At 45.2% G+C, this 55,921-nt stretch carries 63 protein-coding genes and 2 pseudogenes (2 of these 65 cut by a window edge); 18 read left to right on the top strand and 47 right to left on the bottom strand.

What is annotated here, in order from left to right; translation table 11 throughout:
* A protein-coding gene (locus ACW5MY_RS08010) for an aminotransferase class I/II-fold pyridoxal phosphate-dependent enzyme (protein WP_013352125.1) crosses the window boundary here: on the top strand, positions 1 to 554 show its end. It extends 919 nt beyond the left edge of the window; only the last 554 of its 1,473 coding nucleotides appear in the window; its start codon lies off the left edge, out of view; the stop codon is at positions 552 to 554.
* Between the two features lie 48 nt (positions 555 to 602).
* Here the strand turns inward: ACW5MY_RS08010 and ACW5MY_RS08005 are convergent, their stop codons facing one another.
* Positions 603 to 722, bottom strand: a complete 120-nt coding sequence (locus ACW5MY_RS08005; RefSeq protein WP_003154518.1) for a GapA-binding peptide SR1P — start codon at positions 720 to 722, stop codon at positions 603 to 605.
* Between the two features lie 113 nt (positions 723 to 835).
* Positions 836 to 1,639, bottom strand: coding sequence for a polysaccharide deacetylase family protein (locus ACW5MY_RS08000; protein ID WP_013352124.1), 804 nt, complete (start codon positions 1,637 to 1,639; stop codon positions 836 to 838).
* Positions 1,640 to 1,886: 247 nt separating this feature from the next.
* On the opposite strand from ACW5MY_RS08000, the gene ACW5MY_RS07995 reads away from it, so the two are divergent.
* Entirely contained in the window at positions 1,887 to 2,261 is a 375-nt protein-coding gene (locus tag ACW5MY_RS07995; RefSeq protein WP_014470449.1) for a hypothetical protein, read from the top strand.
* A gap of 49 nt (positions 2,262 to 2,310) precedes the next feature.
* Here ACW5MY_RS07995 and lpdA read toward each other — a convergent pair whose 3' ends face one another.
* From lpdA to ACW5MY_RS07970, 5 genes are all read right to left on the bottom strand, one after another.
* A complete protein-coding gene (gene lpdA / locus ACW5MY_RS07990; protein ID WP_014470450.1) occupies positions 2,311 to 3,723 on the bottom strand; it encodes a dihydrolipoyl dehydrogenase in 1,413 nt (470 codons plus the stop codon).
* A gap of 4 nt (positions 3,724 to 3,727) precedes the next feature.
* Positions 3,728 to 5,056 carry a pyruvate dehydrogenase complex dihydrolipoyllysine-residue acetyltransferase gene (pdhC, locus tag ACW5MY_RS07985; RefSeq protein WP_013352121.1) on the bottom strand — a complete coding sequence of 443 codons (1,329 nt, stop codon included), beginning with the start codon at positions 5,054 to 5,056 and terminating at the stop codon, positions 3,728 to 3,730.
* Positions 5,057 to 5,178: 122 nt separating this feature from the next.
* Complete coding sequence (gene pdhB / locus ACW5MY_RS07980; protein ID WP_013352120.1) at positions 5,179 to 6,156, bottom strand: pyruvate dehydrogenase complex E1 component subunit beta; 978 nt, start codon at positions 6,154 to 6,156, stop codon at positions 5,179 to 5,181.
* A 3-nt stretch (positions 6,157 to 6,159) separates the two neighbouring features.
* Complete coding sequence (pdhA, locus tag ACW5MY_RS07975; RefSeq protein WP_013352119.1) at positions 6,160 to 7,275, bottom strand: pyruvate dehydrogenase (acetyl-transferring) E1 component subunit alpha; 1,116 nt, start codon at positions 7,273 to 7,275, stop codon at positions 6,160 to 6,162.
* Positions 7,276 to 7,697: 422 nt separating this feature from the next.
* A complete protein-coding gene (locus tag ACW5MY_RS07970; protein ID WP_014470451.1) occupies positions 7,698 to 8,366 on the bottom strand; it encodes a YkyA family protein in 669 nt (222 codons plus the stop codon).
* A 249-nt stretch (positions 8,367 to 8,615) separates the two neighbouring features.
* Between ACW5MY_RS07970 and ACW5MY_RS07965 the strand changes: the two genes are divergently transcribed.
* Positions 8,616 to 8,801, top strand: coding sequence for a YjcZ family sporulation protein (locus ACW5MY_RS07965; RefSeq protein WP_013352117.1), 186 nt, complete (start codon positions 8,616 to 8,618; stop codon positions 8,799 to 8,801).
* Between the two features lie 112 nt (positions 8,802 to 8,913).
* Positions 8,914 to 9,468: a peptide deformylase gene (gene def / locus ACW5MY_RS07960; protein ID WP_013352116.1), complete on the top strand. Its 555-nt coding sequence runs from the start codon at positions 8,914 to 8,916 to the stop codon at positions 9,466 to 9,468.
* A 33-nt stretch (positions 9,469 to 9,501) separates the two neighbouring features.
* On the opposite strand, the gene ACW5MY_RS07955 is transcribed toward def, so the two are convergent.
* Positions 9,502 to 10,275, bottom strand: coding sequence for a Cof-type HAD-IIB family hydrolase (locus tag ACW5MY_RS07955; protein WP_013352115.1), 774 nt, complete (start codon positions 10,273 to 10,275; stop codon positions 9,502 to 9,504).
* Positions 10,276 to 10,627: 352 nt separating this feature from the next.
* Between ACW5MY_RS07955 and rnpZA the strand changes: the two genes are divergently transcribed.
* The gene (gene rnpZA / locus ACW5MY_RS07950) at positions 10,628 to 10,837 is read left to right on the top strand and encodes an RNA polymerase subunit omega 1 (RefSeq protein WP_013352114.1); all 210 of its coding nucleotides are present in this window, start codon (positions 10,628 to 10,630) and stop codon (positions 10,835 to 10,837) included.
* A gap of 5 nt (positions 10,838 to 10,842) precedes the next feature.
* Complete coding sequence (gene rnjA, locus ACW5MY_RS07945) at positions 10,843 to 12,510, top strand: ribonuclease J1 (RefSeq protein WP_013352113.1); 1,668 nt, start codon at positions 10,843 to 10,845, stop codon at positions 12,508 to 12,510.
* Positions 12,511 to 12,546: 36 nt separating this feature from the next.
* Here rnjA and ade read toward each other — a convergent pair whose 3' ends face one another.
* The 5 genes from ade to ACW5MY_RS07920 form a co-directional block, all read right to left on the bottom strand.
* Positions 12,547 to 14,280 carry an adenine deaminase gene (gene ade / locus ACW5MY_RS07940; protein WP_013352112.1) on the bottom strand — a complete coding sequence of 578 codons (1,734 nt, stop codon included), beginning with the start codon at positions 14,278 to 14,280 and terminating at the stop codon, positions 12,547 to 12,549.
* A 149-nt stretch (positions 14,281 to 14,429) separates the two neighbouring features.
* The gene (gene ktrC / locus ACW5MY_RS07935) at positions 14,430 to 15,095 is read right to left on the bottom strand and encodes a Ktr system potassium transporter KtrC (RefSeq protein WP_003154554.1); all 666 of its coding nucleotides are present in this window, start codon (positions 15,093 to 15,095) and stop codon (positions 14,430 to 14,432) included.
* A gap of 40 nt (positions 15,096 to 15,135) precedes the next feature.
* Positions 15,136 to 15,963, bottom strand: a complete 828-nt coding sequence (locus tag ACW5MY_RS07930) for a gamma-glutamylcyclotransferase (RefSeq protein ID WP_013352111.1) — start codon at positions 15,961 to 15,963, stop codon at positions 15,136 to 15,138.
* A 1-nt stretch (position 15,964) separates the two neighbouring features.
* Positions 15,965 to 17,269 carry an ATP-binding protein gene (locus ACW5MY_RS07925; RefSeq protein ID WP_013352110.1) on the bottom strand — a complete coding sequence of 435 codons (1,305 nt, stop codon included), beginning with the start codon at positions 17,267 to 17,269 and terminating at the stop codon, positions 15,965 to 15,967.
* Between the two features lie 172 nt (positions 17,270 to 17,441).
* Complete coding sequence (locus tag ACW5MY_RS07920) at positions 17,442 to 17,726, bottom strand: AbrB/MazE/SpoVT family DNA-binding domain-containing protein (RefSeq protein WP_013352109.1); 285 nt, start codon at positions 17,724 to 17,726, stop codon at positions 17,442 to 17,444.
* A 268-nt stretch (positions 17,727 to 17,994) separates the two neighbouring features.
* On the opposite strand from ACW5MY_RS07920, the gene mreBH reads away from it, so the two are divergent.
* The 3 genes from mreBH to ACW5MY_RS07905 all read left to right on the top strand — a co-directional run bounded on the left by mreBH (position 17,995) and on the right by ACW5MY_RS07905 (position 20,540).
* Positions 17,995 to 19,002: a cell shape-determining protein MreBH gene (gene mreBH / locus ACW5MY_RS07915; protein ID WP_013352108.1), complete on the top strand. Its 1,008-nt coding sequence runs from the start codon at positions 17,995 to 17,997 to the stop codon at positions 19,000 to 19,002.
* A gap of 70 nt (positions 19,003 to 19,072) precedes the next feature.
* Positions 19,073 to 19,207 carry a protein YkpC gene (locus ACW5MY_RS07910; protein ID WP_013352107.1) on the top strand — a complete coding sequence of 45 codons (135 nt, stop codon included), beginning with the start codon at positions 19,073 to 19,075 and terminating at the stop codon, positions 19,205 to 19,207.
* Positions 19,208 to 19,307: 100 nt separating this feature from the next.
* On the top strand, positions 19,308 to 20,540 hold the full coding sequence (locus tag ACW5MY_RS07905) for an aminopeptidase (protein ID WP_013352106.1): 1,233 nt from the start codon (positions 19,308 to 19,310) through the stop codon (positions 20,538 to 20,540).
* 30 nt (positions 20,541 to 20,570) lie between these two features.
* Here ACW5MY_RS07905 and ACW5MY_RS07900 read toward each other — a convergent pair whose 3' ends face one another.
* Positions 20,571 to 21,479, bottom strand: coding sequence for a ketopantoate reductase family protein (locus tag ACW5MY_RS07900; protein ID WP_013352105.1), 909 nt, complete (start codon positions 21,477 to 21,479; stop codon positions 20,571 to 20,573).
* 112 nt (positions 21,480 to 21,591) lie between these two features.
* On the bottom strand, positions 21,592 to 23,211 hold the full coding sequence (locus ACW5MY_RS07895) for an ABC-F family ATP-binding cassette domain-containing protein (protein WP_013352104.1): 1,620 nt from the start codon (positions 23,209 to 23,211) through the stop codon (positions 21,592 to 21,594).
* Positions 23,212 to 23,376: 165 nt separating this feature from the next.
* On the opposite strand from ACW5MY_RS07895, the gene ACW5MY_RS07890 reads away from it, so the two are divergent.
* Positions 23,377 to 23,646 carry a hypothetical protein gene (locus ACW5MY_RS07890; RefSeq protein WP_013352103.1) on the top strand — a complete coding sequence of 90 codons (270 nt, stop codon included), beginning with the start codon at positions 23,377 to 23,379 and terminating at the stop codon, positions 23,644 to 23,646.
* Positions 23,647 to 23,683: 37 nt separating this feature from the next.
* Here ACW5MY_RS07890 and sipT read toward each other — a convergent pair whose 3' ends face one another.
* The 14 genes from sipT to ACW5MY_RS07820 all read right to left on the bottom strand — a co-directional run bounded on the left by sipT (position 23,684) and on the right by ACW5MY_RS07820 (position 36,493).
* Positions 23,684 to 24,265: a signal peptidase I sipT gene (sipT, locus tag ACW5MY_RS07885; RefSeq protein ID WP_003154568.1), complete on the bottom strand. Its 582-nt coding sequence runs from the start codon at positions 24,263 to 24,265 to the stop codon at positions 23,684 to 23,686.
* 130 nt (positions 24,266 to 24,395) lie between these two features.
* Positions 24,396 to 26,300 (bottom strand): PTS fructose transporter subunit IIABC, encoded by a 1,905-nt coding sequence (locus ACW5MY_RS07880; protein WP_013352102.1) that lies wholly within the window; start codon positions 26,298 to 26,300, stop codon positions 24,396 to 24,398.
* Between the two features lie 14 nt (positions 26,301 to 26,314).
* Positions 26,315 to 27,226: a 1-phosphofructokinase gene (pfkB, locus tag ACW5MY_RS07875; RefSeq protein WP_013352101.1), complete on the bottom strand. Its 912-nt coding sequence runs from the start codon at positions 27,224 to 27,226 to the stop codon at positions 26,315 to 26,317.
* On the bottom strand, positions 27,223 to 27,978 hold the full coding sequence (locus ACW5MY_RS07870) for a DeoR/GlpR family DNA-binding transcription regulator (protein WP_013352100.1): 756 nt from the start codon (positions 27,976 to 27,978) through the stop codon (positions 27,223 to 27,225). Before ACW5MY_RS07870 ends, pfkB begins: the two co-directional genes overlap by 4 nt.
* Positions 27,979 to 28,260: 282 nt before the next feature.
* Positions 28,261 to 29,454: an ABC transporter permease gene (locus ACW5MY_RS07865; protein WP_013352099.1), complete on the bottom strand. Its 1,194-nt coding sequence runs from the start codon at positions 29,452 to 29,454 to the stop codon at positions 28,261 to 28,263.
* A complete protein-coding gene (locus ACW5MY_RS07860; RefSeq protein WP_013352098.1) occupies positions 29,451 to 30,143 on the bottom strand; it encodes an ABC transporter ATP-binding protein in 693 nt (230 codons plus the stop codon). Before ACW5MY_RS07860 ends, ACW5MY_RS07865 begins: the two co-directional genes overlap by 4 nt.
* Positions 30,144 to 31,280, bottom strand: coding sequence for an efflux RND transporter periplasmic adaptor subunit (locus tag ACW5MY_RS07855; protein WP_013352097.1), 1,137 nt, complete (start codon positions 31,278 to 31,280; stop codon positions 30,144 to 30,146). It abuts the gene before it with no gap.
* Between the two features lies 1 nt (position 31,281).
* Positions 31,282 to 31,980 (bottom strand): YknW family membrane protein, encoded by a 699-nt coding sequence (gene yknW / locus ACW5MY_RS07850; protein ID WP_013352096.1) that lies wholly within the window; start codon positions 31,978 to 31,980, stop codon positions 31,282 to 31,284.
* A gap of 345 nt (positions 31,981 to 32,325) precedes the next feature.
* On the bottom strand, positions 32,326 to 32,559 hold the full coding sequence (gene moaD / locus ACW5MY_RS07845) for a molybdopterin converting factor subunit 1 (RefSeq protein WP_013352095.1): 234 nt from the start codon (positions 32,557 to 32,559) through the stop codon (positions 32,326 to 32,328).
* Positions 32,556 to 33,026, bottom strand: coding sequence for a molybdenum cofactor biosynthesis protein MoaE (locus ACW5MY_RS07840; protein WP_013352094.1), 471 nt, complete (start codon positions 33,024 to 33,026; stop codon positions 32,556 to 32,558). The genes moaD and ACW5MY_RS07840 overlap by 4 nt, the downstream gene beginning before the upstream one ends.
* The gene (gene mobB / locus ACW5MY_RS07835; RefSeq protein ID WP_014471749.1) at positions 33,027 to 33,548 is read right to left on the bottom strand and encodes a molybdopterin-guanine dinucleotide biosynthesis protein B; all 522 of its coding nucleotides are present in this window, start codon (positions 33,546 to 33,548) and stop codon (positions 33,027 to 33,029) included.
* Positions 33,509 to 34,801 carry a molybdopterin molybdotransferase MoeA gene (locus tag ACW5MY_RS07830; protein WP_013352092.1) on the bottom strand — a complete coding sequence of 431 codons (1,293 nt, stop codon included), beginning with the start codon at positions 34,799 to 34,801 and terminating at the stop codon, positions 33,509 to 33,511. The genes mobB and ACW5MY_RS07830 overlap by 40 nt, the downstream gene beginning before the upstream one ends.
* A gap of 17 nt (positions 34,802 to 34,818) precedes the next feature.
* Entirely contained in the window at positions 34,819 to 35,838 is a 1,020-nt protein-coding gene (locus tag ACW5MY_RS07825) for a molybdopterin-synthase adenylyltransferase MoeB (RefSeq protein ID WP_013352091.1), read from the bottom strand.
* A gap of 52 nt (positions 35,839 to 35,890) precedes the next feature.
* Positions 35,891 to 36,493, bottom strand: coding sequence for a molybdenum cofactor guanylyltransferase (locus ACW5MY_RS07820; protein ID WP_013352090.1), 603 nt, complete (start codon positions 36,491 to 36,493; stop codon positions 35,891 to 35,893).
* 146 nt (positions 36,494 to 36,639) lie between these two features.
* On the opposite strand from ACW5MY_RS07820, the gene ACW5MY_RS07815 reads away from it, so the two are divergent.
* Positions 36,640 to 37,632, top strand: coding sequence for a coiled-coil domain-containing protein (locus ACW5MY_RS07815; protein ID WP_013352089.1), 993 nt, complete (start codon positions 36,640 to 36,642; stop codon positions 37,630 to 37,632).
* 20 nt (positions 37,633 to 37,652) lie between these two features.
* Here the strand turns inward: ACW5MY_RS07815 and rok are convergent, their stop codons facing one another.
* From rok to ACW5MY_RS07800, 3 genes and pseudogenes are all read right to left on the bottom strand, one after another.
* On the bottom strand, positions 37,653 to 38,249 hold the full coding sequence (rok, locus tag ACW5MY_RS07810) for a transcriptional regulator Rok (RefSeq protein ID WP_013352088.1): 597 nt from the start codon (positions 38,247 to 38,249) through the stop codon (positions 37,653 to 37,655).
* Positions 38,250 to 38,712: 463 nt separating this feature from the next.
* Positions 38,713 to 39,171, bottom strand: a complete 459-nt coding sequence (locus tag ACW5MY_RS07805) for a TlpA family protein disulfide reductase (RefSeq protein WP_014470457.1) — start codon at positions 39,169 to 39,171, stop codon at positions 38,713 to 38,715.
* A 14-nt stretch (positions 39,172 to 39,185) separates the two neighbouring features.
* Positions 39,186 to 39,389: pseudogene (locus ACW5MY_RS07800) on the bottom strand (peroxiredoxin); the annotation flags it as partial.
* A gap of 233 nt (positions 39,390 to 39,622) precedes the next feature.
* On the opposite strand from ACW5MY_RS07800, the gene ACW5MY_RS07795 reads away from it, so the two are divergent.
* Positions 39,623 to 40,429, top strand: coding sequence for a mechanosensitive ion channel family protein (locus ACW5MY_RS07795; protein WP_013352085.1), 807 nt, complete (start codon positions 39,623 to 39,625; stop codon positions 40,427 to 40,429).
* A 33-nt stretch (positions 40,430 to 40,462) separates the two neighbouring features.
* Here the strand turns inward: ACW5MY_RS07795 and ACW5MY_RS07790 are convergent, their stop codons facing one another.
* The 14 genes from ACW5MY_RS07790 to fadH form a co-directional block, all read right to left on the bottom strand.
* Positions 40,463 to 40,708 carry a YkuS family protein gene (locus ACW5MY_RS07790; RefSeq protein WP_013352084.1) on the bottom strand — a complete coding sequence of 82 codons (246 nt, stop codon included), beginning with the start codon at positions 40,706 to 40,708 and terminating at the stop codon, positions 40,463 to 40,465.
* Positions 40,709 to 40,768: 60 nt separating this feature from the next.
* Positions 40,769 to 41,893, bottom strand: a complete 1,125-nt coding sequence (locus tag ACW5MY_RS07785; protein ID WP_013352083.1) for an N-acetyldiaminopimelate deacetylase — start codon at positions 41,891 to 41,893, stop codon at positions 40,769 to 40,771.
* 70 nt (positions 41,894 to 41,963) lie between these two features.
* Positions 41,964 to 42,674: a 2,3,4,5-tetrahydropyridine-2,6-dicarboxylate N-acetyltransferase gene (gene dapD, locus ACW5MY_RS07780; protein ID WP_013352082.1), complete on the bottom strand. Its 711-nt coding sequence runs from the start codon at positions 42,672 to 42,674 to the stop codon at positions 41,964 to 41,966.
* An 81-nt stretch (positions 42,675 to 42,755) separates the two neighbouring features.
* Positions 42,756 to 43,211 carry a flavodoxin gene (locus tag ACW5MY_RS07775; RefSeq protein WP_013352081.1) on the bottom strand — a complete coding sequence of 152 codons (456 nt, stop codon included), beginning with the start codon at positions 43,209 to 43,211 and terminating at the stop codon, positions 42,756 to 42,758.
* A 26-nt stretch (positions 43,212 to 43,237) separates the two neighbouring features.
* Positions 43,238 to 44,131 carry a WD40/YVTN/BNR-like repeat-containing protein gene (locus tag ACW5MY_RS07770; protein ID WP_013352080.1) on the bottom strand — a complete coding sequence of 298 codons (894 nt, stop codon included), beginning with the start codon at positions 44,129 to 44,131 and terminating at the stop codon, positions 43,238 to 43,240.
* A complete protein-coding gene (locus tag ACW5MY_RS07765; protein WP_013352079.1) occupies positions 44,121 to 44,594 on the bottom strand; it encodes a flavodoxin in 474 nt (157 codons plus the stop codon). The genes ACW5MY_RS07770 and ACW5MY_RS07765 overlap by 11 nt, the downstream gene beginning before the upstream one ends.
* Before the next feature lie 114 nt (positions 44,595 to 44,708).
* Positions 44,709 to 45,590, bottom strand: coding sequence for a transcriptional regulator CcpC (ccpC, locus tag ACW5MY_RS07760; RefSeq protein ID WP_013352078.1), 882 nt, complete (start codon positions 45,588 to 45,590; stop codon positions 44,709 to 44,711).
* Between the two features lie 139 nt (positions 45,591 to 45,729).
* On the bottom strand, positions 45,730 to 46,173 hold the full coding sequence (cbpB, locus tag ACW5MY_RS07755; protein ID WP_003154608.1) for a cyclic-di-AMP-binding protein CbpB: 444 nt from the start codon (positions 46,171 to 46,173) through the stop codon (positions 45,730 to 45,732).
* A 143-nt stretch (positions 46,174 to 46,316) separates the two neighbouring features.
* The gene (gene abbA / locus ACW5MY_RS07750) at positions 46,317 to 46,508 is read right to left on the bottom strand and encodes an antirepressor AbbA (RefSeq protein WP_013352076.1); all 192 of its coding nucleotides are present in this window, start codon (positions 46,506 to 46,508) and stop codon (positions 46,317 to 46,319) included.
* 140 nt (positions 46,509 to 46,648) lie between these two features.
* Entirely contained in the window at positions 46,649 to 47,167 is a 519-nt protein-coding gene (locus ACW5MY_RS07745) for a ribonuclease H-like YkuK family protein (RefSeq protein WP_013352075.1), read from the bottom strand.
* Between the two features lie 124 nt (positions 47,168 to 47,291).
* Positions 47,292 to 47,531, bottom strand: coding sequence for a YkuJ family protein (locus ACW5MY_RS07740; RefSeq protein WP_013352074.1), 240 nt, complete (start codon positions 47,529 to 47,531; stop codon positions 47,292 to 47,294).
* 445 nt (positions 47,532 to 47,976) lie between these two features.
* Positions 47,977 to 49,197, bottom strand: a complete 1,221-nt coding sequence (locus ACW5MY_RS07735) for an EAL domain-containing protein (protein ID WP_014470459.1) — start codon at positions 49,195 to 49,197, stop codon at positions 47,977 to 47,979.
* A 137-nt stretch (positions 49,198 to 49,334) separates the two neighbouring features.
* The gene (locus tag ACW5MY_RS07730; protein ID WP_013352072.1) at positions 49,335 to 49,883 is read right to left on the bottom strand and encodes a hypothetical protein; all 549 of its coding nucleotides are present in this window, start codon (positions 49,881 to 49,883) and stop codon (positions 49,335 to 49,337) included.
* 113 nt (positions 49,884 to 49,996) lie between these two features.
* A complete protein-coding gene (gene fadH, locus ACW5MY_RS07725) occupies positions 49,997 to 50,761 on the bottom strand; it encodes a 2,4-dienoyl-CoA reductase (protein ID WP_462061814.1) in 765 nt (254 codons plus the stop codon).
* Positions 50,762 to 50,904: 143 nt separating this feature from the next.
* Between fadH and ACW5MY_RS07720 the strand changes: the two genes are divergently transcribed.
* From ACW5MY_RS07720 to ACW5MY_RS07705, 4 genes are all read left to right on the top strand, one after another.
* Entirely contained in the window at positions 50,905 to 51,768 is an 864-nt protein-coding gene (locus ACW5MY_RS07720) for a metallophosphoesterase (protein WP_013352070.1), read from the top strand.
* A 74-nt stretch (positions 51,769 to 51,842) separates the two neighbouring features.
* Entirely contained in the window at positions 51,843 to 52,337 is a 495-nt protein-coding gene (locus ACW5MY_RS07715; RefSeq protein ID WP_088030678.1) for a L,D-transpeptidase family protein, read from the top strand.
* 75 nt (positions 52,338 to 52,412) lie between these two features.
* Complete coding sequence (locus ACW5MY_RS07710; RefSeq protein ID WP_013352068.1) at positions 52,413 to 53,705, top strand: MFS transporter; 1,293 nt, start codon at positions 52,413 to 52,415, stop codon at positions 53,703 to 53,705.
* Positions 53,706 to 53,827: 122 nt separating this feature from the next.
* Positions 53,828 to 54,292: a YkyB family protein gene (locus ACW5MY_RS07705; RefSeq protein WP_462061813.1), complete on the top strand. Its 465-nt coding sequence runs from the start codon at positions 53,828 to 53,830 to the stop codon at positions 54,290 to 54,292.
* A gap of 36 nt (positions 54,293 to 54,328) precedes the next feature.
* Here ACW5MY_RS07705 and cheV read toward each other — a convergent pair whose 3' ends face one another.
* Positions 54,329 to 55,240, bottom strand: coding sequence for a chemotaxis protein CheV (gene cheV / locus ACW5MY_RS07700; protein WP_013352066.1), 912 nt, complete (start codon positions 55,238 to 55,240; stop codon positions 54,329 to 54,331).
* 188 nt (positions 55,241 to 55,428) lie between these two features.
* On the opposite strand from cheV, the gene ACW5MY_RS07695 reads away from it, so the two are divergent.
* Together ACW5MY_RS07695 and ACW5MY_RS07690 are read left to right on the top strand one after the other, a co-directional pair.
* The gene (locus ACW5MY_RS07695) at positions 55,429 to 55,590 is read left to right on the top strand and encodes a hypothetical protein (RefSeq protein ID WP_013352065.1); all 162 of its coding nucleotides are present in this window, start codon (positions 55,429 to 55,431) and stop codon (positions 55,588 to 55,590) included.
* A 201-nt stretch (positions 55,591 to 55,791) separates the two neighbouring features.
* Positions 55,792 to 55,921 (top strand): annotated as a pseudogene (locus ACW5MY_RS07690) (aminotransferase A) (it continues 1,084 nt past the right edge of the window).

The following is a 55,921-nucleotide window of genomic DNA, read 5'->3' as shown; positions in this document are numbered from 1 at the left end:
TCGGCGAAGAGATCACAGGGTCTAAAGCTGCCTTCAGTTATGATCCGACTAAATTAATCATTTCGGTCAAAAACCTCGGCCTGACCGGTCATGACGTTGAAAAATGGCTTCGCGAATCATATAATATCGAAGTCGAGCTGTCCGATCTGTATAACATCTTATGTATTTTCACACCCGGAGACAGAGCCGGGGATGCCGACCGTCTTGTAAGCGCGCTTACAGACATTTCAAAGCAGGCTTCTGCCAATGAGTACGCTCACCGGCAGACGGAAGTTTTGCTTCCTGAAATTCCTCTGTTAGCGATGACGCCAAGAGACGCATTTTACGCAAATACGGAAGTCATCCCGTTAAAAGAATCCGCGGGACGGATCATTGCAGAGTTTGTTATGGTGTACCCGCCGGGAATTCCGATCTTTATTCCGGGCGAAATCATTACGGAAGAAAATATCAGCTACATTTTCAAAAATCTGGACGCCGGCCTTCCCGTGCAGGGTCCGGAAGACGCAACGCTTAACATGATCAGAGTCATCAAAGAGCAAAAAGCCATCCAATAAACATAAAGAAGCCCGAAACCAAATCGTTTCGGGCCTTTTTACGCCGTTTTACTCTTCTTCAAGATGACACTGGCATTGTCCGCAGCATGTTCCGTATAACGTCGTTACCTTCTCATCCTCGAAGTAATGAATCGCTTCGTTACAGTCTTGGCAAACAATCGTACCCATCTCTCATTCCCCATTTCTCAGAATTTGAAAACGCTTAATTTTCACTTGTTGTTATTATATTATTATGTCACATTTAATATGTCAACTGATAAATTGTATAACACATTTATTTTTTACGGTCTTTTTATTTCCCGAGGATCAATCACGGTATATCCTTTATTACGCAATCCTTTTACAATGTCCGGTATGGCTTCAGCCGTCCATTTTCGGTCATGCATTAATATGTTGGCGCCGTCCTTCAGATAAGGGCTGCTCAGCGTTATATCGGTAAGCGCTTTTTTGGATTGATATTTCTGCTCCCAATCATAGCCGAAGGTCCAGTTCATTTTCATCATACCTTCTTTTTGTATGAGTTTGTCACTGTAGTCCGTATTGCTTCCGAAAGGCGCCCTGAAAAATGCCGGTTTTTCCCCGATTACCTTCTCAACCGCTTTATTAACACCGATGATTTCTTCCCGTTGTTTTTGTTCGGAAAGGTCTTTCAAATCTTGATGAGTCATTGTATGATTTCCGACCATAAACCCTAACTCATGAATATGCTTAAGCGCTTTCTTGTTTTCATCTTTTTTCAAAAATTGACCGTTTACAAAAAAGATCGCTGACGCATGGAGATCATGCAGTTTGTCCGCAATCTCAGCGGCATGCTGATCAGGTGCATCATCTATCGTTAACAATGCGATCGGTTTTTTGTCTTTTTGGTCATCCAGTTTTTCCACGGCAAAGGATTTCGGGTTGATATAGTAACGGGGCTCTGCCTTCTGTTTTTTCTGCTTTTCCTCTTTTGTATGATCGTTTTCCTGTTTGGCATGATCGACCGCGGCTTGAGAATGGGGCCGATTGTTTGTTTGCGTCTTTTCATTTGATTGGCAGCCGACGAGGAAGCACATACACATGACTGCTGCAGCGGCTTTATACATTGGCAATCCCTCCTGATGGTTTTGCCCACAGTATAACGAAAAACAGCGCTCTCACGAAAAACAAATGTGCCTTTGTTACACATCGGCGGCCGAAGTTGTCACACGTATTATTTCTTCATTAAAAACGGTTTCAATTATATAACAATTAAGTAACAAGCCTTAGGTTTTTCACCTCTCGTGATACACTTGATATAGTCCTTATTAATGGATGATCCAATATATTATATAAAACAGAGGAGAAAGATAGATGCGCTACCGTACGGTGATTCCCTTTTTTTTGATGCTGTTCGTTCTGTCAAGCTGTTCGGTTTCTACTGTCAGTCCATTCAAAAATAACCGGATCGACAGCATACATCACACTCAAATCTTGTTTTTTTCCGATGAAAATCATATAGATAAAGAAGTCCCTTACTACGACGCGATTCTTGATTTAGAAAAGAAATATCCCCATCATGTCGATCAAATGAAGGTTTATGACAACAGAAAGGGCTGGGAAGAAGAAATCAACACGTTCCCGGCTTTAATGGTGATCAATCACCGGCATGTTGTCATGAAGATTGAAGGCGCCGTAAAGAAAAAAGAGGATATCATCAAGCCCATGCAGCATGTGCTTGCAAAATAAAAACAGCCCCCCGCTTTAAAGCGGAGGCTGTTTCTTTGCTTATTAATGATTATTTTACGATGTGGATCGGGCTTCCGATTGCTACTTCGGCAGCTTCCATTGTGATTTCGCCCAATGTCGGGTGAGCGTGAATTGTCATTGCGATATCTTCAGCAGTCATTCCGCCTTCGATCGCCAGGCTCAATTCAGAAATCATGTCAGAAGCGCTTGCGCCGGCAATTTGCGCACCGATCACAAGACCATCTTCTTTACGAGTGATCAGCTTCATGAAGCCGTCAGTTTCGTTAAGAGACAGCGCGCGTCCGTTTGCTGCAAACGGGAATTTGGCAGCAACGACTTCAATGCCTTCTTCTTTCGCCTGTGCTTCAGTGTAACCGACAGAAGCCAGTTCAGGCTCAGAGAATACAACCGCCGGAATACCGAGGTAATCGATTTCAGCAGGCTCTCCTGCAATAGCTTCCGCAGCGATTTTACCTTCGTAAGACGCTTTGTGAGCCAATGGAGGTCCGTCAATGATGTCACCGATTGCGTAAATGTTCGGTACGTTTGTGCGGCACTGCTTGTCTGTTTTAATGACACCGCGGTCAGTCATTTCGATACCGACTTGCTCAAGACCGAGCTCATCAGTGTTCGGACGGCGTCCGACAGTGATTAATACGTAATCAGCATCAACCGTTTTTTCTTCGCCTTTTACTTCGAATGTAACTGTTACGCCGTCAGGTCTTTCTTCAACGCCTTTAGCCATAGCGCTTGTATGAATTTCAACGTTGCCTTTTTTCTTCAGTCTGCGGGTAACAAGAGAACTCATTTGTTTTTCGAAGCCAGGAAGAATTTCATCTCCGCCTTCTAAAATAACCAATTCAGTTCCAAAGTTTGCATACGCTGTTCCAAGCTCAGTACCGATGTATCCGCCGCCGATAACAACGAGCTTTTTCGGAATTTCTTTAAGCGCCAGTGCGCCTGTAGAGTTCAGAACGCGTTCGCTATATTTGAAGTTTGGCAATTCGATAGGGCGAGAACCGGTAGCAATGATCGCGTTTTTAAATGTATATGTTTGCGCAGAGTTCTCATCCATTACGCGGACAGAGTTGCTGTCTACGAAATAAGCTTCGCCTTTTACAACTTCGACTTTATTTCCTTTTAAAAGACCTGCAACACCGCCAGTAAGCTTATTTACAACAGAAGCTTTCCATTCTTGGACTTTTGTAAAGTCAACTTTTACGTTCTCAGCAGTGATTCCCATGTCATCTGAATGTTTTGCATTCTCGTAACGATGGCCTGCATTGATAAGCGCTTTTGAAGGAATACAGCCGACGTTCAGACAAACGCCACCAAGAGTTCCTTTTTCAACGACTGTTACTTTTTGTCCAAGCTGAGCAGCGCGGATGGCAGCTACATAGCCGCCAGGTCCCGCACCAATCACAAGAGTATCTGTTTCAATAGGGAAATCTCCTACTACCATAACATTACGCCTCCATTAAAATAAGTTGTGGATCGTTCAGTAAACGCTTGATGTGGTTTAACGCATTTTGTGCAGTTGCTCCGTCAATCATACGGTGGTCAAAGCTGAGAGAAAGAGCTAAGACAGGAGCAGCTACAATTTCACCGTCGCGGACGATCGCTTTTTCAGCGATGCGGCCGATACCGAGAATCGCAACCTCTGGGTGGTTGATAACCGGTGTGAACCATTGGCCTCCGGCAGAACCGATATTTGTGATTGTGCAAGAAGCGCCTTTCATTTCCGCAGGTGCAAGCTTGCCTTCACGCGCTTTTGTAGCAAGGCTGTTGATTTCATCAGAGATTTCGAAAACGGCTTTACGGTCGGCATTTTTCACTACTGGCACAAGCAAGCCTTTTTCAGTATCCGCTGCAATTCCGATGTTGAAATAATGTTTTTGGATCACTTCATCTGTTTTATCATCAATAGATGTGTTTAAAACAGGGAATTTTTTCAGAGCAGATGTTAATGCTTTTACGACGTAAGGCAGGTAAGTCAGCTTGATGCCTTGATCAGCAGCAACTTGTTTGAACTGTTTGCGGTGAGCAACAAGATTTGTTACGTCAACTTCATCCATAAGAGTTACGTGCGGTGCAGTATGCTTAGAGTTCACCATTGCTTTAGCAATCGCTTTACGGATACCGCTCATTTTTTCGCGTGTTTCAGGGAATTCGCCTTCAGGAGCTTGAGCTGCTGCAGGTTTAGCTGTTTCCTGAGGTGCTGCTGTTTTTTGCGGTGCCGCTTCTTGAGCCGCTCCTCCGTTTACAAAGCTGTCGATATCTTCTTTTACAACACGTCCGTTATTTCCTGAACCTGTAACTTTGCGGATATCAACGCCTTTTTCACGGGCATATTTGCGTACGGAAGGCATAGCGATCACGCGTTTGTTCGGATCAGCTTCCGCTTGGTCCTGCTGTCCTGCGCCGGTTTCTTTTGCAGGCTCTGCTGCGCGTTCTTCTTTCGCTACGTCCTGTCCTGCTTCAGCTGAAGACTGAACTTGCGCTTCAGTTTTCGCATCGCCGGATTCGTCGCTTCCTTTAAATTGAAGATCTTCGTAACCAGGTGCGTCAAACGTAATAATCGTTTGTCCAACAGTTGCAACCGTTCCCTCTTCAACTTTTAATTCTAATACTTTTCCTTTAACAGGTGAAGGAATTTCTACCACTGCTTTATCATTTTGCACTTCAGCCAGTACATCGTCTTCTTCTACCTCGTCGTTTGGCTTAACAAACCATTTTACGATTTCGCCTTCGTGGATACCTTCCCCGATATCCGGAAGTTTAAATTCAAATGCCACAGTTTTCGACCTCCTAGTTGATTAAGCAAATTTTAGTTATGCATACGCAAGCATTGAACCTCTAAAACAGGTTTTTTAATAGAGGAAAAGAACGTGTCTTTTCCTCCTGTTATGAAGCCTGATTAAAATTCAAGAACTTTTTTCGCAGTTTCAAGAACGTCTTTATGGTTTGGAAGCCATACGCTCTCAGCTTGCGAGAAAGGAAATACTGTATCAGGCGCTGCGACACGCAGTACCGGAGCTTCCAGGCTCAGGATCGCGCGGTCGTTGATTTCAGCAACAACGTTGGCGCCGACACCTGCTTGTTTTTGAGCCTCTTGAACGACAATTGCGCGGCCTGTTTTTTCAACAGAAGCAATAATTGTGTCGATATCAAGCGGGCTTACAGTGCGAAGGTCGATAACTTCAGCAGAAACGCCTTCTTTTTCAAGCTCTTCGGCAGCTTTAAGCGACTCATGAACCATCGCTCCGTATGTGATGATAGAAAGGTCAGTACCTTCGCGTTTCACATCAGCTTTGCCAAGCTCGATTGTGTATTCTTCCTCAGGAACTTCCTGACGGAAAGAACGGTAAAGTTTCATATGCTCTAAGAAAACGACAGGGTCGTTGTCACGAATTGCAGAAATTAAAAGTCCTTTTGCGTCATACGGAGTAGACGGAATAACGACTTTAATACCCGGCTGCTGAGCTACAAGGCCTTCTAAGCTGTCAGCGTGAAGTTCAGGAGTGTGAACACCGCCGCCGAATGGAGAGCGGATTGTTACAGGTGAAGTCCAGCGTCCGCCAGAACGGTAGCGCATACGGGCCATTTGACCAGAAACTGAATCCATTACTTCATAAACAAATCCGAAGAATTGGATTTCCATTACCGGACGGAAACCGTTTAAGCCTAAACCAAGGGCAAGACCGCCGATACCAGATTCAGCAAGCGGTGTGTCAAACACACGGTCTTCACCGAATTCTTTTTGCAATCCTTCTGTCGCACGGAATACGCCGCCGTTCACACCAACGTCTTCTCCGAAAACTAAGACATTTTCGTCATTTTTCAGTTCTGTGCGTAACGCATCCGTGATTGCTTGAATCATTGTCATTTGCGCCATGGCTTACTTCGACTCCTTCTGTGTATAAGTTTCTAATTGCTCTTTTAGGTTGTAAGGCAATTCTTCGTGCATGATTTTGATTAAATCAGTCACTTTTTGTTTCGGTTCTGCATCTGCTTTTTTGATGGCCTGCTTAATTTCTTCTTTTGCAGCCTCAATTACTTTGCTTTCTTCTTCTTCAGACCACAGGCCTTTGTTTTCAAGGAAAGCGCGGAAACGTACGAGCGGATCTTTCTGCTCCCATTCGTTTTCGATTTCTTTCGTACGGTATTTTGTCGGATCGTCACCGGCCATTGTGTGCGGACCGTAACGGAACGTAAGTGTTTCGATCAGTGTCGGACCTTCGCCGTTGATTGCGCGTTCGCGTGCTTCAGCAGTTGCAGCGTACACCGCAAGAGCATCCATACCGTCAACCTGAACGCCGACAATACCTGCTGCCGCTGCTTTTTGAGCGATCGTTTGAGCCGCTGATTGTTTTTCAACAGGTGTTGAAATCGCATAGCGGTTGTTTTGCACTACGAAGATTGCAGGTGCTTTGTAAGCTCCGGCAAAGTTGATTCCTTCGTAGAAGTCCCCTTGAGAGGCGCCGCCGTCACCTGTGTAAGTGATAGCTACGGCTTTTTTGCCCCGTTTTTTAAGACCAAGCGCCACACCGGCAGTTTGGATGTATTGAGCACCGATAATGATTTGCGGAGAAAGGGCGTTCACATCATCAGGCATTTGGTTTCCGCGGAAGTGTCCGCGAGAGAATAAGAACGCTTGGTAAAGCGGCAGACCGTGCCAGATTAATTGCGGCACATCACGGTAGCCCGGAAGAACGAAATCTTCTTTTTCAAGCGCGAAATGCGTTGCGATTTGTGAAGCTTCCTGGCCGGCAGTAGGAGCGTAGAAACCGAGACGTCCCTGACGGTTTAATGAAATAGAGCGCTGATCAAGCACGCGTGTGTATACCATGCGGCGCATAAGCTCTTTTAATTGATCATCTGTTAAATCAGGCATCGCCGCTTCATTCACGACTTCTCCCTTTTCATTTAAAATTTGGAACGTTTCGAACTGCTTCTTAATGGCATCAAATTGCTTCTTACTGTCAACGATTGTTTTTTTCGTTTTTGCAGCCATACTAAAGTCACCTCTTCCTTTCTTTTAAACAGTCATTAGACGTGCATTCCTTTATACATACAAACTTAGGATACCCTAAAGTATTAGCAGCAAGTCGTATATATTTAGCCTATCCCCAGTTTGCCGAAACCTTTATGTAGGATCATCACTATCTGATCTGAACTGTATTATTGCGGAGTTGTAAATGACTGATACAACACCGCTTGACATGGATTAGTTTACACCAAATAAAGAAGACCCGTCAATCGTTTTGGATGTTGATTTTAAATAAATGTATTCGCTTTAAATTTTTCCGTCGGAACAAGCTGTCCATCAGACGCAAACTGTACTAGTATACATACACTCACTGTACTACAATAGAATTGCATATCCGTTTTTTGGCATCAAAAAAGGTGCCGGGTACCCGGCACCTTCCATCATTTTCAGTTTTCATTGACATGAAAGCCAGCCTCTTTATACAGTTCTTCTCTGGCCTGATTATACTCTTTTGTCTGCTTGTTAAACGCCCCAGCCTGCTTTAACACCTTTTTGTAGGAATCGTTTACTTTGCTGATCTGCTTGTCAAGGTCTTCTGCTGTTAAGTCTTTTTTCTTAATGATGCTGTACAATTCTTTATCATATTGAATGGCTTTCATATAGTCTTTATAGAGTGCGCCGTATAAGTCATAGCGTTTTTCCATATGTGCGGCAGCTGCTTTTGCCTTTTTCTTAATGGATTGATCTTTAATCGAGCCGGCTGTTTGGGTGACGGCTTCAAATTCTTTTTCTGAATTGTCTATACTGTCTTTTTCCGTTTTTAAATGCTGCTTGCGCTGTTCCGTGTTTTTAAGGGCCTCGTCTGAAAGTGAAACGATTTTGGCGTAATCGTTCATATTGAGCTGAATCACTTCGTTATACAGCTCATCTTCTTTTTTCTCCAATTTTTCTAACGTTTTCTGCTCCTTTTGAAACGGTTTTTCCGCTTGTACGGCTTTTTCCATCGAATCATGAAGCGTTTCAACCGGATCTTTTCCCCCGCAGCCTGCAAGCAGCATACTTGCGGCGCCGAGCGCTCCGATTCCCGCTAACACTTTTTTTTGTATCATGTTCACTTAAAATCCCCCAATCTTGACAATTTCCACTATAGAAGCCCGGACGCCGTTTGACAATAGCTGAGCTGTAATTGGTAGTCCCGGAATCTTCTGGGTAAAGACGATTATGGCGCTGTCAGAGAATACTTGCGTAAAAAATTGAGAAAACAGGGCGGATGACCATACATCTTTCCGGCTTTTACATAGTTTATAGTAGACGCCGGCCCTGCTGATAAAGGGTCAGCGTAATTAAAAGAGGAGGGTTTATTTATGTACGGATATGGATACGGATTTGGCGGCGGTTGCTGCGGAGGCGGTTTCGGAGGTGGATACGGTTACGGCGGCGGTTACGGATACGGCGGCGGAGGCGGATACGGCCGCACGTTCGCATTAATCGTAGTATTGTTTATCTTATTAATCATCGTCGGTGCAGCTTATTTAGGCTGCGGCTGCTGAACTGGCACCCCATAAACATCGGCCAGCCTCCTATGGCTGGCCAATTGTTTCATTGCGCTGCGATAAAGAAATTCGCTATAATTTACATATTAAGCTTTAGGAGTGAAGTTTCTTGATTACTATGGAAAATATTGTCCGTGACGGACATCCCGCGCTCAGAGAGATCGCTGAAGAGGTTCAGCTTCCCGCTTCTGATGAAGAAAAACAGCAACTTGCTGATATGATTGAGTTTGTGAAAAACAGTCAAAATCCTGAATTAGCCGAGAAATACGAGCTTCGTCCCGGTGTCGGTCTTGCCGCTCCGCAAACAGCCGTAAAAAAACGGATGATCGCCGTTCATGCAGAAGATGCGAAAGGCACTTTATACAGCTATGCTCTTTTTAACCCTAAGATCGTCAGCCACTCAGTAGAAAAAAGCTACTTGACGAGCGGAGAAGGCTGCCTGTCGGTAGACGAACCCATCCCTGGCTATGTGCCTCGCTACGCCCGCATCCGCGTAAAGGCGACGACGCTTGAAGGTGAACAGATTGACATTCGTCTCAAAGGTTTTCCGGCGATTGTGTTTCAGCACGAAATCGACCATCTGAACGGCGTTATGTTTTACGATCATATCGATAAAGAAAATCCGTTTAAAGAACCTGAAAACGCTATTGCCATTGACCGTTAAAAAAACCGGCACTTCTCAAAGTGCCGGTTTTCTTTATTTCAGAAGGCCCAGTTCTTTGACAGCCCAGCTGATTCCTTCTTCATCCACCGATTTTGTGACGAAATCAGCGGCAGCCTTTAATTCTGGAACTGCATTTCCCATCGCCACGCCGGTGCCGACAAAACTGATCATCTCAAGATCATTCAGTCCGTCGCCGAAGGCATAAGTGTCGCTTATGTCGTACGGAAGCCGCTCAAGCACTCTTTTAATGCCCTCCGCTTTTGAACCGCCCTTCGGAAGCACGTCCGTTGACAGTTCATGCCAGCGGACATAATCAAACTCCGGAAAAGCGGCATACGCTTTTTCTTCATGTCCGCGGCAGAATAAAAGGAGCTGATAAATTTCTTTCCCTTTATAAAATGTTTCATCAACCTCGGGATAAGGGGCTTTCAGACTGCCGATTCCTTCGGTGACGTGCGGATGCCCGGGGACGGTCGTCTTCATCGTGTCTTCCGCCATAAATACAACGGGGTGCTCCCCTTCTGACGCCTGCTTTAATAAACGCGCGACCGCATCTTCCGGAAGCGGGTTTTTATAAATGACTTCTCCTTCAAACACCACAAACTGGCCGTTGTATGAGATAAATGACTCGATCTCAAGCTCTTCCAGAATCGGTCTAACCATAAACGGAGACCTTCCGCTGGCGATAAAAACATGATGGCCGGCCTCTTTAAGCGCCGCCACGGCGCTTCTTGTACTATCAGGGATATGTTTATCATGGTCATAGATCGTGCCGTCAATATCAAAAAAGATCAGTTTTGGTTTCATATCGATTTCTCCTTTATCCCGTTTATCAGTCGTGTCTTTTTCAATATCATCATACAGAAAGTTTTTCTTCCGGCAAACCGCCTTGACGAAATTCCAATTTTACCCACGAAAACAAATTCTGTTTTTCCGCATACTACTGCTATAAGGGCTTCAAAGGAGGAATACGATGCTGCGCCGTTTACGGAAGAAACTCAGAAGACAGTGGGGCGGAATGCTCCGAAAAAAAGTCATCGCGTAAAGGGATCTTTCGGTTTTTGAAAGTCCCTTTTTTGCTCGAGACTTTCCTTATAATCCGTTTTCGAATATAATAGAATAAGCGAGTCTAACATACGGCATTTAAGGAGAGATTTGGATGATTTATAAGGTATTTTATCAAGAGAAGGCTGACGAAGTACCTGTTCGGGAAAAAACAGATTCACTTTACATTGAGGGCGTTTCAGAACGGGACGTCAGAACGAAACTGAAAGATAAGAAATTCAACATTGAATTTGTTCAGCCTGTGGACGGTGCTTTTTTAGAATATGAGAAGCAGAGCGAAAATTTTAAAGTATTGGAGTTATGAGCGGAATGAAATTTGTAAAAAATGACCAGACTGCCGTTTTCGCCCTCGGCGGATTGGGCGAGATCGGGAAAAATACGTATGGGGTGCAGTTTCAGGATGAAATTGTACTGATTGATGCGGGAATCAAGTTTCCTGAAGATGAACTTCTCGGCATTGATTACGTAATCCCTGATTACACGTATTTAGTAAAAAACGAAGATAAAATTAAAGGTCTGTTTATCACCCACGGTCACGAAGACCATATCGGCGGTATTCCGTACCTGCTCAGACAAGTAAATATTCCCGTTTACGGCGGTAAACTCGCGATCGGCTTACTTCGGAATAAACTTGAAGAGCACGGGCTGTTAAGACAGACCAAATTAAACATCATCGGTGAAGATGACATCGTTAAGTTCCGGAAGACGTCTGTATCCTTCTTCAGAACGACACACAGCATTCCGGATTCATACGGAATCGTCGTCAAAACACCGCCAGGCAATATCGTACATACCGGGGACTTTAAGTTCGACTTTACACCGGTAGGCGAACCGGCAAACCTGACAAAGATGGCCGAAATCGGGAAAGAAGGCGTCTTGTGCCTGCTTTCTGACAGTACAAACAGTGAGGTGCCCGATTTCACCATGTCAGAACGCCGCGTAGGCGAAAGCATTCACGATATTTTCCGAAAAGTGGACGGCAGAATTATATTTGCGACATTTGCTTCGAACATACACCGGCTTCAGCAGGTGATTGAAGCAGCCGTTTTAAACGGCAGAAAAGTTGCCGTATTCGGACGCAGCATGGAATCGGCTATTGAAATCGGACAAACTCTCGGGTACATCAGCTGTCCTAAAAATACGTTTATTGAGCATAACGAAATCAATCGTATGCCTGCCAATAAAGTAACGATTTTATGTACGGGAAGCCAGGGTGAACCGATGGCGGCGTTATCACGCATCGCTAACGGCACGCACCGTCAGATATCCATTAACCCCGGAGATACGGTCGTCTTTTCTTCCTCTCCGATTCCCGGAAACACAATCAGCGTAAGCCGCACCATCAACCAGTTATACCGTGCGGGCGCTGAAGTCATTCACGGTTCATTGAATGACATTCATACATCCGGACACGGCGGACAGGAAGAACAGAAATTAATGCTCCGCCTGATCAAACCGAAGTTCTTCATGCCGATTCACGGGGAGTACAGAATGCAGAAAATGCACGTCAAACTCGCGACTGATTGCGGCATACCTGAAGAAAACTGCTTCATCATGGACAATGGCGAAGTGCTCGCGCTCAAAGGAGAAGAAGCCGCTGTTGCAGGCAAAATTCCGTCCGGCTCCGTTTACATTGACGGAAGCGGAATCGGTGATATCGGCAATATCGTGCTCCGCGACCGCCGCATTCTTTCAGAAGAAGGCCTTGTTATCGTTGTTGTCAGCATCAATATGGATGACTTTAAGGTATCAGCAGGACCTGATTTAATTTCAAGAGGTTTTGTATACATGAGAGAATCCGGTGATTTAATCAACGACGCGCAGCAGCTCATTTCGAACCATCTGGAGAAAGTAATGGATCGGAAAACAACGCAGTGGTCCGAAATTAAAAACGAAATCACCGACACGCTTGCTCCGTTCCTATACGAAAAAACAAAACGCCGCCCGATGATCCTTCCGATCATTATGGAGGTCTAAAATAAAAAAACTGCACTCATCACGAGTGCAGTTTTTTTATTGAAGCGGAATATGCTGAAAGGCCTTAACATCAAACAGACCCGCTGCCGTCATTTTAATGTCCGGAATGACGGGAAGCGCTAAAAACGATAATGTGAGAAACGGGTTGAAATCACCGGTGAATCCGAGCAGAGGAAGCTTTTCATGAAGCACGCCCAAACTGTCATTCACCCATTCCGCGGACTTATCAGACAAAAGCCCGGCGATCGGAAGCGGAACAGAGTGAAGCAATTCTCCGTTTTTCACGGCTGTTAACCCTCCCCCGGTGTCACGGAGCCTGTTGATTGCTCTTGCCAAATCGGCATCGTTTGTACCGACAGCGATGATATTGTGGGAATCGTGAGAAATGGTTGTGGCAATGGCGCCTTCTTTTAACCCGAATCCTTGTACAATTCCGAGCCCTATCATTTTTTCTCCGCTGTGCCGCTCTGCGACGGCGATTTTTAATAAATCATTTTGTGTATCAGAACAAAATGCGTCAGCAGATGGCGCAGGCACTTCTTTTTTCCTCGTTTCCAAATGATTCGGTATGATTTCGATTACATTCATTTGCCTGCCCTCTTGAATCGGCATATGAAAATCAGATTCAGTGAGCGGCGCTTTCAGCCGCACTGTATCCAACAGCGCCTGATCCGGAGAATAAGAGCCGGCAGACTGTTCATAAACCGTGCGTCCGTTCTCGGCAACGGTCCGTCCGGCGACCATGGTCTTCGTGACGGCAGCCTCCCGCAAATCTGAAATAAACAGCAGATCTGCGTCAAAACCCGGCGCAACCGCCCCTTTTGTTTCAAGGTCGTAGCACTCGGCCGCATTTAAGCTGGCGAGCTGATACGCAAGGAATGGATCAAGTCCCGCCTTTATCGCCATTTTGACTTGGTGGTTCACACTTCCTTCTGAAAGCAGATCGTCTACATGTTTATCATCCGTACAAAAGAAAAAGCGCCGTGCATTTTTTTCATTCACCGCCGGCAGCACATTGAGCGTATTTTTAGCCACCGATCCTTCGCGCAGCATGACATACATTCCCCGTCTGATTCTGTCCAGCGCCTCGGCTTTTGTCGTCACTTCATGATCATTTGACACCGATGCGGTCCTGTATATATTGATGATATCTGAAGACAGTCCGGCTAAATGCCCGTCAATCCGCTTTCCGTGATGCTTGGCATCAAGCAGTTTCTCAAGCATATCCTCTTCGCCTTCCGCAACAGACACATAATCCATAACTTCCGCAAGCCCCAGCACCTCTTTTTCCTGATAAAAAGGCTTTAAATCTGCGGCTTTTAATACAGCTCCTGAGCGTTCAAAGCTTGCCGCGGGAACACAGGAAGGAAGCATGAAACGAATGTTCAGAGGCGCTTTTTTCGCCTGCTCTATCATAAATGAAATGCCTTTTGCCCCGGAAACGTTCGCAATTTCGTGAGGATCAGTAATGACAGTAGTCACTCCGTGGGGGAGGACGGCTTTTGCAAATTCAATCGGAGTAACCATAGAGGACTCGATATGAACATGTCCGTCAATAAAGCCCGGAACGATCATTTGACCTTCTGCATCAATGACTTCTTTCCCTTCATACTCGCCCAATCCGACAATCACTCCGTCCGTAATGGCGATATCTGCAGAAATCCATTCCTGGTTAAATACATCCATGATTTTTCCGTTTTTAATGACGGTATCGGCTTTTTGTCTGCCGGCTGATGCATTCAGCCGTTCAGCCAGTGTTTCTTTGTTCAAAATGAGGCCTCCTCTTTTTCTTTATATGGTACAATATGCTATCGGATCGCCTGATCATAGTCAATAAAAACTGCAGAAAATACCGCTTACACGATAAATGTCTTTCTATTCTGACATATAAAAAAGACCGTCCTTTTACGGACGGCTTTTCACTTTGTATGAAGCACTCTTTTTTCGAATCGGGAAATATCCGTAAGAGAGCCGATAACGATGAGAATATCTTCTTTTTGGATCATTTCAGTCGCCAGCGGAGATACGATCACTTCTTTTTCTCTCTTGATGGCCACGATATTAATGCCGTACTTCGCCCGGATGTCCAGATCAAGCAGTGTGTTACCCGCAAGCCTGCTGTTGGCCACGATCTCCACAATGCTGTGTTCGTCGGACAGCTCTAAATAATCAAGCACATTATTTGATACGATGTTATGGGCGATGCGCTTTGCCATGTCTCGCTCAGGGTGGACGATGTGATCAGCCCCGATTTTCGCAAGCACTTTTTCATGATAATCGTTCTGCGCTTTGACCGTGATTGTGTTAACGCCGAGTTCCTTTAAGATCAGCGTCGTTAAAATGCTCGCCTGTATATTTTCGCCGATTGCCACAATGACGTGGTCAAAGTTGCGCAGCCCTAAGTTTTTCAGCACCGATTCATCGGTTGAATCTCCGATGACTGCGTGTGATGCGATTTTGGCATATTCATTTACTTTATCTTCATCAATATCCATCGCCATGACCTCAAGGCCTTCTTCACTTAACGCTTTGCAAATACTTCCGCCAAAGCGCCCGAGGCCGATGACGGCAAACTCTTTTCTCATAACAGTGCTCCTTTAAACAATATCTCTACTAGGAATAGTATCACATTTTCGGCAATGAGTTCATATAGCGTTTGAGCTTTTCTGAAAAGGCGGGCGATAAATACAAGTCGGCTCCGCGTTCGATTTCTTCCTGGTAGTGACCCGGAGGCGCGATTTCCTCTGCCTTATCAAGCACTAGAAACGTCAGGCAGCCTCTGTATACGCGGCCGCCGGCACATACTTCTATGAACGCGGGACGGTATGTATGGTTATCAACACCTTCTCTTTTGTACAGGTAAGTTGCCGCTTCAAACGGGAGCTTGTACAGCACGCCTTCAGTCCGTCCCCCGTCTTCAACAAGATCGGCTCTCGAACCGTCAGGACGCCTTAACGTGAATCTCGTGGAATACCCTTCAACAACCGCACCTCCGACAGGCTCGGCAAAAAAGTGATCGACCCCCGCCTGTTTAAACCGGGCATTATCCATACAGGACCCGTAAGCGAAATAATAAACCGGGCTGTCATCCTCCCGTTTCATAAAACGATATTCTTTCCAGTCTCCGCTTTTGATCCGGCTGAATGAGGCACACTGTTCCGGCTTTAGGACATATGCGAAGGCGGTTTTATTCCCGACATCCGTCGTCACGGCGACTTCCTTCCGGTCAAAATCGGCATAATGCGCATCCAGCTTACGGATCATCTGATGATCTGTTTCATACAATTCCCCGTACACAAAAGCTGTTTCTGCTAAAGACGCCGCAGGCTGACCTTTATCTGTTTTATACAGGACGCCGTTTATCGCGGCCTGCTCGCACACACACGGAGCGCCTTTCAGCAGCTCATGTTTCTCTTCACGCTTCCGTAACAAACCGTATACAAAAAGAAGCAAGTTATTTTTCCTCCTTTTGGACAGCAGCCGCTTCTAACGGCAGAATCACCTGAAACGTACTGCCTTCTCCATTTTTGCTCTTAATGTTAAGTTTACCATTATGCTCCTTCAGAATTCGTAAACAAATCGGAAGTCCGAGGCCTGTTCCCTGATCTTTTGTTGAGAAAAATGGTTTCCCGATGTTTTCAAGCTTTTCTTTCGACATGCCGTTTCCTTCATCCTGTATGCTGATCACCGCATTTTCTTCATCACGTTTTGTGTAAATATGAATATTCCCGCCGTCAGGCATCGCTTCAATCGCATTTTTAATAATATTGATAAATACCTGCTTCAGCTGATTTTCGTCACCGTTGACTATACAGGACTCAGTCTGCGTGAAATCCTTCTCAATCACAGTGTTTGACAGCACCGCGTTCGTGTCAAGAAGCGTCGCCACCTGCTTTAAAATATGGTTAAGGTGATGAGCGGTAAAATTCACGGTTTGCGGCTTGGCGAGCAGAAGAAGCTCTCCCAGCACAAGATCAATCCTTTTAATCTCCGAAAAAATAATGTCGAAATAATCCGTTCTTTCCGGATACTGAGCTTTCATCAGCTGGAGAAACCCGCTGACTGACGTTAAAGGATTCCTTACTTCGTGGGCGATACCTGCCGCTAGCTCCCCGGCAATGGCCAGCTTTTGAGATTGCATGGCAAGCCGTTCGTTCGTTTCCAAGAGCTCGTCGACCGCTTTTTTCCGTTCGCTGATATCAGACATCGTCCCCAGGCTTCCGACAAATTGCCGTCTGTGGTCATAATACAGCTTATAATGGACTTCTCCCCAAAAGATAGTGCCGTCGCTTTTAATATATTTGGCTGTAAACATTCCTGACGGAGCCTGCTGCTTGATTTGGGAGATAATATAATCAATGATATGTTTTTCTTTTATAAAATAATCATTATACATCGTGCCCATACATTCGCTGATGGAGTGGCCCGTAATCGCCGTCCAGGCTTGATTCAAATATGTAATATTCCCTTTCGAATCCGTCTGAAAAACAATTTCCTGCAGATTGTCCATGATGCGGTTTTTCTCATCTGAAAGCGCCTTTGCTTTCTGCTCGCTGTCCTTCAGCTCGGCCAGCAGCTGCTTTTTATTATCTACTTTATAAGCCAGCAGCCAGACGCTGATTAACGTGACGGCGGTAAAGATGATGTCAACAGGCCAGTTAATCGGATTCCGTTCAATCATATAAAATATATAATCCCAAAACATAATAAAAATCATTGCCAAGATTAAGGAAATGATACGCGCTTGATATTTTCCCATAGTCCCACCTGCCGCTAGCATTTCTACATATATTGTAACATTGTTGACCGCTTTATTGACTAAAAAATGATAACTATTCCCAATTATTTGAGCAGGTTCGCTTTATTTTACCGGTAGTTTTTACACAATTTCATAATAAAAGGGCGGAATAATGCTCCGCCCTTTTTGCTGATTATGATTTATCTTTTAATGCTTCCTCGATTTCCTCAAGCAGCATTTTCGCTCCTTCAGGGCTTAAGATGATTTTACCGTTGCCGTACTCCTGATTATCAGGGGTAATTTCTCCGGTCATTAAGCAAATGCCGTGCGGCTTGTATTTTTTCAAGACAATTTTGTCTCCGTCAACGAAAAATTCAATACTATCTTTAATAGCGATATCCAATGCTCTTCTCAGTTCAATCGGCATGACAATACGCCCGAGTTCGTCTACTTTTCTTACTACACCAATTGATTTCATAGAAATCCCCTACTTCCTTTAATGTCTCTTATATGTGTCCAAGGAAAATCATTCATAACGTAGACGAAAGTAAAGGAGCAAAAGTTTCTCAGCTTCCGGAAATGAATGTTCTTTACAGAAAGAAAGCCTTTTGAAATACGGAATACAGACTTTCCCTCCTTTTTTACAAAAACATTTCATTCCCGCCGGAAACCCCCAAAAATCGTGGTTTTTCTCAGAAACTTTAAATGTAGAATCAATTAAATCAGGATAGGGATTGGGTGAAAAAATGTTTCAATCAACTGAGATCGGAATCGACTTAGGAACCGCTAATATACTTGTTTACAGTAAAAATAAAGGAATTATTTTAAATGAGCCTTCTGTTGTCGCTGTAGATACAACTACGAAAGCGGTGCTTGCCATCGGAACGGATGCCAAAAGCATGATCGGAAAGACGCCGGGGAAAATCATCGCCGTACGGCCGATGAAAGACGGTGTCATTGCAGATTATGATATGACAACTGACTTATTAAAACACATTATGAAAAAAGCCGGGAAGAAAATCGGGATGACCTTCCGCAAACCGAATGTCGTCGTCTGTACGCCTTCAGGCTCAACAGCCGTTGAACGCCGCGCTATCAGTGACGCTGTCAAAAACTGCGGAGCAAAAAACGTTCACTTGATTGAAGAGCCCGTAGCCGCTGCAATCGGTGCCGATCTTCCGGTTGACGAACCTGTCGCAAACGTCGTCGTGGATATCGGGGGCGGTACGACTGAAGTGGCCATCATCTCATTCGGAGGCGTCGTATCCTGCCATTCCATCAGAATCGGCGGCGACCAGCTTGATGAAGATATCGCTTCGTTCGTCAGAAAAAAATACAACCTGCTGATCGGGGAACGTACGGCGGAACAGGTGAAAATGGAAATCGGCTTTGCATTGATTGAACATGTGCCGGAAACGATGGAAATCCGCGGGCGTGACCTCGTAACCGGTCTCCCGAAGACAATCAGACTGCAGTCCAATGAAATTCAGCACGCGATGCGTGAATCGCTCCTACATATTCTTGAAGCAATCAGAGCGACGCTTGAAGATTGTCCGCCAGAGCTCAGCGGAGATATCGTTGACCGCGGCGTCGTGTTAACCGGCGGGGGCGCGCTTTTAAACGGGATGAAAGAATGGCTGACAGAAGAAATCGTCGTTCCCGTTCATTTGGCGGCAAATCCGCTTGAATCAGTGGCTATCGGCACGGGACGTTCGTTAGACGTCATCGACAAGCTGCAAAAAGCGATTAAATAATAAGATTGTGCTTCTTTTTTCTCCGGCCGGCTCATATTGTGAGACTGGAGAAACATTAAGGAGGAAGCATATGCTCAGAGATGTGGGAAGACGCGTAGCGGTAGCCGTCATTTTAAGCGGAATTATTTTAGGGGGTATGAGCATTTCACTGGCCAATATGCCCCATTCTCCGGCCGGCGGCACCGTAAAACTGAATCACCCGTAAAGGCGCAGCAAAGGCTGTGTCTTTTTCTTTTGCGTTCCTTTCTTTCCTTTATGAGGCATTATTTGATATGATGAGAAAAACCGATGAGGAGGAATGAACGATGAGTTCGTTTACTGAAAAGCTAAATACATATGCTCAGCTGGCGGTAGAAGTCGGCGTCAACATCCAAAAAGGACAGCATGTCGTAATCAATGCCTCAACCGATGTCCGGGACCTTGTCAGACTGCTGGCCAAACATTCGTATGAAAAAGGCGCCAAAAACGTCACCGTGAATTGGCAGGACGATGAACTGTCCAGATTAAAATACGAGATGGCTCCGTTTGAAGCGTTTGAAGAGTATCCTGAATGGGAAGCAAAAGGCAAAGAAGAGCTCGCGAAAAAAGGAGCTGCGTTTATTTCAGTCGTCTCATCCGACCCCGACCTGTTAAAAGGCACTGACGGCAAACGGATTGCGGCGTTCCAGAAAGCCGCCGGAAAAGCATTGCATACATACAGACAATATATTCAATCTGATAAGGTAAGCTGGACGGTGATCGGAGCGGCTTCAACAGGCTGGGCGAAAAAAGTGTTTCCGGATCAGCCGGAAGACACAGCCGTTCAGCTTTTGTGGGAAGAAATTTTCAAAACGACCCGCGTAAATGAAGAAAACCCTGTGGAAGCCTGGAAAAAACATGATCAAAATCTTCATGAAAAAGTGGAACACCTGAATAAAAAACATTACAGCGCCCTGCATTATCAGGCTGAAGGAACAGACTTAACAATTGAACTGCCGAAAAAACATGTGTGGGCAGGCGCGGGAAGCGTTAATGAAAGCGGGCATGAATTTATGGCCAACATGCCGACCGAAGAGGTTTTTACTCTTCCGCAGCGGGACGGGGTGAACGGCACGGTTTCCAGCACGAAACCGCTGAGCTACGGCGGCAACATTATTGATAACTTCACTCTTACCTTTGAAAACGGCCGTATTGTTGATGTGAAAGCTGAAAAAGGCGAAGAGATTTTAAAAGGCATCGTTGAAACCGATGAAGGCTCCCACTATCTGGGTGAAGTGGCCTTAGTGCCGTACGATTCGCCGATTTCAAAGTCAAATATCTTATTTTACAACACACTGTACGATGAAAACGCATCGAACCACTTGGCGATCGGCAGTGCATATGCCTTTAATATTGAGGGCGGCAAACAAATGACACGGGAAGAGCTTGTCAAAGAAGGATTAAACGAAAGCATTACACATGTAGATTTCATGGTCGGTTCTAAAGATATGAATATCGACGGCATCACTGCTGACGGCAAAAGAGAACCGATCTTCAGAAACGGAAACTGGGCATTTTAATAAAAAAGGAGGCGCTTGGGCCTCCTTTTTTTATTTTGCTTCATACATTTGCAAGTTGGCGAAGACGGTTTCCAAAACAAGTGTATCAACAGACAAGCCTTTCGCTTTTTCAAGCAGAAAACCGTGCAGATGATCACCTTCCGTCACCCGGCCCTTTTCCATATCTCTCAGCATCGACGATTTCATATGGTAAGACATACTTGTCAATGTACGATAGCTCTCTTCTTCCAGATCAGGGTCTTTCGGAATGCCGGCAGCGCTGAAAATGGCTCCGATTTCAGCAAAAAGACGCTTTGCCGTATTACGGCCGCCTTCTGTATCTAAAATCGGTCCGACCGGCTGTTGAAACAGTGTAGTCACTCCCGCCTGCGCGGCAATAAACATATACTTTTTCCAAATGTCCTTTTCAATATCCCGGCTGATGATGACATCCGCTTTCACACCTGCAAACGCGTTTTCCAGCTCATTCATACGGTCGGTGCGTTCTCCGTTCCATTCACCGAAAACAAAACGGTGGGCAGCACTCGTATGTAGAATTTCCCCTTTTTCGTTAAGAGCACTCTCAATAAAACAGAGGCCGCCCAGCACCTGATGTTTTGAAAAAGCTTCAAACAGCTGGTTATAATGCCTGTACCCGTTTAAAAAAGGAATAATGACCGACGAATCTTTAACAAACGGTTTGACATCCCGAATGACATCATTCAACGAATACGCTTTTGAAGCGATGATAACGGCGTCAAACTCACCTTTTTCGTCTGCCATGATTAATTTCGGCTTAATTGCAACATCACCTTTTGCACTTTTGACGGTCAGCCCCGTCTCTTTTAATTGTTCCGCCCGTTTCTGACGGACGAGAAACGTAACGTCATTTCCCTTTTCTGCAAGACGCGCGCCGATATATCCGCCCACTCCCCCAGCTCCGACAACTAAAAACTTCATGATGCATTCCTCCGTCTCTTTTCAATTCATATGTTCCTTTATTGTAACGGGAAGTCAGAAGATTGAAAACTTTTTTTCACAAATAAAAAGCAGAGTCTCCCCTGCTTTTTTATTACGCGTATAGCTCTTCAATCTTTTTCTGTACATCCGTGTTTTCAAGAAATTCGTCATAAGTCATTTGTTTGTCAACAATGCCTTTAGGCGTTAATTCAATGATGCGGTTGGCAATTGTTTGTACAAACTGATGGTCATGAGAAGAAAACAGCATAGCGCCTTTGAAGCTGATTAAGCCGTTGTTAAGCGCCGTGATGGATTCCAGGTCTAAGTGGTTTGTCGGTTCATCCAGAATTAAAATGTTTGCGCCGGAAAGCATCGCTTTTGAAAGCATGCAGCGCACTTTTTCTCCTCCGGAAAGAACGTTTGACTTTTTGTTGACTTCTTCCCCTGAGAACAGCATGCGTCCTAAGAACCCGCGCAGAAAGCTTTCGCTTTGATCATGCGGCGAGTATTGACGGAGCCAGTCAACAAGGTTCGCATCGCTGCCGTCGAAGTATTCGCTGTTGTCTTTCGGGAAGTACGCCTGAGAAGTGGTCACGCCCCATTTAAATGTGCCGCTGTCTGCTTCCATTTCCCCGGAAATGATTTTGAACAACGTTGTAACGGCAAGCTCGTTGCGGCCTGTAAACGCGATTTTGTCTTCTCTGTTCATAATAAAGCTGACGTTATCAAGCACCTTAACGCCGTCAATCGTTTTCGTTAAGCCTTCAACCCGCAGCACGTCATTTCCGATCTCACGTTCCGGCGTGAAATTGACGTAAGGATAACGGCGTGATGACGGTTTGATATCATCAAGCGTGATTTTATCCAGGAGTTTCTTTCTTGATGTCGCCTGCTTTGATTTAGAGGCGTTGGCGCTGAATCTGGCCACGAACTCCTGAAGCTGTTTAATCTGCTCTTCTTTTTTCTTATTGGCTTCTTGAGAAAGCTTTAAAGCAAGCTGGCTGGATTCATACCAGAAATCATAGTTGCCGACATACACTTGAATTTTATTAAAATCAAGATCGGCGATGTGCGTGCACACTTTATTTAAAAAGTGACGGTCATGGGATACGACGATGACTGTATTTTCAAAGTTGATCAGAAACTCTTCCAGCCACTGGATCGCTTTCAGATCCAAGTGGTTCGTCGGTTCATCAAGCAAAAGAACATCCGGTTTGCCGAACAGCGCCTGTGCCAAAAGCACTTTCACCTTGTCTGAGCCGCCTAAGTCTGCCATTTTCTTCGTATGAAGGTCTTCAGAGATGCCCAGACCCTTTAACAAAATAGCGGCTTCACTTTCAGCTTCCCAACCGTTTAATTCCGCAAACTCGCCTTCAAGCTCAGCGGCGCGGATGCCGTCTTCATCTGAAAAATCAGGCTTCATATAAATCGCGTCTTTTTCCTGCATGACTTCGTATAAACGTTTATGCCCCATAATGACGACTTTCAGCACTTCAAAGTCTTCATATTCAAAGTGGTTCTGCTTCAGGATGGCAAGGCGTTCGCCAGGGCTCATATGGACATCGCCTGTCTGCGGCTCCAGCTCACCGGATAAAATTTTCAAAAATGTTGATTTTCCGGCACCGTTTGCGCCTATTAATCCGTAGCAATTGCCCGGCGTAAATTTAATATTGACATCTTCAAATAACTTGCGATCCGCAAAACGCAAGCTCACATTATTTACAGCAATCATTTATAATCCTCCATCGTGTCTAACATCATTAAAAGTATACCATGAATAAAGGGGAAGAGAAATGTTTCCCTGCGAATATAAGGTTTTGAAAAGACGCAAGCGCCAACCCGGAGTGCTGTGATACAATAGATAGATATATATACATATTCATCACGGAGGAACAAGTTGAAGCTTTTAACACTCACAGAATACTGTCTTATGATTTTCTTTACCGGGGTTTTTCTGGCCGTCACAGGCTTTACGGCACGTGACATTGGCTTGTACGTCGGAATCGCCCTCATTTATACGTTCTCGCATCTTTTTTCAAAACGGATGCTTGAAAAACGCGGCAAAGAGAAGCAGCAGGCGAATCTTTTTATCAGCGTTCTGGCTATTGTCGGATCAGTGCTGGCAACGGTATTGTTCATCGCCATCGCCGCCTCGTTTGCCAAATAAAAAACGCCGGCCGTCCGAATCGGGCAGCGCGGCGTTTTTATTTTGTCTGACGCATATCATGAAACGGGAAGAACACAAACTTCGAGGTGCCGACGATCCGGTTTTCGGCAATTAAACCGAGTCCGTTCCGGCTGTCCATTGAATTCAGCCGATTGTCGCCCATGACGAAGTATTTGCCTTTCGGAACCTTTACGGGGCCAAAATCTCCCGTCAGGTTGACTCCCAGTTTTTTCGCTTCTTTTTTATTGCTCGCGAGGTACGGTTCTGCGATTTTTTTGCCGTTTATATAAAGCGTGTCATTTTTCATTTCAACCGTTTCTCCCGGTTTTCCGATGAGCCGCTTTACATAATGGACTTTCGATGTATCGCCGTTAATAATGACGATGTCCCCCCGCTCGATTTCGCCGATATAATTGACGCTTTTGTTGACAAACAGCCGTTCACCGTCATGTAATGTCGGGTACATTGATGATCCTTCCACTAAGTACGGTTCAAACAGGAAATGGCGGATTAACAGCGCAAGTGCGACTGCTATAATGATGGCCTTTCCCCATTCCCAATACGTGTTGGATTTTCTTTTTACCGATTTTTCAGAAGTAGGTTTTTGTTCTTCAGTCAACGTGGTTCCTCCTAGACGATCACTGTTTCAGTTCATGTACCATCTTTACTTTATCACAACTCATTATAAAATACATAACGCTTCTATGCGTATATCATTGAAAAAAGCGCCCTTTACGGGCGCTTTTTGCTTATTTCTCTTCAACCGGCTTTTTGATGATTCCCAAGATAACCGCCGTCACGATCGCTCCGATCACGATGCTCAATAAGTAGAGCAGCGGATGATTCGTAATGAATGCAACGAATACTCCTCCGTGCGGTGCAGGAAGCGTTACCCGGAAAAATTCTGTCAGTCCGCCCGCTACCGCAGAACCGATAACGGCTGCAGGGATGACGCGAAGCGGATCAGCCGCTGCAAACGGGATAGCGCCTTCTGTAACGAAAGCGGCTCCCATGAAGTAGCACGTAATACCGGCTTCACGGTCACGTTTAGAGAATTTGTGTCTAAAGAATGTTGTCGCCAGTGCGATTCCAAGCGGCGGAACCATTCCGCCTGCCATGATGGCAGCGTGCGGCGCATAGTTTCCGGCATCGATCATCGCAATTCCGAAAGTGAACGCCGCTTTATTGAGCGGGCCGCCCATGTCGATAGCCATCATACCGCCTAAAATAATACCCATTAAAACAAGGTTGCCTGTTCCAAGGCTTTCAAGCCAATTTGTTAAGAAATTCATAAACGCTGCTACAGGTGTGTTAATGACAAACTGCATCAGGACACCTGTGATAAAAATACCGAGTAGCGGGTAAATCAATACAGGTTTTAATCCGTCAAGAGACTGAGGGATAAAGACGAACAGCTTTTTCAGCAGGATCACGACATAACCGGCTAAGAATCCGGCAATCAGCCCGCCTAAGAATCCGGCATTCGCCTGCGTAGCCATAAATCCGCCGACCATCCCCGGAGCAAATCCCGGACGGTCCGCAATACTCATTGCAATGAATCCGGCAAGAACTGCAACAATCAGTTTTAACGCATTGTCGCTGCCGATAAAGTTCAGCGCTGCAGCAAACGTGTTATATGTCGGGTCTTTCGGATCAGCTGAATGAATTCCCCAGAAGAATGAAATCGCAACGAGGATTCCGCCGCCGACGACAAATGGCAGCATGTTGCTGACACCGCTCATTAAGTGTTTATAGAAAGTGCTTCCGATGCTTGTGCCTGATTTCTGTTTCGGACCGTCTTCATTTGAAGCGGAAGATCCCCCGCCGCTGCCCTCGTAAATCGGCGCATCTTGATTAACGGCTTTTTCAATCAGTTCCTGAGGACGTCTGATACCGGCCGTTACAGGCACTTGAAGAACATGTTTGCCTTTAAAGCGCTCCATTTCAACCTGTTTATCAGCCGCTACGATAATCGCAGGCGCGTCTTCAATTTCCTGAGCCGTCAGCTTATGTTTAATACCGCTTGAGCCGTTTGTCTCTACTTTAATTTCGACGCCGAGCTCTTTCGCTTTTTCCTTCAGTGCGTCAGCTGCCATGAATGTATGGGCGATACCCGTCGGACATGCCGTGACGGCAAGGATTTTGCCCTTTCCTGAGGGCGCTGCCTGTTCTTCCTGCTCTTCTTCTTCCTCATCGTCATCTTTGTCATGCTGATTGATGATGTCAATGATCGCGTCTTCCGATTCAGCTTCAAGAAGCTGTTTGCGGATTTCTTCACGCATGAGAAGCGTAGAAAGTCTTGATAATGCCTCAAGGTGCGTATTATTCGCTCCTTCGGTTGCCGCAATCATAAAGACCAGGTGTGCCGGCTGACCGTCTAATGATTCATAATCCACACCTTCTTTTGAACGTCCGAATGCGATAGCCGGGTTAATGACGCTCGCCGTTTTCGCGTGAGGAATGGCAATGCCTTCGCCGATTCCCGTCGAGCTTTGGCTTTCACGATTTAAAATGGCTGCTTTGTAAGCCTCTCTGTCATTTAATCTGCCGGCTTTATCAAGCACTGTCACCATTTCATCGATAACGTTTTCTTTCTCTTTGCTTTCTATATTGAGATGAATTGTATCTCTTGTTAACAGCTCAGTTATCTTCACTTTTCTTTCCTCCTCTATAGACGTGTGACTTGAACTTCAGGAAGAAGCTGCTGTACAAACTCTTCAGTTCCGAGCTCTTCAGAAAATGCCGTCGCGCTTCCGGAAGCAACACCTAACCGGAACGCATCTTCCAAAGGCAGCTGTTTTGAGATCCCCGCAAGGAATCCTGCGACAACGGAATCACCCGCGCCTACGGAATTGACCAGCTTCCCTTTAGGAACATTAGCAAGGAAAACCGCGTCTTTCGTAAATAAAAGCGCACCGTCGCCAGCCATCGAAACAATCGCGTGTTCAGCGCCTTGTTCAATTAATTTTTTTCCGTAAGGAACGGCAGCTTCAGCTGAATCAATGACCGTATTGAACATTTCACCAAGCTCGTGATGGTTCGGCTTCATCAAAAACGGTTTCATTTCTGTCGCTTTCATCAGCGCTTCTCCGGAGATGTCCACCACAACGCGGGCATTCTGCTTTCTGCATGTCTCTGCAATTTTTTCATAAGTGTTTTGCGGCAGGGAAGATGGAATGCTTCCCGCTAAAACGACGATGTCTCCCTCTTTCAGAGCGGAGAACTGTTCTAAAAAGGCACTGAACACTTCGTCTGAAATTGTCGGGCCCTGTCCGTTAATTTCCGTTTCGTCGCCCGTTTTCAGTTTTACATTTATACGAGTGTCTTCATCCACTTCAGAAAAAGCCGTTTCCAGACCTTCTTGCTGTAAAAAAGACGTTATATAATTTCCGGTAAATCCGCCGACAAACCCCATTGCTTTTGACGGCACATGGTGTCTTTTCAGTAATCTTGAAACGTTGATGCCTTTTCCGCCGGGATACTTCGTGTCATAGCTGGAACGGTTTAAACCGCCTACGGCAAAATCTTCAACGTGAACAATATAGTCAACAGACGGATTGAGGGTTACAGTGTAAATCATGGTTTCACTACCTTTACGACAGTTTTTTCTTGGTAATTATCGAATGCAAGTTCTTCAGCTTCCGTGGTAATGATAGCGGCGTCGCCCAAGGCGGCGAACGCTGCGAAAGAAATCTCGCCGAATTTAGAAGGATCGGCTAATACATAGGCATTTTTCGCCTGGCTCAGAGCCTTTGTCTTCAGAAGAGCCTCATCCGGATCGGGTGTTGTAAATCCGGCTTCAATGTGCACGCCGTTCACACCGAGAAAGCTTTTATCAAAACGGTACTGGCTAATCGCCGTTAATGAGGCGCCGCCGATCATCGCACCTGTTCGATGTTTCACATACCCTCCGAGAAGATAAAAGGGAATCCCTTTCCTTATTAAAGCGTCGATATGCATAACTCCGTTTGTGACAACCACAATGTCCTTTGTTTGATCTATAAAATCAATCATGTGCAATGTAGTTGTTCCCGCATCAAGATAAATACAGTCACCTTCTTCTAATAAAGATGCCGCTTTTTCTGCAATTTTCAGCTTATCTTGAAGGTTTTTGGAGGATTTTTCAATCATATCGGGTTCTTGCCTGCTGTTGGAAAGTTTAGATGCCCCGCCATGAACGCGCTTTAAAAATCCGCGCTCTTCTAGTGTTGATAAATCTCTTCTGATCGTTGATTCAGAAGCGTTTGTCATGCTTATCAGCTCTTGAATCTTTACCACATCACGCTTTTCAATCTGATCAATAATCAGCTGATACCTTTCAGGAGTGAGCATATTCCGCCTCCTTTGAAAACGTATTCATTTCGGCTATAAGATTATTGTAAACGCTTTTTTTACTTCAAGCAACTAAAATCACTCAAATTCATTCAATAACTATCAAAATCTTTCACATTTGTTCATATTAACGTATGTACATAGGGTTTGTAAACTGTAAATTCGACAAAAAGGGGGACAATTGTATGACATTTTCTTTTTATCATAAATGAAAAAAGTCTATTATATTCATTCAATCATTAAAACAAGAAAAACCCCCATGCATTCTGCATGGGGCGCCGGTTATTCATACCGTAACGCTTCAATCGGATCTAAGCGTGATGCTTTGTTGGCTGGCAGCATGCCGAAAATGACACCGATCAGCATACTGAACAGCACGCCGATACAAACCACCTGCCAGGAAACGAGCGACGGCCACCCTGCGATAAGGGAAACGAGTGATGCTCCCCCGTAACCGAGACCGATTCCGATTAACCCGCCGATTAAAGTAAGCACAACGGATTCAATTAAGAATTGCGTCAGAATCTGTCCCCTCGTCGCACCGAGCGATTTGCGGATGCCGATTTCTCTTGTCCGTTCCGTCACTGATACAAGCATAATATTCATGACCCCGATCCCGCCGACAACGAGAGAAATACCGGCGATCGAACCGATGATCGTCGTCATGACGGTCGTGACCTGGCCGATGCCCGCCGCGATTTCTTCCATATTCATGACTTGATAAGCCTCTTTTGTTCCGTGATTGTCATTTAAGAGACGGGCCGCTTCTTTTCCTGTTGTTTTGATTTGGTCGGCTGAATCCGCCTGTATGGAAACATTGCTGTAGTCATTTGTACCGAAAGACGTTTTCAGCATGTTGAACGGGACATACATTTCACTGAGTCCTAACGATAAAAAACCGCTCTCTTCTTTTAATACACCGATTACTTCTACAGGCTGCCCGCCGGCCCAGACGATTTTTCCAAGCGGAGATGTTTTCCCGAACAGCTTTTCAGCCATTTTTTTCGAGATGATTCCCGCTCTTTTCCCGGAAAGAAAATCATTGTCCGTAAAGGTCCGTCCATCTTGAACATCCAGCTTTTTTACGTCCATGTAGCCGCTGTTAATGCCATTCAGCGTAATATCCGTTTCTTCTTCGTGATAACGGGCCGTCATTGATTTTACAGCAGAAGCGACAACCTGCTTTACGCCGGCTACTCCTTTTAATCCATTAATATCTTCTTCTGTAAAACTCGCTTGCTGCAAAGCGTTCGGATTGGCTGTTAATTCTTCATCACTCGGCAGATAAAACAATTCAATCGTATTGCCCGGCCCGCTTATGGATTGCTTCAGCATTTGCTCTCCGCCCTGGCCGACTGCCACCACAACGATTACTGAACCGACGCCGATAATGATGCCGAGCATCGTCAGAATCGATCTCAGCTTGTGAGCTCTTACGGAGCCGAGAGCCATCCGGAGATTTTCTAACAGGCTCATTCCCCCACTCTCCTCTGCTCAGAATCGCGGGAAACGATCATGCCGTCACGGACGAAAATCACTCTGTTTGTACAGTCCGCCACTTCAGGCTCATGAGTGACAAGTACCACGGTTACACCCTCTGCATTAAGCTCCGTGAACTGCTCCATGATGGAAATGCTTGTTTTCGTATCCAGCGCGCCGGTCGGCTCATCAGCCAAAATAAGCTTCGGTTCGTTAACGATGGCTCTTGCAATCGCGACACGCTGTTTTTGGCCGCCGGACAGCTCATTCGGCATGTGAAGCATCCGGTCCGCTAAACCGACTTTTTCCAGCGCATGCTCCGCCCGTTCCTCACGCTCTTTTTTGCCGATTCCGGCGTAGATCATGGGCAGTTCGACATTTTTTCTTGCATTCAACCGCGGCAGCAGCTGAAATTGCTGAAAGACAAATCCGATTGATTTGTTCCGGACCGCCGCAAGCTCTTTTTCCGTGCATGACGATACATCTTCGCCCGCAAGCCTGTAACTGCCTGATGTCGGTCTGTCCAGACAGCCGATGATATTCATGATCGTCGATTTTCCTGATCCCGACGGTCCCATAATTGACACATATTCTCCCTCTTCAATCGTCAGGTCGATTGAACGGAGAACATCAAACGTCTCCTTGCCGATCTGATAGCTTTTCTTCACTTTTGAAAGCTGAATCATCTATGCTTTCACATCCGTTCCGTCAGTCAAACCGTCAGCCGGATTCAGAATGACTTTATCATCCTTTGAAAGTCCCTCTTTTATCTCCGTCAGCTGCTTCGCGGTGTCGCCGACTTTGACTTTCACGCGTTTGGCCTTCCCGTCTTTTACCGTAAAGACCCAGTGCTCATCTCCGTCTTTTTTGACTGCTGAAGACGGCAGAGTGTCGGCTTTCCGTTTGTCGGTTTCAATGTTCATAATGAGTTTAAACCCCGGTTTGCCCTCCGGAAGGTTTCCGATCAGCTTGACCTGAAACGGATACTGCACGGCTTGTTCCGTGTTTCCGCCCGAAGCGGCGCCTGACTTTTGTTCTGGAACGAGACCGACAGCCGCCACTCTTCCCTTCCATGTTTTATCAGGAATGGCGTCAGAGGTAATCGTAACGCTTTGTCCCTTTTTCACTTTCAGCGTGTCGTATTCGGACAAATTGCCGGCAACGATCAGGTGTTCCGGGTCGCCTATATGTATTACCGGTTCTTGAATATCCGATTTTTTAGAAGCTGCTTCTTGATTTACCGAGATAACCGTTCCGTCCATTTCACTCTTGACAGTGAGATTCGCCACTTGGTTTTCAAGAGACTGCTTTTGCAGATCAGATTGCTTTAATTCGATTTCCGCCGTTTTTTGCTGAAGCTGCAGATCAGTCCGTTCGGATTCTATTTGTTTTTGGGCTTCCGCTTCTCCCACTTGTTTTGCCAGATCTTTTTCTTTACTGTTTAATGCTCTGAGTTTTTCTTCAATTTGTTCAATTTGCAGCCGTTTTGATTGTTCTGTCAACTCATTTTGTTCTTTATCAAGATTGAGCTGCTCGTTTGTATAAGTGACTAATGACGACCCTTCTTTTACCTTGTCGCCTTCTTTTACTTTCACCTTATCAAGGGTTCCTTTATCCGCTTCATAAAAAACATACTGTTCCTTGGAGAATTTAAGTGTTCCCGGCACCATGACCGAAGATGAGATTTTTCTTTTTTCCATGGTTCCGGTTTCGACCTTTTCCCCGGCGCTGCCGCCCGCGGGAGCGGCAGACTTATAAATATTGATACCGATGAATACTGCAACAATTACGGCGATGCCGATTCCGATCCAAAGTTTTTTCATGTTACACACCTGCTGTCATTGAACTTAACAGTCCTCCGACTGCCGATACCAAAAGCATAATAACAAACAGGACAATCGCGGAAGTCCAGGCCGCTTTTTTCGAAATGCCGCCGGTATAGCGAAGTCCCAAAGCGAGCAGAATATAGCTCCAGATGCTGAAAACGTCGAACGCGCTTAAAAAGACCGCAACGCCGTCTCCGGCCGGTATGACACTCGCCAAAGATGTAACGGCGTACAGGGAGCCCGCTCCGGTAAAATAAGTGACAAGACCGTTAATGACTAAGCCGATATTGGTAATAAACGCCGTGAAGAGGCCGAGTGAGAGCATTTTTTTGTAAGTTGTCACGCCGCCCGAAATTTTGACGCACAGCCAGTAAATGAGCGGAATGATAAAAAGACCGATAATGCCCCCGAAGATTCCTCCGAAAATCGAACCGAATTTAGTGAGGGTTTTGGTCATTTCAATCTGATCATCTGTCAATCCTTCAAGAGTTGAGCTGTTCAGCACTTCTTCATAATTCATCCCCAGCCCGCGCAAAATACTCCCGGCTGCGATGAGAATGATGACAATCAGGAGAGGAATGCCGATGACCGGCTTTTCTCTTAGTCTTTTAAACTGCACTACAGGACTTGTGATGACGCCGAAAACTGACGGTTTTTCGGTTATTTCCGTATTGCTTTTTTCCAGATTAGGTTCCATATTGCTGAAGCCTCCTATGTATTATTCTGTTTATACGTACGCAACAGGCTTAGAGAAGTTTCAATTTTTTTGCCGTTTGCGTATTTATGCTAAATTGTAACACAATTTCATACTTTTACGTTCCATAATTATGTAAAAAAGGATCATCATCAGACGGATATGGAGGGAGGCTCAAAACCTTGTGCGGGCGCCGTTTTCAGCCTGTATATGTAAAGAAAACGACCTTAATTGTAAAATCCTTTAAATTCCATTTTATCCTTCTTAGGAATTCGGCGCTGCAGCTGAATGTTATCTGCGGCTGTACAAAAAAAAACCGGATGGCAATGATGCCCATCCGGCTTTTTTTCATCCTCCGCTTACAGGAGGGATAAAGGCAATGGTATCGCCTTCTGTTACGGTGCTGTTGTCTTTTACGTATGTTTCATTGATCGCTATCATGGCATTGTCAATCGATTGAAGGCCGTACCGTTCCTTTAACAGCGCTTTTACAGCAGACGCTGCCGCCTCCTTTTCGTCAAGTTCAATGACCGGTGTTCCTGCCTGCTCCGCAAGCCCGGCAAACAAAAGTACTTTAATCATCGCGATTCCCCTTTATTCAAATCCGGTTTTCCGTTCGGATAGGGCGTCGTTTCCAGCTGATCGCCTATCCATTCTTCACCGTCTTCCCAGATTTCTTTTTTCCATATCGGCACAATCTGTTTTATCCGTTCAATAGCATATTCATTCGCCTCATATGCCGCCTTTCTGTGCGGAGAGGACACGGCGATTACGACCGCTGCTTCTCCGATATCAAGGACGCCGACACGGTGAGTGATTGCAGCTTCGGCCCCTTCCCATTTCGCGCAGATTTCATCGCCGATTTGAGAAAGCATTTGAACAGCCATGGGCTCATACGCTTCATATTCAAGACGCACCGTCCGCCGTCCGGCAGTCCACTCTCTGACCGTGCCGATAAACGTTGTGATGGCCCCGGCTTCACGCTTTTCAACTTTTTTTACGATATTTTCCGCAATAATCGGTTCCCTTGTAATTTGAAAACGTTCCATTTAAGCAGATTCCCCTTTCAGCTGCGAAAGCACAAACATAATGGCAGCCGGATCGTCAGCATGGAATACGGGCATATCTGCGTCTGTCGGCATATGCTCCGTATTTCTGCTGACAACCGCGATCACGCGCTCCAAATGCTTCAGTTTTTGCCATTCTTCGCTGTTTTTGATCATGATGATTTTCGGATGCGGCGCATGTTTAAACCCCTCTATAAAAAGGCAGTCAACTCCCAGATATTCATACAGGCCGATCAAACCCGCCAAATCCCATTTTTTTCGCGCCGTAAGCTGCAGCACGCCGTCCCCTTCTACTGCCGTAACCGCAGCTCCGGCTTTTGATAAACGTTCTGAATCTTTTCCGTCTGAAAAAGGGTCCGGTTCCCCGCCATGTCCGTGGTGCTTTAAACATCCGATAGTGCACTCTGTCGGCGCCGCTTTCAGCACACGTTCGATAAACGTTGTTTTACCGCTGTTTTGAAAACCTACGATCTGGACGATCGGGAAAGAATTGACCACGGCCATTCACTTCCATTCTCATCCCGGATGAGGAGCGCGTGGACCGTCATGCCCGCTTCATATCCCCTCGTTCCTCCCGGCAGAAGGATAAACGCGTTTGCTTCGGCAAGAGATGTGACAGAGCTTGATTTGTCGAGACCGACCGGTGACGCCATCATCTTTCCGTCCTTATGGTAAACAAACGCCCTCACAAACCTCGTAAACGGATTCGGCTTTGGAAAGTCATTTGTCAACACGGCTTCCGCCCACCCGGAGTGAGGTTTTTCATTTAAAAGCCACGTCTGGATCATCGGTTTTACAAACAGGGTGAAACCGACGTAACATGCGGACGGATTGCCGGAAAGGCCGAACAGCAGCATATCATCGGCCCGGGCGACAGTTGTCACGCTCCCCGGACGCATTGCCACTTTGTTAAAAAGAACTTCCGCTCCGAGCTTATCATAAATGTCAGGAAGAAAATCAAAATCGCCGACTGACACGCCGCCTGTCGTGATCAAAAAGTCAGTCTTTTTCATGGCTTCCTTCACCGCAGCATAGCTGTCATCAAAATCATCGGAAATTTTGCCTAAGTTCAGCGGTACCGCACCCGCTTCAATGATCTGGGCATACACCATGGCCGCGTTGCTGTTGCGGATTTTCCCCGGCTCAAGCGGATCGCTTACATGAAGAAGCTCGGTTCCCGTGGCGATAATGCCGACAACCGGTTTTCTGACCACGGGAACGGAAGCATAGCCGAAGGTTGCCAAAAGAGCGGTGACGCCCGGCGTGATTTTCGTTCCTTTTTTTAAAAGAGAGCTGCCCTTTTTCGCATCTTCTCCTTGATATGAAATATTATCGCCCGCATGAAAAGGGCGTTTCACTGACATGTAATCCGTACCGTTTTCAGAAAACGTCTTTGTCAGCTCAAGCATCACCACGGCATCCGCGCCTTTTGGAATCTGCGCCCCTGTCATGATGCGGACAGCTTCATACGGTCCGAGCTCTTTTTCTGACACGGCGCCGGCTCCGATGTGGTCAATTACTTCAAACGTGACGGCATTGTCACGGGAAGCCGTCTTTGAATCGCGCGCCCTGATGGCAAACCCGTCATACGGAGAACGGTCAAAAGCCGGTACGTCATGGTCCGCTTTAACATCTTCCGCCAGATAGCGGTGGAGACTGTCCTCCAGCGGCACCCATTCGGTATCCCCTTGTTTTTTATACCGGCCCACCCGGCGGACTGCTTCGTCCACCTGAATCGGCGTTCTTTTTTCAAGCATAGCAATATCTCCCCTTTTTACAGTCCGATCACTCTGGCCAGAACTGAATTTGCTTCTTTTATGTCATTTGTCCCGTGGATCAGTGCCCGTCCGTCTTGAAAAATAACGATTCTGAAGTCCTCGTACGCAATATGTAGCAGAAATTCATTTGCTTCCACTTTACCGATTTTCTTCAGTCGCTTGACAAGCTCTTCTTTATCCAGCCTCTTTAACGCTTCCGATCTGATTTGAACAGTGTCTCTTCCGCACAGCACGCTTGCTTTCGGTCTGTTTTCAGGCTGCAGATACGGGTATACGGGCTCCGTGCCGCAGGAAGGGCAATGATCCCGTTTGGTCTGATCCACATTTATGCTCATATTGGTGTTATTCCACACATCAAACGTGAAAAAGCGCCGATTTACGGCGGCATGATTTCCCGTCAGCAATTTCAGCGCCTCAGCCTGCTGATAAGCAGAGACGATATGAACCGCCGGAGATATGATGCCTGCTGTATCACATGTCGCTCCGCCCACGGGCATTTGCTCGAACAGGCAGGATAAACACGGCGTAACCCCCGGAATAATCGTCATACACATTCCCTGACTGCTGACACAGGCACCGTAAATCCAAGGTGTTTTCGTTTTCAGCGCCAGATCATTGATGACCATTCTCGTTTCAAAATTATCTGTCGCATCCACGATGCAATCCGCTTTTTCGATCAGCGGTTCGAGCGTTTCCGCGGTACCTTCCGCCGCGTAAGCTTCTATATGTATGTCACTGTTTACCGCCAAAAGACGCGCCTTGGCCGCCACGGCTTTCGGCAGTCGCTGTCTCGCGTCTTCTTCTGTATACAGCTGCTGTCTTTGTAAATTGCTCCATTCCACATAATCCCGGTCAATAATCGCCATACGGCCTGCTCCGGCTCTTGCCAGGCCCTCTGCCGCGGCTGTTCCGAGGGCTCCGGCCCCGACAATCAGGACACTGCTGTCAGCCAGCGACTTCTGCCCTTTTTCCCCTATCGGCTTAAATCTTGTCTGCCGCGAATAGCGCTCTTCCATCTGTATTGTCCCCTTGCAATTTTTATTTCCATCATACCATGTTTCTTCACAATCAGTCCTGATTTGAAGACTCGATATGTGCCAAAAGTCTGGTGTAATCATCCCGTGTGTTGATATTAGCGAACTCCTCCGGCGCGGCACCGATTTCTTCAGCCTGCACATAACAGACAGACAGCTGTTTCAGAGTGTCTGTCATTTTCAGCTTGTTTTGTGTAAGCTGATCCAAAAGCACCGCTTGCACCCGTTTATGATAAACCGCCACGAGAGGCTGCTCTCTGTTTTCACAAATTGGGATAACAGCGTCAAGATTTCCGGTCAGCTTCATTTCAAGCGCAGCCATCGTCTTTCTTGTCACGAGCGGTGTGTCACAGGATATGACCGTATATGTTTCGCCTTCTGTTTGTTTCATTGCCGTATAAATGCCGGCCAGCGGCCCCATTCCCCGAAACTGGGGCACATCGGCAAAAACATGCCTCTCTTTGTTTGATAAAAACGTTTTTATATGTTCAGGGCGGCTGATAATTACGGTTTCTCCGCTGCCGAAGGCTTTTTTCGCCTGTTCATAAAACATGCCGTCCTTCCATTTTGCAAAAGCTTTCGGTTCTCCGAATCTCCGGGAAGCTCCCCCTGCTAATATTACATTCACCCGTTTCATGTCATCTCTCTCCCATTCTGTATAAAAGCATAGCAAACGCCTCAGCCGAAATACAATAATTACAGTGCTTGTCTGTTTAATTAAGAGGAATAGCCGTCTGCCCTTTCCCATATTGTAGTGTTAACATCATGAGGGAGATGGTTCTTATGAAAATATCAGGTCCGTTTTTCCACGACACTTCTCAAGAGAACCTTTATTTGAAATCCGAACTTTCCAGATGCAGAAAATTAATTTCTGAATTTGAAGCAAGCTACTTTCATCAAAAAAACAATAAGCTGCAGCAGGAAAACGCCAATATTAAAGAACAGCTTCACAAGCTTTCTGGCGAATTGGAAGCCATGGCGCAAAAACACAAACAAACGAATGACACAGAACGTTCTTTGCATGAAATCAGGGCCGGACTGCTCGATAAAATCGTCATTCTGCAAGAACTGCTGCAGCAGGAAACGTTTCGGCGGAAAAATGAGATGGAAGAAAAACACCGGCTGCATCTCACAAATGTAAAATTTGAAGAAGAAAATAAAAACTTACATACCCGCATCCGCTCACTTGAGACCGCCATACAAACCGAACAGACTTCTCACGAAGATACGAAACGGCGTTTTCACGCCGCAGCAGAAGAAAATACCCGGCTGCACACACAAATTACAGAAAAGGAATATCAGCTCAAACATATTAAAATAGAAATTAATCATATGAGAGATCGAATACTAGAAACAAAAGAACGGCTTGTAGAAATAGAAAAAACGAAAGAAAAGTTATTTCAAGAAACCATTCTCTCATACAAAAGGCAGCTGGACGAAAGTGATGCTTGGATTGCCGGCCATTTTGCTGATATTGACAGCCGCACGGCTGAACCGGCAGAACAGGACCTGGAACTTCCTTCCGCTTCCGCCGGGACTGTTCAGGCAGAAGACTTGCTTAAAGCCGTCACCGAACAAGTCCTCTCCCTGCAAAAACAGTTTGCACAATCAGAGTCCCGTGATCAGTCGTTTGATGAAAAACTGGACGCGTTAAAAGAACGGGCTGATGAAGAAAAACCTTTCCAAAAATATGTCGTCAAGCTTGAAAAAAAGGCGGTAAAAGATACGTCACTTCCGCAGAACAAGCGGGAAAGCGCAAAAAAACTGCTTGAGTAACACAAGCAGTTTTTACTGTTTTATTCAGCAGCCGTATCATTTCCCGTTTCTGCTGTTTCCTGAGAAATTTCTCCCTCAAGAATATATTGGCCGCGGTATGGTTTTTTCACTTCAGGATACATTTTAATTAAGCTTTGCATAAAGGTTGTCATATTAGGAATTTCAAGGCCGCTTTCCTTTTCAATTTCCTTTTGCAGTTCTGAACTTTTGATTGCTGCATTGTGGCGTTTCAATGTTTTAATGGCTGCTTCGCGCAGTTTTGCCGCCTTTGAACCCGGTCTTGCCGTCCCTCTTCTTCTTCTAGTAGAACCGTCTGGAATGCCGGCTGGAAGAGTCGTAATAGACTGCATTTGCGGCTGGGTGGATTGAGGCTGTGTCTGCGGCTTTTGGTAGCTTCTCATTTCCTGTGCTGCAAGCTCTGCAAGCACTGGGAGAGAGTCACTTTTTTTCTCCGGACGAAACTCTTTTTTTGTATCGGACAGGCTGCCCGTATTGTCTAATTCTCTCAGTTTTGCATATATTTTATCACGTTCTATTTGATATTCACGAATGACTTTTACCTCTGCTTCGTTCAATTGTTCTAAACGTAAGCGCAGCGCTTCTCTTTCATTAAACATGTGTAAAACCCCCTGTCAAAAATTTAAACGCTTTTATTAAGATATTAGATTACAAAAGTAATTTTATCAACTATTATTTTATCATTTTACTATTTTATTTACTCTATGAAAAATTGCTTATTTTCTGAAAATGGTACTTTATATGCAAAAATCCCCTATCATATAGGTGATTCTGGGCAATGTTCCAATTTATTGAACCATTTCAAAATATAACTTAAAATTACTTGTTTAATGAAAATTAGCGTAATATCTACAATTTTCGACTATAATATGTAAAAGATAATGATATGGAGAAAACATGCGGTACAGCGTGTTTTCTCCTGTTTCTCTTTCGTTTTTACCGAAGCTCAACAAATCATTTATGACATTTTGGAATTTTTATCCAATAAGCATAAAAAACCCTGCTGCCCAACTGCAAAGGACTTTCAGAACCAATACAAAAGACCGGCGGAGATTGTCCCGGTCACTCGGAAGCCTGCTCTGTTTCTGAAAGAATGCGGCTGATGCGTTTTTCAAGCATTGCCATCCCGCTTCCTCCCGCTTGAAAATGGCGGAGCTGTCCGGTTTTATCAAAAACGTAATAAGCCGGCACATACTCATTTTCAAACGCTTCAGTCAGCGAATGATTGCTGTCGATGTAAATCGGCTGAGAGATGCCGTGTTCAGCCGCTGTTTTCTTGATTTTTTTAAGGTCAAGATCATCTTCGGAACGGGGTATGTGAACGGCCGCCACATTCAAATGATCTTTATATTTATCACGAAACTCATTCACCTTCGGCATCGCTTCTTTACACATCTGGCAGCTGGCGGACCAGAAATGAATCAATGCCGGCTTCTCACCGACCAGCTGTTCCTTCGTGACTTCTCCGTTAAACCAGGCTTTAGCGCCTGTCAATTCAGGCATTTGCTGATGTAATTTCATCTTATGTCCCTCCGTTATCGATCAGAATTTAAAAAGGTCTGTGATTTTGTCTGTTTCCGAACGGATGAAAACGTTTTTTGTCCGGGCTTCCGGTTCGCAGGAGAAAGTTCGCCGTTTAGAACACTCAATGTTTTATCAACGTCACTGCCCGATGCTGTTGTGGGACATTCGCCCCCGGGAAACACTGCACCTTCTTCTTCAATTAACACGCCGAATTCCTCATATGCCATTCTCCCTCAAAAGTGTATGATTCAGCTGAATCCCCATGTTAAAATAAGATTGAAGATTCCCGTTCAATTACTATCTTCACAAAAATAATGATATAGAAACCGGTCAATATGCCAAACCCTGAATGTAAATAACTGGTTTCTAGTAAAAGGTTTATCTTATTGGAAAAACGGGTAAACCACTTTTGACTTTTCTGCAATAGACTTGAAAGGGAGACACCACTATGATTGATTTAAAACACTTTGATTGGGCCGGCCTTATCACCTCTGCCGGGATTTTCACCGTAAAGCTGGCTCTCATCATTTTAGCGTATTTTATTTTTCGGACGGCAGGCAAAAAGCTGATCAAGCATCTGTTTCAGAAATTCGAAAAACAGAACAACCTCTCTACGGGCCGCGCTTATACTTTGCGAAGCCTCGCGCTTAATGTGTACGGATACATACTGATTTTCGTTTTTATCGTGATGATATTGGATTTATTTCACTACAATCCGAGCGCTCTCATTGCCGGTGCCGGCGTGGTGGGCCTTGCAGTCGGATTCGGCGCTCAGGGGCTTGTCAGTGATATCGTTACCGGATTTTTTATCCTTTTGGAAAAACAGATCGATGTCGGTGATTATATTACAGTTGCAGGCTACAGCGGCATTGTCGAGCAGGTCGGTCTCCGTACGACGCAAATCAGGAGCTTTGACGGCACGCTTCATTATCTTCCCAACCGGGGCATCACGAATGTGAGCAATCATTCCCGCGGAACGATGCAGGCGCTTGTCGATATTAAGGTGCCGCTTGAAAAGAATCTCGATGAAACCATTCAGGTTCTGCAAACCGCGTGTGACAAAGCAGCCGCTGAGCTCCCGCAGATTAAGGAAGGGCCGGACGTCATCGGGGTTCAGGATTTAAGCACATCAGAAATGGTCATCAGAATCATTGCGAAAACAGAAAATATGGAGCAATGGCGGGTTGAACGCGTGCTGCGGAGAGAAATGAAAATCGCGCTCGACCGTTTTAAAAACGCCGCTTCCGGCGAATAAAAAAACCGAAGCATAAGCTTCGGTTTTTTCTTTTTAATGAAATTTTTTTTCTACTTCGCTGCAGATTTCGTCAGCGGTCATTCCGGAAGCCGTAATGACGGGAGCCTGAGTTGACGTATCGGCGATGCCTTGGACATTGCTGTCAAGTCCGGTTACGACACAGCAGTCACAATCCTTCGCATCCTCAGGAGTCTTCATCATCACTACGTCATATCCTTTTTGTTTTAACGCCTGTTCTACATCCGATAAAGATTGTTCAATTCCAATTTTTTTCGTCATATTGAACACCTCCGTTATGTAGAGTGCTCAATTTTTGTTAGATTATTCTTCTTTTCGGATTTAATTGGCATACTCCGAAAAATATCCGACCATGACATTGACTGCGGTTTCCATCGCGCCTTCATCCGGGTTCAGCTTTGCATGGTGAAGCCCGTGGGAAGAATCCGCTCCGAGCCAGAACATAAAGCCGGGATATTTTTTCAGCATATACCCGAAATCTTCTCCGGTCATCGCTTCTTTCGCCATTTTCACTTCTGCAAGATTATGATCTTTGACAAATTGCATAAATTCTTCGGTCAGGCCGCTTGTATTATAGACTTGATGATAAACGGACGGATACGTGACCTTCCCTTTGCAGCGGAAGCCGATTTCAATCCCTTTGACGAGTTCTTCAATCCGCTTTTTCACCATGCGCATTGATTCCTCAGAAAGCGTCCGGATCGTTCCTTCCAGATGAGCATGCTCTGCGATGATATTTTGCGCCGTGCCCCCGGTAATCGTTCCGATAGTAATCACCGCGCTGTCAAGCGGATCCGTATTTCTGGATATGACCGTTTGCAGCTGCGTGACAAGCGTGCTTGCGGCGACGACCATGTCGTCTGCTGTATGCGGATATGCCGCATGTCCGCCTTTCCCTTCAAGGTCGATGACAAGCTCACTTGTATTGGCAAATAGCAATCCGCTTTTGGTGGAGATTGTGCCCACCGGCAGCTCAGGTGCTATATGGAGGGCAGTGATCAAATCCGGCGTCCATTTTTTCAGCACATCGCTTTCAAGCATCGGTTCCGCTCCGCCGGGTCCTTCTTCAGCCGGCTGAAATAAAAAGAGCAGATCATGCTTGACCGGATGATGGACAAAATGATCAATAATGCCGAGTGCGATGGTCATATGCATGTCGTGGCCGCATGCGTGCATAAAACCGGGGTGTTCCGATGAAAACGGAAGTCCAGTCTGTTCTTCAATCGACAAAGCGTCTATATCCGCTCTGTAGGCAAGCATTTTTTCCGGAGCCGTGCCGTTGACTTTAACAAAGATGCCGGTTCTCCAAGTTTCGATTTCAATTCTTTCTTCCGGGTATTGGTTCAATATATTCAGCAGGTACTGCTGTGTTTTATATTCCTGAAAGCCGATCTCCGGGATGCGGTGCAGATCTCTCCGGATAGAAATGAGCCGCTCTTTTTCCATATGTATTCCTCCTTAAGATAAGAATAAGGCGTGGATTTTATCATCCACGCCCATTCTATCAAACCATTCCTTACAGCTGGCGTAATTCCTGTTTGATTTCTGTTTTGCCTTTTGTTTTTTCATCGATATCTTTGATTTTTTTCGCTGGTGTTCCCGCTACAACGGTATATGGCTCAACGTCGTTTACAACGATGGCTCCCGCAGCGACAACCGCGCCTTTACCGATTGTTACGCCTTCAAGAACAACCGCATTTGCGCCGATTACAACGTCGTCTTCCACGACAACAGGCTTAGCGCTTGGCGGCTCGATGACACCCGCTAATACAGAACCCGCTCCGATGTGGCAGTTTTTGCCGACAGTCGCGCGTCCTCCGAGCACAACGTTCATATCAATCATTGTGCCTTCGCCGATGACTGAACCGATATTAATAGACGCACCCATCATGATAACGGCATTGTCGCCGATTTCGACTTGGTCGCGGATAATAGCGCCAGGCTCGATGCGCGCTTTTACATCTTTCATGTCAAGCATCGGAATTGCAGAGTTGCGGCGGTCATTTTCAATGACGTAATCCTCAATTTTGTCTTTGTTTTCTTCAATTGCGGCTTTAATGTCAGCCCACTCGCCAAAAACGACGCCGGATTGGCCGTTTAGGAATGTTTTAGAGGAATCTCCAAAGCTGATTCCCTCAAGGTCGCCTTTTACATACACTTTTACAGGTGTTGATTTTGTACTATTTTGAATAAATGAAATAATTTCATTTGCATCCATCATTTTCATATGTATTGTCCTCCTCTGATTTTCTACCTCATTACTGTAACAAAGGAAGGATACAAAGACAAGAAAAAAAGGAACAAGCCTTTATTCCGCCGGCTGGCTGCACAGCGCGGCGAACTGTCTTCCGAAGTCCCGGAGCTCCTCTTCCTCGCTGCCTTCAGGATTGTTTTCAATTTTGACTGATGGCAGCGCCACCCGTCCTCCGCGGGCCGTGATCACTTTTTCCAATTCGTCCACCGCTCCGCAAAAAAACTCGTAGGACATATCACCGGAACCGAACAAAGCAAATGTTTTCCCCGCAAAATCCAGGTTTTCCATATCTTCAGCAATATCCAGCAATTCATCAGGAAGATCCCCGTCTCCCCAAGTATATGTCCCTAATAAGATGTGTTCGTAATCATTAAAAAGCTCGGCATCGATATCCATCGCTTCATATCTGTCTACTGTTGCTTCTGCTTCAATCAGCCCTTTTTCAATCAAATTCGCCATCGCTTCGGTGTTTTCTGACATTGTAGCATAAACAAGCAATACATTCCCCATCTTCGTCTCTCCTTTATGTATTAAAACTAATGTGCGAGCCGGGCCGCCTCATACGGTCTGACAAATTTACATTCGTAAAGGCCCGCGCAAAAAAAGCTTTCTTTCCGGTTGGCCACCCGCCATCCGTGACCGCGGATCGTATCAAACCATTTTAATTCACCGGCGGCGAAATCAGCTTGATAAATGCGCGAAAACCCGTGTTCGTCCTGTGACGAAGTGACATAAATAATACCGTTATCCTCGGAAACGTCGAGAAATGATTTTTCCCGTATGGCAGGTCCGGCTGAAATGGCAAACTCCTCTTCCGTCCGCACGTTTCGGACAGAAACCTCGCCCCGCTCTCCCTTCGCCGCACCTTTTGCCGCAATGAGCCAATCCTTCTGATACATGAGCATTGAGGCCGTCATGCGCTGCCTTTCACAGCTTATACGCCGGACGCGGTCTTTCGTCAGATCATACGCCCAAATGCCGCCATGATTCATATGAATCCGGGTGCCGATATAAATCGTCTTACCGTGCAAACAAAGCGAACGGATTACTGGCGGCTCCTTCAATTGTGAAAAGGGCTTGGCCACATGCCAAGTGACACCGAAATCATCAGATAAATAGAGGCAGTGCGTGCCGTGAGCACAGACAAACCCGTCATTCCGACCGGCAACAGCCCATACGGAGGCGCTGGTCGGAAAGCGGGATGCCGTCCAGGTCTTTCCCTGATCGGCCGATCTGAGGACGGCGCCTTTTTCTCCAGCTCCGAATATGTAAGGCCCGATGTAAGTCAGCACATGAATCTTGCTTTTCATCCGGTACAGCCGTTTCCAGCCTTCTTCCCCAGAAAAATGAAAAATGCCTTCGCCTTTTACAGCGACAAAATATCCCGAAGACACTGATGCCATGACAGCCGTCGCGCCTTTATGAAACATGGCACCGGTCTCCGTGGTGTGCGGCCCATGCAAGAAAACCGCGGACAAATTCTTTGCAGCATTCCTGATCTTCAGCCGTCTCAGGCGCCAGCTCAATTTTCAGCGTTTCCGGATATAAATTGGCGCCGGCCTTTTCAAACGCTTCGCAAAACAGCGTGACCGCTTCGCAAAACTTCGGATAGGCGTGGTCGCCTGAACCGAAACAAGCCGTTTTCAGTCCGTTGAGCTGGCGATGCAGAATATCTTCATAAAAATCTTCCGCTTCGTAAGGAAGATCACCGTCCCCCCATGTGTACGTTCCGACAAAAACATAATCATATGCTTCGAGAGAATCCGCATCTGCCTCATCCATGTCAAGACAGTCAATTGCAATCTGATGCTCACTCAGTGTTTCTTTTATAATGCCGGCAATATCCTCTGTATTCCCCGACATGCTTGCGTATATAATTAATGCTTTCTGCACATGATCACCCCGTAATTGATAATGATTTTCATTAACTTATACAATACTTTAAATGATAATGATTTTCATTGTCAATGAAAAATAAAAAAAAGACAGCATGATTACTGTCTCTTTTTAAAAAGGGCGTTCCTGTTTCAGCATATCTTTGACGACCGAAACAAAAGCCTGCACCTGTTTTAATTCAAATGCCGGCTCATAACCGAGCAGCCATGTATCACGGCCGATCGGATGATCCTTAGCATCAAGCAGGGGCATTTTATTTACTTTGTCTTCCTCTTCTAAGGTGACTGACGGCAGAATGGCATAACCGATCCCGTGCAGCGCCATCTGCTTGCACGTTTCAATCTGATCGACGAGGATCGTCTGTTTCGGCGAGGTTTTGAATTTTTGATGCCACCAATGCTGAATTTCCTGAAAATATGTACTGTCACTTTTGAACTGGATAAACGGCCGATCGGTATGGGCAATATCATCAATACAGGAAATTTCCGTATCGACCAAATATAAATGATCGGTCATTAAATAATCTTTTCGGCCTTTCCATTCCGGATTTCCCCGGATAATGCCGATATGTACCTGATCTTCATACAGACTTTTCAGCATTTCACTGCTCCACCCTGTAATGAGAGAAACTTTTGCGTTCGGATATCGCTCCACATATGTTTTTAACACTTTCGGAAGCCAGTGCTGCCCGATAATGGAGGCGACGGCAAGCTTCAATGTGCCGTGAATTTCTCCTTCAAGTTCATCAATATTTTCTCTTATTCTCTCTTGCCGATCCGTGACATCATTTGCAAATTGTATGATTTTTTCTCCTGCCGGCGTTACCGTAAGTCCTTTTTGAGATCTTAGAAAGATCTTTGTTCCCCAGGCTTTTTCAATGGTCTGCAATCGCTGGGACAGAGCCGGCTGTGACACGAATAACCGTTCGGCAGCCTTCCTCATGTTTAATTCCTCAGCTAAAACTACGAGCATATGAAGCTCTTGAAGCTGCATGTCGTCCTCCTTTTCAATGCCTTTTCGTATTTCTTATCTACCATTCTAATAAAATAAAGGCTGCCGAGGCAAGCATCACTCATATGTATGCGTTTTCTTTTTCTGGCATGCGAAGAACAAATAGGCTGATCGTGCGAGCCTACTTATTCAATGATCTGATATGGCTGCTTAACTGCTTTAACACGACTCTTCTCGTGAAAATGCCTTCAAAGACGCCTTCATCATTTTCAACGCAGACAAAGCCGTTATTAATGACCATGCTGAACCCTTTGATAATCGGATCATTGATGTGGAGACGGGGAATGTCTTTCAGCATGACTTCCTCAACCGTAATTTGATCCAGCTTCTCAAACTCAATCCGTTCAAGTCCGAAAATGCTGTTCATAATCATATTTGTCCCGATCAAACCGTGCAGACGGTACGAAGCGTCCAGGACGGGAATGGCGGTATAGCCGGTTTTTGTGAGCACTAAAAGAGCATGCTCAAGGTTGTTTCCGACTTGTACGTGCGCCACTTTATCCGCCTCAATCATAAATTGTCCGACTGTTGCATCAAGAAGCTGATCTGATTGTAAGCTAATCATGTCACTTCGACCCCTTTACATTTTTCATCAAAACATGTATTCCCTATATCGCAATAATATAAACATTATCATTTTTTGTTGAAAAGTTTCCGTCAATAAAAAAGATACTCTTTGCAATCGAGTATCAATTTATAGGCCGCTGATTAATTTTCGTTCCGAAAACGGTCATAAAGCGTGACGAGTTTTTTATAAGTGGTTCCATCAACGCTTTTTGACCCTGCTTCTATATCGTTGATTTCGCTGGTCAAAAGCTCAATGGCATATTCATGATTGATCAGGATATTCAGCAGAAGTTTTTGTTCTTCTTCCGTAAATCGTTCACCGATAAGACTCATACGTAATCAGGCCCCCTATTTTTTACTGAATACCTCTGAAAGCAAAGTGTAATTTACTTTCAGCTCTACCGCTAGAATAAGTAAACAGAAAAAAATCGTCAACCGCATAATTCGACATTTTGCGGATTCTGTATGAAATATTATTTTGTGTAACGATTGGCATAACTGAATGCTGTGCAGGAATCGGGCTTGATTTTCGCTTCAATGCCCATCGAGGTAATGCGTCCGGTCATTTCTTGTATCAACTCTTTTGTAAGTCCTTTTCGGCCGATATCCAGATGCACTTCAAATGTAAGATCCGCCCCTTCATCCGCGAAAGGCAGGAGCAAATCTGTAAGTTCCATAAAGCGCCCGTCGAGAATATGCGCAGCCATCTCCTGGCTGAATGCGGTTTCCAGCGAAATTTTTTCGCGAAGGCTATGTATCGGTCTTGCAAGATCGTGATTTTTCAAACAGCCCCAAGCTCCCTTGCCTGTGCGGTGCAAGTGTATAGCCGTAATAAACTTTGTGAACTCGCGGTAAACTTGTGAATCGGTCCCTACAGACAGCACGTATGCTGAACGGGGGTCTTGATTGACAAAGCGTTTCAGCCGCTCCATCACGTCTTGAAAGGTCATTTGTGCTTCAGAAAGATTATAAAACAGAAAAGAATCAGCCATGTACGGACACTCCTCTTTCCAGAATCTACAACCAAATTCGAACAAGCACGTTCCTTTGCATGATTTAATAAAGCTCCGCTTGCGGAAGACGGGAAGCTTGGTCAGCCTGAAAAATTAAATCCAATTACTGAAGGAGCTCAAAAATTTCAATAGAAATCATGTCAATGTTATCAAACGGATATGTGTTAGGTTTTTCACCTTTTTGGAAAACCGTCAGTTCAAACGTTTGATTTTTTTCGAAATATTTAACACTGCAAATTTTTTCGCCGTTAACTTCAAAATAACGCTGCATCGGCTCGCTTGCCGCTTCCGCCGTTTCTTGCAGGCTTTGCAGCCTTGTGATGATACCCATTAATTGTGACATTCTAAAAAAAGACTCCTTTCAAAAAACAACTTCAAATCAACAAGTATTTATTATAATACAAGTTCTACAGAGCATCATACCATAAAGTAGACCGGGATGGCATTTTCCCGCTGGATTTTCAAAAAGAAATAAACGGGAAAACCGTGTTTTCGAATAGTTTGAAGCTTTTTTCAGAATGTCATACACCTTTTATAAATGATTTTTCGCTTTTTGAGCCGCCATTGTCAGATATATGTGAGAAGAGGCCTTTTTATGCGCAGACGACATAAAAAAACTTGGCGGGGGTAGCGCCAAGTTTTTTCGGATCTTGATCTGATAGAGGGGTTGGGGAACAGAGAGTAACTTCTCTCTATAACCAAATGATAATGATTATCAGTATCATTGTCAATCGTTTTTTAAAACTTTTTTCAGATGACAGCAAAAAAAGCGGCATACAGCAGCCGCTTTAAAGTAATCCGTCCTGTTCATATAAATAAGAGTAAGGCAGATCGATAAATAAATACATATTGTCATCCATCGGATATGAAAAGGTTCTGATCATCTCTCCCGTTTCAATGTCACTGTACAGGTCACTGAAAAAGCCTTTTCTTGAATTCCGCATCTTCATGATGTTTTCTAAAAAGTACGGGCGCCAGCTCCAGTTTTTCTCCATGTATTCAGGCTGATAAAACCATTCACCGGATTGCTTGAACACATTTCCCGTCAGCTGATAGCCTTCTTCATCACACATATAAATTCTGAAACAGCAGTCCGTCAGATTTTCCGCCAGTTTTTTAATAAACTCATCGTCCGCCTGGTGGGTTTTCTTCAGCTCGGAAACAGCCTGATTGACCCGCTTATAAAAATTCTCAGAGTGTTCATATACCGTTTCCAGCTTCTTCTTCTCTCTCGTGATAAATTGCTGAAACTCCGTTTTCAAGCGTTCTTTTAACAGGCTCCGGTCTATAAAATGACCGCTTGGCGCCTGCAGGTAATAGCCTTGAAAGAATCGGCCTCCGTTTCTCCAGGCGTACTGCAGCTGAAAATCAGCTTCTATATCTTCATACAGCAGCGCGGCCCCGATTTTCCTCGCCAGCAATGAAATGCTGTACAGCACATGCTCATACGATGGTGACGGCTGAGATACTTTCAGCGCCTGCAAATCTATTTTCAGAAGATCCGGTGAAAGGAGCGCGATTCTGTCCAGGTTGCTGCTCTCCTTACCTATATTGTCCACTGCGATTTTAATGCCGTATGTACGATAGTAGGCAAGCATATGGTACAGCTGTTCAATGTCGCCTTCGAAATTGTGCTCGGTGATCTCAAGCACAATACGGTTCAGTTCAATGCCCTGCTCTTCGTATTCTTTCAAAAGCTCAAGAAAGCTTTCGCCATGGTCAAGCATCAATACATTTGCATCCTGGTTGATAAAAATCAACAGGTCACGATCCGCTTCTTTAAACCGCTCCAGCGCCTGCCTGATGACTCTGTCATCGACCTCAAGCTTATATTCTTCCGGAATGCCGGAATCTAAGAAAAACGGCCCGAGGCTCTCAATCTCCGCATCTGCCAAAATACGGCCGAGCACCTCATAGCCCACAACTCTTTGTTCCTCCGCGTTAAAAATCGCTTGGTAATACGGAATGACATCATCAATATTCGTCAGTATATCAAGTGGGTCCAACATGTTATCACCTGCTTCTCTATCTTTGTCTGATTATACACAATTATATCTGCACCACAAAGGTTTAGACATTCATAGGGGAAAAAGAGGCAGTATGGGAGCAGCTTAAAATAAAAGGGGAAAATTTTTAAAATCACTCTTTAGATAAGGATGTTATTCATTTGTTTCACAATCACAAATACAAGTATAAATATAAGAGCATTATAACCGGCAGCTGTCCAAAAGTAATGACTCCAATCGGTACTGTTAAACACCCAATCATCATCATGTTTCAACTGAAAGAAAGTTCCTTTTTTATCTAACGTGCCAAATGTAAGAGTTGTGAACCCGCCAACACTCTTGGAAACGTCAACTCCATACATTGAACCGGCATTATCAGTATCATTTATTGGCATATACGTATAATCAGATAAAATTGTTTCCGCCAGCTCGGTCGGCAGAGACACATATAATACAGCCGATGTATCGCCTCCGAGCCCACTCAAATACTCCCTGGCTTTAATAAATTTCGTTTCATCAGGAAAATCTATGTGATATAGCTTTTCAAATCTGATTATTTCATCAGATGTAAGATTGGTATTTTGATAATACTCTGGAGTAAAAGCGCAAATAATAAAGTGCCAAATATTAAAGATATTAACTAAACTGCTTAAAAATAGTACAGCGAACCATTTTAATAATTTCTTCAATTAATCGCCCCTTAATCTTTCAAAATTATATCATAATTTTGAATAGAAAATAAAACAAGCGAACGGCCGGCTTTGACGTTCGCTTGTTTTGCAAAATAATCAATATATCAAAATTAAAACGGATAAGGATTCAGCCACTGCCCGCCGTCCATTGTGATACACTCCCCGTTTATGTAGGCCGCTTCATCGGATAGCAAAAACGCTGCCAAAGCGGCGATTTCTTCCGGTGTGCCCAGCCGGCCAAGCGGCACACTGTTCATAGTGCGGGACATCGCTTTTTCCGATTCAAACAGCTTTTCCGCACCGCCTGTTCGTTCAATCGGGCCTGGGGCTATCGCGTTTGTGCGGATGCCATATTTGCTCCCCCATTCAACGGCCAGCGTTCTTGTCAGTGACAATACCCCCGCTTTGGCTGCAGCGGAATGAACGACCCCTGCTCCCGCTCCCCATGCGTATGTGGCGGCCATATTCAATATGACGCCCTTCTGCTCCTTCTCGATCCAATGCCTTGCCGCGGCTTGGCTGCAAAAAAAAGTGCCGTTTAAAACAATCTCAATAACAGCTTTCCATCCGTTGGGCGTCAGCTTTTCTGCCGGGCAAATAAAATTACCGGCCGCATTGTTAATCAGCGCATCAAGCCGGCCAAAGACATTTACTGCTTCTGTAATCATGTCTGAAGCACCGGATTCAGAACGGACATCCATTTGAAAACAGGCGACCTGTCCCTCAAAGGTCTCAATTTCTTTTTTTGTTTCCTCAAGTGCTTCCTGGTTCCTCCCTGTCACCATGACGTGCCATCCCAGTTCAGCCTGTTTTTTCGCCATTGCTTTTCCCATGCCGCTTGATCCGCCTGTAATGATTACTGCTTTCTTATCCATAACAAACCCACCCCTTTTATTGAATGAATAATCATTCATAATTCTACCATAGATGTCCTTCCCCGTCATTACATGCTGAGAAGGGATTTTTCAGCCAAGCTGATGATATAATAGAAAAACTCTGACAAAGGTTGGTTTTACATATGAAGAAAATGACCAGAAGAACATTTTTAAAAAGAGGAATCGGCATTTTGGGTGCGGCTCTCGCGACAGCTTGCGGAGGCTACGGCTATGCCCGGTATATTGAACCGCGTATGATCGAAATCACCCGGCATACCATCACCAGCCGCCTGATTCCCCGCGGCTTTGACAATTTTAAAATTGTTCAATTCAGCGATACGCATCTCAGTGACGTGTTTACAACAGAAGACTTGAATAAAACAGCGGAAAAGATTAATCAGCTGAAACCCGATCTGCTTATCTTTACGGGAGATTTAATTGATAAGCCGCATTTATATAATGATCATCAGCATGCGCTCGCCGTACTGCAAAGACTTGAAGCTCCTTTCGGAAAATTTTGTGTATATGGAAACCATGACCACGGCGGCTATGGCACAAACACGTACAAGGCTCTGATGGAAGCTGCTGATTTTCAAGTAATTCGAAACGGCTATCGTCAGGTGCAGCTGACAGACGGAAGCCGGATTGAACTCGCGTCTTTGGATGATTTAATGCTCGGAAAACCTGATTATGAAGGCACCCTTTCCCGTCTTTCCTCCGATACGTTTTCCATATTACTCGTTCATGAGCCGGATGCCGCTCTTAAGATCGGCCGGTATCCTGTGAACCTCCAACTGTCGGGACATACTCACGGCGGCCAGGTGCAGCTTCCGTTTTTCGGCCCTCTCATTACACCTCCTTACGGAAAAACGTATACCGACGGCATGTATACGCTGCATGACACAGTCGTTTATGTGAATCGCGGGCTTGGTACGACAAGACTGCCGTATCGATTTTTAGCGAGACCGGAAATTACGCTGTTTACTTTGAAAGCCTCACAAAAATAAGACTTTTGTCCCGATGCACAAACACCCCCTCCTTAATATGTATATGGAAAAGAGCAAAAAGGAGGGTGATGAAACTGCTGACCTATCAAGTGAAACAAGGAGAAACCATCTCAAGCATTGCGCAGGACTTCAGAATAAGCACTGCTGCTCTCCTTCAGGCAAATCCCTCAATCCAATCGGTTATTTACGCGGGACAGCATATTATCATACCGAATCTTCCCGACCCATCCACCATTCCCTATTCCATTGTCGTGTATATCGGAGCGAAGAAACTGCAATTATACCGCCTTGGCAGACTCATCCGTACGTATCCGATCGCAGTCGGAAAAATATTGACGACCACACCGACCGGGGAATTTTATATCGTGAATCGCCAGCCTAAGCCCGGCGGCCCGTTCGGCGCTTATTGGCTCAGCCTCTCTAAGCTTCATTACGGCATTCACGGGACAAATGACCCCTCCTCCATCGGCAAAGCGGTATCAAAAGGATGCATCCGGATGCATAATCAGGACGTCACTGAACTTGCCGCTACCGTTCCTAATGGAACAAAGGTGACGATTATAAGATAGAAAGATCTTATTTGTTTATAGAACGGGCTGATGATAATATATTACAGTGGGACCATTAGGGTAAGGAGCGTGTTTATGGATATATTTAAAAATAGAAATTTTGTCCGTTTATTTTTCGCAGCACTCGCTTCTCAAATGGGAACGACTGTAGGTAATATGGCTTTCGCTTTTTACTTGCTGGACCGCTTTGCCAACCAGCCGGCATACACGACTTTGGCTGAGCTGATGTATTCACTGCCGACGGTTTTCGTATTTCTTATTGTCGGTGTCGCAGCTGACCGGCTTGACAGGAAAAAGGTCGCAGAAAATTGTGACTGGATCAGGGCGGGACTGACGGTCGTATTGTTTGCGGCATTATACAGCGGGAATATTCCTTTCGTCTTCTGTATTTTGTTCATCAGAAGCGCCGTGACCAAGTTCTTTTTCCCGGCGGAAGCCAGCCTTGTACAAGCTATTCTGCCTAAGGAGCATTATGCGAAAGCTGCGGGGCTTAACCAGATCCTGTTCAGCATCTTTATGGTATTCGGCGTCGGTATGGGGGCGTTTATGTATAAAACGATCGGTGTTCACGGAGCCATTATCCTTGATTTTGTCAGCTTTATTGTGTCAGGCTTTCTGATCCGCGCCTGCCGCATTCCGAAAGAAGCCCGTCAGCCGAACGGCCCTTTTAAATGGGGGGATTCGTTTCTGAAAGATTCGGCCGCTGATTTTAAAGAAGGGATCGTATATATTGTTAAAAACAAATTGCTTGCTTCCCTTATTTTCGGCTTTTTTATCTTTGGATTTGTCAACGGCGGCTTTGCCGTACTGCCGATGTTTACGATGAAATACGGACTTGCGCCTGATCATTATGAATCACACACTTCAATCTTCACCGTCGCGCTCGGCTTCGGCCTGCTTGCCGGAAGTGTGATCGGAACAATGATCGCCAAAAAAGTCAAACCGCATCATTTGATGTCGATTCCTATTTTGGCAGCCGGGCTGCTCATTTTTGTCCTCGGTTATACGGATAAGCTGTGGATTTATTATACGGCCGCTTTCGTTCTCGGCATGTGCATCGGACCTGTCAATATCGCCATCGGCGGCTGGATGCCGAAAATCGTTCATCCGAAAATAATGGGCCGGGTCAGCGGCTGGCAGGATCCTTTTATGATGTTTGCCCAATCCATTACACTCGGACTGGTCGCCCTGTTATTTCCGAAATTCGTTTCCAATATTGATTACCTTTATTACGGCATGGGAGTCGTGATTTTGGCGGTATTTGTGTTCTATTTTATCGCCCTTCCGAAATACAGCGCCGAGGCAGCAGAAGTCGATGTGCAGCGATCATTAAAAGCTGATTCTGAAAAACACGCGAATCCTGTCTAATAAAGGAAAAAAATGCGCCCTTTTCATCAGAAAAAGGCGTATTTTTATAATCAATATTTGCATTTCAATGCTAAAAAAGTATAATCTATATATGAACTTGATCAATGCAAAGGAGAGAAATAATGGACGACCACGCTTATTCGAAAGAGCTGCAGCCAACCATCGAGAATCTTTCAAAAGCTGTTTATACTGTGAACCGCCATGCAAAAACCGCCCCCAACCCTAAATACCTTTATCTGCTGAAAAAACGGGCATTACAAAAGCTTGTGAAAGAAGGCAAAGGGAAAAAAATAGGGCTTCACTTTTCAAATAATCCCAGGTTTAGCCAACAGCAGTCAGACGTACTTATCTCTATCGGAGACTACTATTTTCACATGCCTCCAACAAAAGAAGACTTCCAGCATCTTCCGCATTTAGGTACGTTAAATCAATCGTACCGCAATCCTAAAGCACAAATGTCTTTGACAAGAGCGAAAAACTTATTGCAAAAATATGTGGGCTTAAAGGAAAAACCCCTTGCCGCCAACAGACAGCAGCCCGCTTATCATAAACCCGTGTTTAAAAAACTTGGTGAGAGTTATTTTTAATTCAAAAAAGCCGATGCATGACGCACCGGCTTTTTTCTATTCAATAACGTACGTATCCACTTTTTTAATTAACTCGCTGATTTCAGGCTTGCTGATCTGTTCATCTGCTCCGACGACTTCGCCCCGGTGGCGCAGGTCGTCCGTAATCAGAGACGAGAAGATCATAATCGGCACGTCAGAGCTTTGCGGGTTATCCTTAAGCAGCTTCGTCAAACGATGCCCGTCCATTTTCGGCATCTCAATGTCACTGATGATCATGTCGATATGGTCAGACAGGTTTTCTCCGTTATCCGTCAGTTTTATGATGTAATCATACGCTTCTTTACCATTTTCAAACGTAACGATTTCACTGTACCCCGCTTCAGTCAGCTCATCAGTCAAGAGGCGCATCAGAAGCGGCGAATCTTCAACGATGATCAGTTTTTTGCCCGACCGTCTTTCATCAAACCCTTCCTGATGGACATGATAAGTCTCAACTCCGGATGCCGATTCAATATCGTAAATGATCTTTTCGTAATCAGGTAAAAAGATCATCGTGTCTTCCAGTTTAATGATACCCGTTAAGTGCCGCTCCATGCCCTGATTCAGCGAAGTCGGCTTCTCAATCGCTTCCCAGGACACCCTGTGGATTTGTGAAACGGAACCGACATGAAAGACGATTTTCCGTTTGTTGAATTCCGTCACGATATATTTATCGTCTTTTGCTCCTTCGGCTTCAACGCCGAAAAAGGTATACAGGCTGATGACGGGAAGAATTTCGCCTCTCAGCTTAATCATCCCTTCTACGTCTTTGTGAGACTGAGGCACAGATGTGACATCTACCGGCTGAATAATTTCCCGGACTTTCATCACGTTTATGCCAAATGTATTGACACCTACTTCAAATTTGACGATTTCTAATTCATTTGTGCCTGAATCCAATAAAATATCGTATTGTTGTAAAGACAATTCAATCCCTCGCTATCCGCATTCAGTATTGTATTGTATATATCGGCTGTAAACGGAAAAAGTGAATGTATTCCGGACAACTGAACATTAACTCTTTATAAAAAGATTCTTTTTTCTGATAGCCCATTGACTTTTTGACATCGAGTGGTAAAATAGTCAAGGATTTTTCAGGAAGAAGGGTGTAATAAATGGGTACAGTAGTCATATTCGACCAAGATCAAATGACGGTGTTAGAAGATATCAGCAAAACGGCTTACCTGCAAATGAAAAAAGAGGCGAAAGAGCGTCCCGATAAGCCGGCTCCATACATCGTATGGCGGGAAGACATCAGCTTTGAATACGGGTATTAATGACCTTCGCCACATATCACAATAGATAGATCATGATACAATGAAGACAATCATTTCAGCTGGTTGTCTTATTTTTTTCTGAAAGAAGGTATGTTTTCACATATCGGACATATACTCGGGATAGTTCAATTAAATAGATGACAAATGCTCAGCTAGTGGTAAAATAGGATAAACTCAATATATAGTATAAGGTGATGAATTATGGAACATTTGCTTAATCCGAATGTAAAAGAAATTGAAATTTCAGGAATTCGCAAATTCTCAAATCTTGTAGCCCAGCACGACAATGTCATTTCGCTTACGATCGGTCAGCCGGACTTTTTCACGCCGC

This window comes from Bacillus sp. Bwzl_19, assembly GCF_054900515.1.
This window is presented reverse-complemented; position numbering and strand designations above follow the sequence as displayed.

Excerpts from the sequence above, each read along its gene's own strand:
- ACW5MY_RS08005 (WP_003154518.1), bottom strand. The coding sequence starts at position 722 with ATGGGTACGATTGTTTGCCAAGACTGTAACGAAGCGATTCATTACTTC.
- ACW5MY_RS08000 (WP_013352124.1), bottom strand. The coding sequence starts at position 1,639 with ATGTATAAAGCCGCTGCAGCAGTCATGTGTATGTGCTTCCTCGTCGGC.
- ACW5MY_RS07995 (WP_014470449.1), top strand. The coding sequence starts at position 1,887 with ATGCGCTACCGTACGGTGATTCCCTTTTTTTTGATGCTGTTCGTTCTG.
- lpdA (WP_014470450.1), bottom strand. The coding sequence starts at position 3,723 with ATGGTAGTAGGAGATTTCCCTATTGAAACAGATACTCTTGTGATTGGT.
- pdhB (WP_013352120.1), bottom strand. The coding sequence starts at position 6,156 with ATGGCGCAAATGACAATGATTCAAGCAATCACGGATGCGTTACGCACA.
- pdhA (WP_013352119.1), bottom strand. The coding sequence starts at position 7,275 with ATGGCTGCAAAAACGAAAAAAACAATCGTTGACAGTAAGAAGCAATTT.
- ACW5MY_RS07965 (WP_013352117.1), top strand. The coding sequence starts at position 8,616 with ATGTACGGATATGGATACGGATTTGGCGGCGGTTGCTGCGGAGGCGGT.
- ACW5MY_RS07955 (WP_013352115.1), bottom strand. The coding sequence starts at position 10,275 with ATGAAACCAAAACTGATCTTTTTTGATATTGACGGCACGATCTATGAC.
- rnpZA (WP_013352114.1), top strand. The coding sequence starts at position 10,628 with ATGATTTATAAGGTATTTTATCAAGAGAAGGCTGACGAAGTACCTGTT.
- rnjA (WP_013352113.1), top strand. The coding sequence starts at position 10,843 with ATGAAATTTGTAAAAAATGACCAGACTGCCGTTTTCGCCCTCGGCGGA.
- ktrC (WP_003154554.1), bottom strand. The coding sequence starts at position 15,095 with ATGAGAAAAGAGTTTGCCGTCATCGGCCTCGGGCGCTTTGGCGGAAGT.
- ACW5MY_RS07925 (WP_013352110.1), bottom strand. The coding sequence starts at position 17,269 with ATGGGAAAATATCAAGCGCGTATCATTTCCTTAATCTTGGCAATGATT.
- ACW5MY_RS07920 (WP_013352109.1), bottom strand. The coding sequence starts at position 17,726 with ATGAAATCAATTGGTGTAGTAAGAAAAGTAGACGAACTCGGGCGTATT.
- mreBH (WP_013352108.1), top strand. The coding sequence starts at position 17,995 with ATGTTTCAATCAACTGAGATCGGAATCGACTTAGGAACCGCTAATATA.
- ACW5MY_RS07910 (WP_013352107.1), top strand. The coding sequence starts at position 19,073 with ATGCTCAGAGATGTGGGAAGACGCGTAGCGGTAGCCGTCATTTTAAGC.
- ACW5MY_RS07905 (WP_013352106.1), top strand. The coding sequence starts at position 19,308 with ATGAGTTCGTTTACTGAAAAGCTAAATACATATGCTCAGCTGGCGGTA.
- ACW5MY_RS07900 (WP_013352105.1), bottom strand. The coding sequence starts at position 21,479 with ATGAAGTTTTTAGTTGTCGGAGCTGGGGGAGTGGGCGGATATATCGGC.
- ACW5MY_RS07895 (WP_013352104.1), bottom strand. The coding sequence starts at position 23,211 with ATGATTGCTGTAAATAATGTGAGCTTGCGTTTTGCGGATCGCAAGTTA.
- pfkB (WP_013352101.1), bottom strand. The coding sequence starts at position 27,226 with ATGATTTACACTGTAACCCTCAATCCGTCTGTTGACTATATTGTTCAC.
- ACW5MY_RS07870 (WP_013352100.1), bottom strand. The coding sequence starts at position 27,978 with ATGCTCACTCCTGAAAGGTATCAGCTGATTATTGATCAGATTGAAAAG.
- ACW5MY_RS07865 (WP_013352099.1), bottom strand. The coding sequence starts at position 29,454 with ATGAGCCTGTTAGAAAATCTCCGGATGGCTCTCGGCTCCGTAAGAGCT.
- ACW5MY_RS07860 (WP_013352098.1), bottom strand. The coding sequence starts at position 30,143 with ATGATTCAGCTTTCAAAAGTGAAGAAAAGCTATCAGATCGGCAAGGAG.
- ACW5MY_RS07855 (WP_013352097.1), bottom strand. The coding sequence starts at position 31,280 with ATGAAAAAACTTTGGATCGGAATCGGCATCGCCGTAATTGTTGCAGTA.
- yknW (WP_013352096.1), bottom strand. The coding sequence starts at position 31,980 with ATGGAACCTAATCTGGAAAAAAGCAATACGGAAATAACCGAAAAACCG.
- moaD (WP_013352095.1), bottom strand. The coding sequence starts at position 32,559 with ATGATTAAAGTACTTTTGTTTGCCGGGCTTGCGGAGCAGGCAGGAACA.
- ACW5MY_RS07840 (WP_013352094.1), bottom strand. The coding sequence starts at position 33,026 with ATGGAACGTTTTCAAATTACAAGGGAACCGATTATTGCGGAAAATATC.
- mobB (WP_014471749.1), bottom strand. The coding sequence starts at position 33,548 with ATGGCCGTGGTCAATTCTTTCCCGATCGTCCAGATCGTAGGTTTTCAA.
- ACW5MY_RS07830 (WP_013352092.1), bottom strand. The coding sequence starts at position 34,801 with ATGCTTGAAAAAAGAACGCCGATTCAGGTGGACGAAGCAGTCCGCCGG.
- ACW5MY_RS07825 (WP_013352091.1), bottom strand. The coding sequence starts at position 35,838 with ATGGAAGAGCGCTATTCGCGGCAGACAAGATTTAAGCCGATAGGGGAA.
- ACW5MY_RS07820 (WP_013352090.1), bottom strand. The coding sequence starts at position 36,493 with ATGAAACGGGTGAATGTAATATTAGCAGGGGGAGCTTCCCGGAGATTC.
- ACW5MY_RS07815 (WP_013352089.1), top strand. The coding sequence starts at position 36,640 with ATGAAAATATCAGGTCCGTTTTTCCACGACACTTCTCAAGAGAACCTT.
- rok (WP_013352088.1), bottom strand. The coding sequence starts at position 38,249 with ATGTTTAATGAAAGAGAAGCGCTGCGCTTACGTTTAGAACAATTGAAC.
- ACW5MY_RS07805 (WP_014470457.1), bottom strand. The coding sequence starts at position 39,171 with ATGAAATTACATCAGCAAATGCCTGAATTGACAGGCGCTAAAGCCTGG.
- ACW5MY_RS07795 (WP_013352085.1), top strand. The coding sequence starts at position 39,623 with ATGATTGATTTAAAACACTTTGATTGGGCCGGCCTTATCACCTCTGCC.
- ACW5MY_RS07790 (WP_013352084.1), bottom strand. The coding sequence starts at position 40,708 with ATGACGAAAAAAATTGGAATTGAACAATCTTTATCGGATGTAGAACAG.
- ACW5MY_RS07785 (WP_013352083.1), bottom strand. The coding sequence starts at position 41,893 with ATGGAAAAAGAGCGGCTCATTTCTATCCGGAGAGATCTGCACCGCATC.
- dapD (WP_013352082.1), bottom strand. The coding sequence starts at position 42,674 with ATGAAAATGATGGATGCAAATGAAATTATTTCATTTATTCAAAATAGT.
- ACW5MY_RS07775 (WP_013352081.1), bottom strand. The coding sequence starts at position 43,211 with ATGGGGAATGTATTGCTTGTTTATGCTACAATGTCAGAAAACACCGAA.
- ACW5MY_RS07770 (WP_013352080.1), bottom strand. The coding sequence starts at position 44,131 with ATGTTTCATAAAGGCGCGACGGCTGTCATGGCATCAGTGTCTTCGGGA.
- ccpC (WP_013352078.1), bottom strand. The coding sequence starts at position 45,590 with ATGCAGCTTCAAGAGCTTCATATGCTCGTAGTTTTAGCTGAGGAATTA.
- cbpB (WP_003154608.1), bottom strand. The coding sequence starts at position 46,173 with ATGATTAGCTTACAATCAGATCAGCTTCTTGATGCAACAGTCGGACAA.
- abbA (WP_013352076.1), bottom strand. The coding sequence starts at position 46,508 with ATGAGTCTTATCGGTGAACGATTTACGGAAGAAGAACAAAAACTTCTG.
- ACW5MY_RS07745 (WP_013352075.1), bottom strand. The coding sequence starts at position 47,167 with ATGGCTGATTCTTTTCTGTTTTATAATCTTTCTGAAGCACAAATGACC.
- ACW5MY_RS07740 (WP_013352074.1), bottom strand. The coding sequence starts at position 47,531 with ATGTCACAATTAATGGGTATCATCACAAGGCTGCAAAGCCTGCAAGAA.
- ACW5MY_RS07735 (WP_014470459.1), bottom strand. The coding sequence starts at position 49,197 with ATGTTGGACCCACTTGATATACTGACGAATATTGATGATGTCATTCCG.
- fadH (WP_462061814.1), bottom strand. The coding sequence starts at position 50,761 with ATGGATAAGAAAGCAGTAATCATTACAGGCGGATCAAGCGGCATGGGA.
- ACW5MY_RS07720 (WP_013352070.1), top strand. The coding sequence starts at position 50,905 with ATGAAGAAAATGACCAGAAGAACATTTTTAAAAAGAGGAATCGGCATT.
- ACW5MY_RS07710 (WP_013352068.1), top strand. The coding sequence starts at position 52,413 with ATGGATATATTTAAAAATAGAAATTTTGTCCGTTTATTTTTCGCAGCA.
- ACW5MY_RS07705 (WP_462061813.1), top strand. The coding sequence starts at position 53,828 with ATGGACGACCACGCTTATTCGAAAGAGCTGCAGCCAACCATCGAGAAT.
- ACW5MY_RS07695 (WP_013352065.1), top strand. The coding sequence starts at position 55,429 with ATGGGTACAGTAGTCATATTCGACCAAGATCAAATGACGGTGTTAGAA.